Origin of the sequence: Delftia sp. S65, from assembly GCF_016516495.1 — a bacterium.
GTDB classification, from domain to species: domain Bacteria; phylum Pseudomonadota; class Gammaproteobacteria; order Burkholderiales; family Burkholderiaceae_C; genus Comamonas; species Comamonas acidovorans.
In genome coordinates, this window is record NZ_JACVUR010000004.1 from 171862 (window position 1) to 228652 (window position 56791).

49 protein-coding genes (1 of these 49 cut by a window edge) are annotated in these 56791 nt (G+C 69.3%); 33 read left to right on the forward strand and 16 right to left on the reverse strand.

Going from position 1 to position 56791, the window contains the following annotated elements; genetic code table 11:
• The 3 genes in view from ilvA to IAE24_RS05840 are tightly spaced (at most 30 nt apart) and all read left to right on the forward strand, a layout consistent with a single transcriptional unit that may run on beyond the window.
• Positions 1 to 1282: the 3' portion of a threonine ammonia-lyase, biosynthetic gene (ilvA, locus tag IAE24_RS05830; protein WP_013800662.1), read on the forward strand. The gene continues 272 nt to the left of window position 1, outside the view; 1282 of the gene's 1554 nt are visible here — the last part of the coding sequence; the start codon falls outside the window, past its left edge; its stop codon occupies positions 1280 to 1282.
• 30 nt (positions 1283 to 1312) lie between these two features.
• Positions 1313 to 2125: an adenosylcobinamide-GDP ribazoletransferase gene (locus tag IAE24_RS05835; RefSeq protein ID WP_199959162.1), complete on the forward strand. Its 813-nt coding sequence runs from the start codon at positions 1313 to 1315 to the stop codon at positions 2123 to 2125.
• Entirely contained in the window at positions 2122 to 2724 is a 603-nt protein-coding gene (locus IAE24_RS05840; RefSeq protein WP_199959160.1) for a histidine phosphatase family protein, read from the forward strand. Before IAE24_RS05835 ends, IAE24_RS05840 begins: the two co-directional genes overlap by 4 nt.
• 6 nt (positions 2725 to 2730) lie before the next feature.
• Here IAE24_RS05840 and IAE24_RS05845 read toward each other — a convergent pair whose 3' ends face one another.
• The gene (locus tag IAE24_RS05845) at positions 2731 to 3204 is read right to left on the reverse strand and encodes a type II secretion system protein N (protein ID WP_034397087.1); all 474 of its coding nucleotides are present in this window, start codon (positions 3202 to 3204) and stop codon (positions 2731 to 2733) included.
• A gap of 22 nt (positions 3205 to 3226) precedes the next feature.
• Here IAE24_RS05845 and gspG point away from each other — a divergent pair, with 22 nt between their 5' ends.
• The 17 genes from gspG to IAE24_RS05930 all read left to right on the forward strand — a co-directional run bounded on the left by gspG (position 3227) and on the right by IAE24_RS05930 (position 18434).
• Positions 3227 to 3703, forward strand: coding sequence for a type II secretion system major pseudopilin GspG (gene gspG, locus IAE24_RS05850; protein WP_016448729.1), 477 nt, complete (start codon positions 3227 to 3229; stop codon positions 3701 to 3703).
• 82 nt (positions 3704 to 3785) lie between these two features.
• Complete coding sequence (locus IAE24_RS05855) at positions 3786 to 4241, forward strand: GspH/FimT family pseudopilin (protein ID WP_199959158.1); 456 nt, start codon at positions 3786 to 3788, stop codon at positions 4239 to 4241.
• The gene (gene gspI, locus IAE24_RS05860; protein WP_199959156.1) at positions 4238 to 4636 is read left to right on the forward strand and encodes a type II secretion system minor pseudopilin GspI; all 399 of its coding nucleotides are present in this window, start codon (positions 4238 to 4240) and stop codon (positions 4634 to 4636) included. Before IAE24_RS05855 ends, gspI begins: the two co-directional genes overlap by 4 nt.
• Positions 4637 to 5344: a prepilin-type N-terminal cleavage/methylation domain-containing protein gene (locus IAE24_RS05865; protein WP_013800656.1), complete on the forward strand. Its 708-nt coding sequence runs from the start codon at positions 4637 to 4639 to the stop codon at positions 5342 to 5344.
• Complete coding sequence (gene gspK / locus IAE24_RS05870) at positions 5341 to 6318, forward strand: type II secretion system minor pseudopilin GspK (protein WP_199959154.1); 978 nt, start codon at positions 5341 to 5343, stop codon at positions 6316 to 6318. The genes IAE24_RS05865 and gspK overlap by 4 nt, the downstream gene beginning before the upstream one ends.
• 44 nt (positions 6319 to 6362) lie before the next feature.
• Positions 6363 to 7607 (forward strand): type II secretion system protein GspL, encoded by a 1245-nt coding sequence (gspL, locus tag IAE24_RS05875; protein ID WP_199959152.1) that lies wholly within the window; start codon positions 6363 to 6365, stop codon positions 7605 to 7607.
• Complete coding sequence (gene gspM / locus IAE24_RS05880; protein WP_043822084.1) at positions 7604 to 8170, forward strand: type II secretion system protein GspM; 567 nt, start codon at positions 7604 to 7606, stop codon at positions 8168 to 8170. The genes gspL and gspM overlap by 4 nt, the downstream gene beginning before the upstream one ends.
• 2 nt (positions 8171 to 8172) lie before the next feature.
• Complete coding sequence (gene gspN, locus IAE24_RS05885) at positions 8173 to 8976, forward strand: type II secretion system protein N (RefSeq protein ID WP_199959150.1); 804 nt, start codon at positions 8173 to 8175, stop codon at positions 8974 to 8976.
• A gap of 3 nt (positions 8977 to 8979) precedes the next feature.
• On the forward strand, positions 8980 to 11352 hold the full coding sequence (gene gspD, locus IAE24_RS05890; protein WP_199959143.1) for a type II secretion system secretin GspD: 2373 nt from the start codon (positions 8980 to 8982) through the stop codon (positions 11350 to 11352).
• 14 nt (positions 11353 to 11366) lie between these two features.
• Positions 11367 to 12728, forward strand: a complete 1362-nt coding sequence (locus tag IAE24_RS05895; RefSeq protein ID WP_013800651.1) for a GspE/PulE family protein — start codon at positions 11367 to 11369, stop codon at positions 12726 to 12728.
• Between the two features lie 63 nt (positions 12729 to 12791).
• Positions 12792 to 13076, forward strand: a complete 285-nt coding sequence (locus IAE24_RS05900) for a hypothetical protein (RefSeq protein WP_223275171.1) — start codon at positions 12792 to 12794, stop codon at positions 13074 to 13076.
• 85 nt (positions 13077 to 13161) lie between these two features.
• A complete protein-coding gene (locus IAE24_RS05905; RefSeq protein WP_199959138.1) occupies positions 13162 to 14163 on the forward strand; it encodes an LLM class flavin-dependent oxidoreductase in 1002 nt (333 codons plus the stop codon).
• A gap of 4 nt (positions 14164 to 14167) precedes the next feature.
• Positions 14168 to 14857 (forward strand): helix-turn-helix transcriptional regulator, encoded by a 690-nt coding sequence (locus IAE24_RS05910; RefSeq protein ID WP_013800648.1) that lies wholly within the window; start codon positions 14168 to 14170, stop codon positions 14855 to 14857.
• 88 nt (positions 14858 to 14945) lie between these two features.
• Positions 14946 to 15590, forward strand: a complete 645-nt coding sequence (locus tag IAE24_RS05915) for a glutathione S-transferase family protein (RefSeq protein ID WP_013800647.1) — start codon at positions 14946 to 14948, stop codon at positions 15588 to 15590.
• 144 nt (positions 15591 to 15734) lie between these two features.
• A complete protein-coding gene (gspF, locus tag IAE24_RS05920) occupies positions 15735 to 16961 on the forward strand; it encodes a type II secretion system inner membrane protein GspF (RefSeq protein ID WP_199959136.1) in 1227 nt (408 codons plus the stop codon).
• 16 nt (positions 16962 to 16977) lie between these two features.
• Positions 16978 to 17898, forward strand: coding sequence for a 5'-nucleotidase (locus IAE24_RS05925; RefSeq protein ID WP_043822074.1), 921 nt, complete (start codon positions 16978 to 16980; stop codon positions 17896 to 17898).
• A gap of 62 nt (positions 17899 to 17960) precedes the next feature.
• Positions 17961 to 18434 carry an EF-hand domain-containing protein gene (locus IAE24_RS05930; protein WP_199959134.1) on the forward strand — a complete coding sequence of 158 codons (474 nt, stop codon included), beginning with the start codon at positions 17961 to 17963 and terminating at the stop codon, positions 18432 to 18434.
• 24 nt (positions 18435 to 18458) lie between these two features.
• Here the strand turns inward: IAE24_RS05930 and IAE24_RS05935 are convergent, their stop codons facing one another.
• The 3 genes from IAE24_RS05935 to IAE24_RS05945 form a co-directional block, all read right to left on the reverse strand.
• Positions 18459 to 18893, reverse strand: coding sequence for a hypothetical protein (locus tag IAE24_RS05935; protein ID WP_012207503.1), 435 nt, complete (start codon positions 18891 to 18893; stop codon positions 18459 to 18461).
• 155 nt (positions 18894 to 19048) lie between these two features.
• Positions 19049 to 19552 carry a cyanophycin metabolism-associated DUF1854 family protein gene (locus IAE24_RS05940; protein ID WP_013800643.1) on the reverse strand — a complete coding sequence of 168 codons (504 nt, stop codon included), beginning with the start codon at positions 19550 to 19552 and terminating at the stop codon, positions 19049 to 19051.
• Positions 19553 to 19555: 3 nt separating this feature from the next.
• Positions 19556 to 21850 carry a cyanophycin metabolism-associated ABC transporter gene (locus IAE24_RS05945; protein WP_063328359.1) on the reverse strand — a complete coding sequence of 765 codons (2295 nt, stop codon included), beginning with the start codon at positions 21848 to 21850 and terminating at the stop codon, positions 19556 to 19558.
• 218 nt (positions 21851 to 22068) lie between these two features.
• On the opposite strand from IAE24_RS05945, the gene IAE24_RS05950 reads away from it, so the two are divergent.
• The 3 genes from IAE24_RS05950 (at position 22069) to IAE24_RS05960 (ending at position 27385) form a co-directional block, all read left to right on the forward strand.
• Complete coding sequence (locus IAE24_RS05950) at positions 22069 to 24261, forward strand: cyanophycin synthetase (protein WP_199959132.1); 2193 nt, start codon at positions 22069 to 22071, stop codon at positions 24259 to 24261.
• A gap of 66 nt (positions 24262 to 24327) precedes the next feature.
• Positions 24328 to 26901 (forward strand): cyanophycin synthetase, encoded by a 2574-nt coding sequence (gene cphA, locus IAE24_RS05955; protein ID WP_199959131.1) that lies wholly within the window; start codon positions 24328 to 24330, stop codon positions 26899 to 26901.
• A gap of 1 nt (position 26902) precedes the next feature.
• On the forward strand, positions 26903 to 27385 hold the full coding sequence (locus IAE24_RS05960; RefSeq protein ID WP_180318779.1) for a CreA family protein: 483 nt from the start codon (positions 26903 to 26905) through the stop codon (positions 27383 to 27385).
• Between the two features lie 6 nt (positions 27386 to 27391).
• Here the strand turns inward: IAE24_RS05960 and IAE24_RS05965 are convergent, their stop codons facing one another.
• On the reverse strand, positions 27392 to 28297 hold the full coding sequence (locus IAE24_RS05965) for a LysR family transcriptional regulator (protein ID WP_047218879.1): 906 nt from the start codon (positions 28295 to 28297) through the stop codon (positions 27392 to 27394).
• A gap of 132 nt (positions 28298 to 28429) precedes the next feature.
• Between IAE24_RS05965 and IAE24_RS05970 the strand changes: the two genes are divergently transcribed.
• The 4 genes from IAE24_RS05970 (at position 28430) to IAE24_RS05985 (ending at position 32730) form a co-directional block, all read left to right on the forward strand.
• Positions 28430 to 29515, forward strand: a complete 1086-nt coding sequence (locus IAE24_RS05970; protein ID WP_199959128.1) for a YeiH family protein — start codon at positions 28430 to 28432, stop codon at positions 29513 to 29515.
• Positions 29516 to 29671: 156 nt separating this feature from the next.
• Entirely contained in the window at positions 29672 to 30133 is a 462-nt protein-coding gene (locus IAE24_RS05975) for a MarR family winged helix-turn-helix transcriptional regulator (protein WP_199959127.1), read from the forward strand.
• Positions 30130 to 32115 carry an FUSC family protein gene (locus tag IAE24_RS05980; protein ID WP_199959125.1) on the forward strand — a complete coding sequence of 662 codons (1986 nt, stop codon included), beginning with the start codon at positions 30130 to 30132 and terminating at the stop codon, positions 32113 to 32115. Before IAE24_RS05975 ends, IAE24_RS05980 begins: the two co-directional genes overlap by 4 nt.
• A gap of 81 nt (positions 32116 to 32196) precedes the next feature.
• The gene (locus IAE24_RS05985; protein ID WP_043822061.1) at positions 32197 to 32730 is read left to right on the forward strand and encodes a GNAT family N-acetyltransferase; all 534 of its coding nucleotides are present in this window, start codon (positions 32197 to 32199) and stop codon (positions 32728 to 32730) included.
• A gap of 57 nt (positions 32731 to 32787) precedes the next feature.
• On the opposite strand, the gene IAE24_RS05990 is transcribed toward IAE24_RS05985, so the two are convergent.
• On the reverse strand, positions 32788 to 34230 hold the full coding sequence (locus tag IAE24_RS05990) for an NAD-dependent succinate-semialdehyde dehydrogenase (RefSeq protein ID WP_199959123.1): 1443 nt from the start codon (positions 34228 to 34230) through the stop codon (positions 32788 to 32790).
• Between the two features lie 203 nt (positions 34231 to 34433).
• On the opposite strand from IAE24_RS05990, the gene IAE24_RS05995 reads away from it, so the two are divergent.
• Positions 34434 to 36386 (forward strand): trypsin-like serine protease, encoded by a 1953-nt coding sequence (locus tag IAE24_RS05995; RefSeq protein WP_199959122.1) that lies wholly within the window; start codon positions 34434 to 34436, stop codon positions 36384 to 36386.
• Positions 36387 to 36468: 82 nt separating this feature from the next.
• Here IAE24_RS05995 and IAE24_RS06000 read toward each other — a convergent pair whose 3' ends face one another.
• The 3 genes from IAE24_RS06000 to IAE24_RS06010 are packed head-to-tail and all read right to left on the reverse strand — an operon-like array spanning position 36469 to position 41931.
• Positions 36469 to 39321, reverse strand: coding sequence for an Hsp70 family protein (locus IAE24_RS06000; protein ID WP_199959120.1), 2853 nt, complete (start codon positions 39319 to 39321; stop codon positions 36469 to 36471).
• Positions 39322 to 39379: 58 nt separating this feature from the next.
• Positions 39380 to 41245, reverse strand: coding sequence for an Hsp70 family protein (locus IAE24_RS06005; RefSeq protein WP_034397105.1), 1866 nt, complete (start codon positions 41243 to 41245; stop codon positions 39380 to 39382).
• A gap of 2 nt (positions 41246 to 41247) precedes the next feature.
• On the reverse strand, positions 41248 to 41931 hold the full coding sequence (locus IAE24_RS06010) for a DUF2760 domain-containing protein (protein WP_034397107.1): 684 nt from the start codon (positions 41929 to 41931) through the stop codon (positions 41248 to 41250).
• 196 nt (positions 41932 to 42127) lie between these two features.
• On the opposite strand from IAE24_RS06010, the gene IAE24_RS06015 reads away from it, so the two are divergent.
• The 3 genes from IAE24_RS06015 to IAE24_RS06025 all read left to right on the forward strand — a co-directional run bounded on the left by IAE24_RS06015 (position 42128) and on the right by IAE24_RS06025 (position 44113).
• Positions 42128 to 42277 (forward strand): hypothetical protein, encoded by a 150-nt coding sequence (locus IAE24_RS06015; protein WP_013800628.1) that lies wholly within the window; start codon positions 42128 to 42130, stop codon positions 42275 to 42277.
• A gap of 155 nt (positions 42278 to 42432) precedes the next feature.
• A complete protein-coding gene (locus IAE24_RS06020) occupies positions 42433 to 43308 on the forward strand; it encodes a hypothetical protein (RefSeq protein ID WP_199959118.1) in 876 nt (291 codons plus the stop codon).
• 100 nt (positions 43309 to 43408) lie between these two features.
• Positions 43409 to 44113, forward strand: coding sequence for a riboflavin synthase (locus tag IAE24_RS06025; protein ID WP_013800626.1), 705 nt, complete (start codon positions 43409 to 43411; stop codon positions 44111 to 44113).
• A 13-nt stretch (positions 44114 to 44126) separates the two neighbouring features.
• Here the strand turns inward: IAE24_RS06025 and IAE24_RS06030 are convergent, their stop codons facing one another.
• The gene (locus IAE24_RS06030; RefSeq protein WP_199959116.1) at positions 44127 to 46646 is read right to left on the reverse strand and encodes a heavy metal translocating P-type ATPase; all 2520 of its coding nucleotides are present in this window, start codon (positions 46644 to 46646) and stop codon (positions 44127 to 44129) included.
• Positions 46647 to 46794: 148 nt separating this feature from the next.
• Here IAE24_RS06030 and IAE24_RS06035 point away from each other — a divergent pair, with 148 nt between their 5' ends.
• A complete protein-coding gene (locus tag IAE24_RS06035; protein ID WP_199959114.1) occupies positions 46795 to 48705 on the forward strand; it encodes a bifunctional metallophosphatase/5'-nucleotidase in 1911 nt (636 codons plus the stop codon).
• Between the two features lie 705 nt (positions 48706 to 49410).
• Positions 49411 to 49680, forward strand: coding sequence for a hypothetical protein (locus IAE24_RS06040; RefSeq protein ID WP_199959112.1), 270 nt, complete (start codon positions 49411 to 49413; stop codon positions 49678 to 49680).
• 425 nt (positions 49681 to 50105) lie between these two features.
• On the opposite strand, the gene IAE24_RS06045 is transcribed toward IAE24_RS06040, so the two are convergent.
• From IAE24_RS06045 to IAE24_RS06070, 6 genes are read right to left on the reverse strand one after another with little or no spacing between them, the layout of a single operon-like run.
• Positions 50106 to 51833: an acetyl/propionyl/methylcrotonyl-CoA carboxylase subunit alpha gene (locus tag IAE24_RS06045; RefSeq protein ID WP_096914042.1), complete on the reverse strand. Its 1728-nt coding sequence runs from the start codon at positions 51831 to 51833 to the stop codon at positions 50106 to 50108.
• Between the two features lie 49 nt (positions 51834 to 51882).
• Positions 51883 to 53478: an urea amidolyase family protein gene (locus IAE24_RS06050; RefSeq protein ID WP_043825616.1), complete on the reverse strand. Its 1596-nt coding sequence runs from the start codon at positions 53476 to 53478 to the stop codon at positions 51883 to 51885.
• Positions 53479 to 53487: 9 nt separating this feature from the next.
• On the reverse strand, positions 53488 to 54246 hold the full coding sequence (locus IAE24_RS06055) for a LamB/YcsF family protein (RefSeq protein WP_199959110.1): 759 nt from the start codon (positions 54244 to 54246) through the stop codon (positions 53488 to 53490).
• A 34-nt stretch (positions 54247 to 54280) separates the two neighbouring features.
• A complete protein-coding gene (gene pcp / locus IAE24_RS06060; protein ID WP_199959103.1) occupies positions 54281 to 54949 on the reverse strand; it encodes a pyroglutamyl-peptidase I in 669 nt (222 codons plus the stop codon).
• 16 nt (positions 54950 to 54965) lie between these two features.
• Positions 54966 to 55919, reverse strand: coding sequence for a DUF979 domain-containing protein (locus IAE24_RS06065; RefSeq protein ID WP_199959101.1), 954 nt, complete (start codon positions 55917 to 55919; stop codon positions 54966 to 54968).
• A 1-nt stretch (position 55920) separates the two neighbouring features.
• A complete protein-coding gene (locus IAE24_RS06070; RefSeq protein ID WP_012207528.1) occupies positions 55921 to 56670 on the reverse strand; it encodes a DUF969 domain-containing protein in 750 nt (249 codons plus the stop codon).
• Positions 56671 to 56791: the final 121 nt, after the last annotated feature.

The window sequence follows — 56791 nt, forward strand, 5'->3', positions numbered from 1 at the left end:
CGCACGCAAGCTCGGCTGCCGTGCCGTGATCGTGATGCCGACCACCACGCCCCAGGTCAAGATCGATGCGGTGCAGGCGCTGGGCGGCGAGGTGGAACTGGCCGGTGAAAGCTATTCCGACGCCTACAAGCACGCCGTCAAGCTGCAAAAGGAAAAGGGCCTGACCTTTGTGCACCCCTTCGACGATCCCTACGTGATCGCCGGCCAGGGCACGATTGCCATGGAAATGCTGAGCCAGCTGCAAAAGCTGGGCAGCCCGCGCCTGGACGCGGTCTTTGTCGCCATCGGCGGCGGCGGCCTGATCTCGGGCGTGGCCAACTACATCAAGGCCGTGCGCCCCGACGTGAAGGTGATCGGCGTGCACACCAAGGATTCGGACGCCATGCTGCAGTCCGTGCGCGCCGGCCACCGCGTGGAGCTGGCCGACGTGGGCCTGTTCGCCGACGGCACGGCCGTCAAGCTGGTGGGCGAGGAGACCTTCCGCATCGCCCAGGGCCTGGTGGACGACTACGTGGTGGTCGATACCGATGCCGTCTGCGCCGCGATCAAGGACATCTTCGTGGACACGCGCTCCATCGTCGAGCCGTCCGGCGCCCTGGCCGTGGCGGCCATCAAGCAGTACGTTGCCAAGCACAAGACCAAGGGCGAGACCTATGCCGCCATCCTGTGCGGCGCCAACATGAACTTCGACCGGCTGCGCTTCGTGGCCGAGCGGGCCGAGGTGGGCGAGGAGCGCGAGGCCCTTTTCGCCGTGACCATCCCCGAGGAGCGCGGCAGCTTCAAGCGCTTTTGCGAAGCGGTGGGCAAGCTGCCCGGCGGCCCGCGCAACGTGACCGAATTCAACTACCGCATCAGCCACGAGAACAAGGCCCATGTCTTCGTGGGCCTGACCACGGCGGCACGCGGCGAGTCCGAGAAGATCGCCAGGAACTTCGAGAAGCAGGGCTTCGAGGCGCTGGACCTGACCTTCGACGACATGGCCAAGGAGCATCTGCGCCACATGGTCGGCGGCCATTCGCCGCTGGCGCAGGAAGAGCGCCTGCTGCGCTTTGTCTTCCCCGAGCGCCCCGGCGCACTGTTCAAGTTCCTCAGCCTGATGGCGCCGACCTGGAACATCTCGCTGTTCCACTACCGCAACCAGGGCGCCGACTACGGCCGCATCCTGGTCGGCATGCAGGTGCCCGCCAAGGATGGCAAGAAATTCGACGCCTTCCTGAGCAATCTTGGCTACCCCTGGGTCGAGGAAACCGCCAACCCGGCCTACCAGCTTTTCCTCAAGTGACGGACCTGGCGGGCCGGCACTGACACGCCCATGCAGCCGCTTCGCCACTTTGTCCTGGCCGTCCAGTTCTTCAGCCGCATCCCGGTCACGGGGCAGCTGGCCGCCTGGGCTGGCTGGAGCCCCCAGCTGCAGCATGCCAGCGTTGCCCATCTGCCCGGCGTCGGCTGGCTGGTGGGCGCATGGGGCGCAGCGTGCCTGATGGCAACGGGCTGGCTGCTGGCACCCAGCCCCTGGATGCCGCTGGTTGCCGCCGTTCTTTCCACCGTGGCCACGCTGTGGCTGACCGGCGGACTGCACGAAGACGGATTGGCCGATGTGGCCGACGGCCTGGGCGGCTTTGTCCCGCCCGAGCGCGCGCTGGAAATCATGAAGGATTCGCGCCTGGGAGCCTACGGCGCCATGGCGCTGGTGATGGCGCTGCTGGCCAAGCTATCCCTGGTCGCGCTGCTGGTCGACATCCGCGTGCAATGGGCGGCCTTGCTGCTGTGCAGCATCCATGTGCTGTCGCGCATGGCGCCGCTGGCCCTCATGCAATGCCTTCCCTATGTGGGCCAGGCCGCCCACTCCAAGGCCGTGCATGCGGCTGGCAGGCCGCTGAGCGCCATAGGCGTGGTCACGGCAACCCTCTGGTGCCTGCCCGCCCTGGCGCTGACAGGCTGGCTGGCGGGCCTGCCGCTCGTCATCGGCCTGGTACTGCCCGGCGCCCTGGCCACGGCCGCCATGGTGCGCTGGGTGCGCCGCCGGCTGGGCGGCATGACGGGGGATTGCCTGGGCGCTGCCCAGCAGGTCTGTGAACTGGCCATGCTGCTGGGGGCTGCCGCCGTACTGGTGCGCGTGCCATGAACTCCGTCTGCGCCAACCCGGCACCACGCCTTTGGCTGGTACGCCATGCCCGCCCCCTGGTGGCGCCCGGCATCTGCTATGGCCGACTCGACATGCAAGCCGACGCCCAGGCCACGGCCGATGCGGCGCAGGCCCTGCACCTCGCCCTGCCTGCGGATTGCCTGCTGGTGCATTCGCCCCTGCGCCGATGCCGTCAATTGGCACAGGCCCTGCAGGCACTGCGGCCCGGCCTGGCATCGGCGGCGGACAGCCGCCTGCTGGAGATGGATTTCGGCGAGTGGGAAGGCCAGCCCTGGGATGCGCTGGACCGCAGCGCCATCGATGCCTGGGCGGCAGACCTTGCCGGGCACGCGCCGGGCCGGGGAGAGTCCCTGGCGACCATGCTGCGCAGGGTGAATGAGGCCTTGCAGCAGGCGAGCAGGGGTTCGGTGGGCGATGGCGCCGCACGCGACACCGTCTGGATCACCCATGCCGGCGTGGCGCGCTGCGTGCAATGGCTGATGCGCGAAGGCAGCGCCCTGCCCCAGGCGGCCCAATGGACGCTGCCCGCGCCTGACTTTGGCGGCTGGCTGGTGCTGGACCTGCCGTTGCCGCGCTGACCGGGATCAGCGCTTGTCGGGCAGGGGAATCTGCAGCGTGATGGAAGCCGGGCCATCGACCCTGGGCCCCAGGCGCGCCTCGCGGCCCGACACCGACTGCAGCACCACGCCGTCTTCCACGGCGCGCCCCACGCGGAAGGGCTTGGCCGGCTGGTTGCCCACGGCGATGACCGCCGCTCCGCCGCCGCTGTCGCGCCCGGCCAGCACACCGACCAGCGCATAGCGCGAGACCACAGGCGCTGCAGCGGGGGCGACGGCGCCCTGCGCGGCCGCCACGCCTCCCAGCGCCTGCGCCAGCGCGGGCGCATCGACCTGCAAGGGCTCGGCGGGCGCGGGTGGCACGGGCGCTCCCGCGCCGCCGTTGCCCAGGCGCATGGCCCAGAAAGCCACGACGCCGGCAGCCAGCAGCCAGAGCACGAATGTGGCAGCCTTGACATGCCAGGTCCGGGCCTGGCCGCGGTTCAATGAAAGTGTCACCATCGCGCGATTATGATGGAGCGATATGTCCAATTTGCTGCACCGTTCCATGACCAGCCTTCCCCGCCGTCCGTTGCCTGCCCTGCGCACTGCCGTCCAGCGCGGCTTCACGCTGATCGAGCTGATGGTGGTCCTGGTCATCATCGGCGTGCTGGCGGCCCTGATCGTGCCCAATGTGCTGGACCGCGCCGACGATGCCCGCGTCACGGCTGCACGCACCGACATCACCAACATCTCCCAGGCGCTCAAGCTCTATCGCCTGGACAACCAGCGCTACCCCACGGCGGAGCAAGGCCTGCAGGCCCTGATCATCCGCCCCACGAGCGGACCGCTGCCCAACAACTGGAAGCCCTACCTGGAAAAGCTGCCCAACGATCCCTGGGGCCGCCCTTACCAGTACCTGAATCCTGGCATCAAGGGCCCCATCGACATCATGTCCTTTGGCGCCGACGGCCAGGCCGGCGGAGAGGGCAAGGATGCCGACATCGGCAGCTGGCAATAAGTCGATGGCCCGGGCGACGGCCCGCAGGGGCCGCGCCGCACCGCACCACAGGCCCGCGCTCCCAGCGGGCCTGCCTGCTCTCATGCCCCGCCAGACCGCTCCCCTCCCCCTGTCCACCCCTTCGCGCGGCTTCACCCTGCTGGAGCTGATGGTCGTCATCAGTATCATGGCGATTGCCGCCGCAGGCGTGAGCCTGTCGCTGCGCGACAGCGGACAGGCACAGCTGGAGCGCGAGGCCGAACGCCTGGCCGCGCTGCTGGAGTCGGCCCGCGCCCAGGCCCGTGCCAACGGCGTGCCCGTGCGCTGGCGGCCCATGCCACAGGGCTTTCGTTTCGAAGGACTGCCGGCCAGCGCGCAATTGCCTTCCCAATGGCTGCAGCCCGGTGTGCAGGCGCAGCCGGCCACGCCGCTGGTGCTGGGCCCCGAGCCACTGATTCCGCCCCAGTCCGTCACGCTGACGCTGCGCGACTCCACCAGCCCGCCGCTGCGCGTGGCCACGGATGGACTGCGGCCCTTTGCCGTGCAGTCCCTGCCATGACAGCCCTCCACGGACTGCGCCGAAAGCACGGTGCCCCCAGGCGCCCGGCACGCGGCTTCACGCTGATCGAGGTGCTGGTGGCCCTGGGCATCGTGGGCATTGCGCTCATGGCCGGTCTGCAGGCCACATCGGCCCTGACGCTCAATGCCGAGCGCCAGTCCGAGGTGCTGCTGGCCCAGCTGTGCGCGCAAAACGAGCTGGTGCGCATGCGCCTGTCGCGCCAGATGCCGCCCGTGGGCGACAACAGCCTGACCTGCGAGCAGGGCGGCCGGCAACTGCAGGTCCGGCTCAGCGTGCGGCCCACACCCAATCCCAGCTTCCGCCGTGTCGATGCCCTGGTGGTCACGGCAGAGCATCCCGTGCTGCGCGTATCCACCATCGTGGGACGCTTCTGAATGCGCTTGCGCCACCCTTCCCGCACGCACGGCTTCACCCTGGTGGAGCTGATGGTGGCCATCGCCGTCATGGCCCTTCTGGCCCTGGTGAGCTGGCGCGGGCTGGACAGCATGGTGCGCTCGCAGGAGACCATTCGTGCCCGCAACGAGCAGCAGATGGTGCTGCAGACCGTCATCGCCCAATGGAATGCCGACCTCGAAGCGCTGATGCCGCTTGAAAACACACAGGTCATCGACTGGGACGGCCAGGTGCTGCGCATGACCCGCAAGAGCAGCGCCGCCGTGGACGACGGCGCCGTGGTCGTCGCCTGGGCGCGCCGCCAGACGGCCGGGCGCGACCAGTGGCTGCGCTGGCAGTCGCCGCCGCTGCGCACGCGCGCACAGTGGCGCGATGCCTGGAACCAGGGATCGCAATGGGGGCGCAACCCCTCGGACGACCAGCGCCGGCGCGAAACCGTGCTGATGCCCCTGGACCAATGGCGCCTGTACTACTACCGCGACAACGCCTGGAGCAATCCGCAGTCCAGCGGCTCGGACAACGGCACGGGCACGGTCAACCCGCCGTCCGGCGGCACCAACAGCAGCGCACAGCTGCCCACGATTCCCGACGGTATCCGCGTCGAACTGACCCTGCCGCCCGACAGCGCCATTCCTGGCCGCGTCACCATGGACTGGGTCAACCCCTTGCGCTCCAACAGCCGATCATGATGCGCGCACCCCGCCCCCTGCCCGGCCGCCGCCGCCACCGTGGCGTGGCCCTGCTGGCCGCCATGCTCACGGTGACCCTGGTGGCCACGTTCGCCGCCAGCGCGCTGTGGCAGCAGTGGCGCAGCGTGGAGGTCGAGACCGCCGAGCGCAACCGCATGCAGGCCGCCTGGATCCTGCTGGGTGCGCTGGACTGGTCGCGCGTGGTGCTGGCCGAGGATGCGCGCACCAGTCTGCAGGTGGACCATCTGGCCGAACCCTGGGCCGTGCCGCTGCAGGAGGCGCGCCTGTCCACGTTTCTTGCGGCGCAGAACAACGTCAGCCAGGTCGATGACGGCATGGCCGACATGCAGGACGCCTTTCTCTCGGGCCAGATCATCGACCTGCAGTCGCGCCTGAACCTGCGCAACCTGCTGAGCGCCCCCGACAAACCCGAAACCCTGCGCCCGCTGTCCCGCCTGCTGGAGCGCCTGAACCTGCCCCCTGCCTATGCCACGCAGATCGTCCAGGCCCTGCGCGCAGCCGCCACCCCTGGCGAGGGCGCGCAATTGCTGATGCCGCGCACGCTGCGCCAGTTCGGCTGGCTGGGTCTGCCGCCCGAGGTCGTCGCGCGCCTGGAGCCCTACATCACCCTGCTGCCCGAGAACACGCCCGTCAACCTCAACACCGCCAGCGCCGAAGTCATCTGGGCCAGCGTGGAGGACCTGACCTGGTCCCAGGCCAGCCAGCTGGTGCAGCTGCGCGCATCGCGCCCGCTGCGCAGCCTGGCCGATGCCTCCAACGCGCTGGGCCTGCCGCAGAAATTCGAAGGACAGAACCTGTCGGTGGCCACCAGCTTCTTCGAGGCGCGTGGCCGCATGCGCCTGGGCGAGATCGTGGCCAGCGAACGCTCCATGTTGCGTCGCAACAACATGACAGTCACTACCATCTGGCGTGAGAGGGGGGACTGGGGATTGCCCGAAGCTCCCGCGCCATGACAGATGGCTGTCACACTCGCCCCCTACAATGCCCGCTTCCGCCCATGAGCACCTTGATTCTTCATCTGCCTGCGGGCCCCGCTGGCGAATACGCCTACGCACTCAGCAGTGACGGCCTGCGCGCCGACCGGCATGGCCACGCCGCCGCAGGCCTGCTGCCCGATCCTGGCCGCACCGGCCAGACGGTTGCCGTGGTGCCGCACCAGGCCTTGTCCTGGCATCTGGTCAGCCTCCCCCATGGCGTGCCTACGGGAAGCCGGCGCGGACATGTGCGCCTGCGCGCCGTGCTCGACGGGCTGCTGGAAGAGCGTCTGCTCGACGAGCCCTCCCAATTGCACCTGGCCCTGCAGCCGCAGGCACGCGCAGGCGAGCCCTGCTGGGTTGCCGCCTGCAACAAGGCCTGGCTCCATGCCCACCTTCAGGCCCTGGAATCCGCAGGGCGGCCCGTGGGCCGCATCGTGCCGGAATGTCCGCCCCAGGCCACGCCCCAGCTCTGGGCCGTGGGCTCACCCGAATCGGCCTGGCTGCTTGCCACCGGCCTGAGCACCGCCCCGCAGGGCATGGACTCGCTGGCCTGCCTGCCGCTGCGCACCGACAGTGCCGACCCCGCCATGCTGGCAGCCCTGCTGCAGGCCCTGCCCCCTGACACCCCGATCCAGGCGGACCCGGCGCTGGCCCGTGCCGCCGAGGCTCTGCAGCGCCCCGTCAGCCTGCTGACGGATGCTCAGCGCGGCCTGGCGGCCCGCGCACAAAGCTGGGATCTGGCGCAGTTCGACCTCGACCTGGGCGGCGGCAGCCGCACACGGCGGCGCATGCTCGACGGCTGGCAAAGCTTTCTGCGCGCGCCGCAATGGAAGGCCGCGCGCTGGGGCGCCGTGCTCGCCCTGCTGGCCCAGGTAGTGGGCCTCAATGCCTGGGCCTGGACCGAGAACCGCGCCATCGCGGCCAAGCAGGTCCAGGTGCGCTCCACGCTGGCCACCAGCTTCCCCCGCGTGCCCGTCATCGTCGACGCGCCCGTTCAAATGCAGCGCGAAGTCGCCACGCTGCGCCAGACCGCCGGCGCGCTGACTCAGGGCGACCTGGAGCCCCTGCTGGCCGCCGCATCCCGGGCCCTGCCCGCTGGACAGTTGCCCCAGGCCATGGACTACCAGGACCGGCAGCTGCGCCTCAAGGGCGTCTCGCTGGAGGCCGAGGCACTGGAGCAGGCACAACAACATCTGGCCGGCAGCGGCCTGCGACTGCAGCGCGAGGGCGCCGACCTGCTGCTTGCCCAGGAGGCCCGGCCATGAACATGCGCGCATCCCGCCAAAGCCTGGCACCCCTGCGCGCGCGCTGGAATGCCCTGGCGCCGCGTGAACAGAACATGACCCTGCTGGCCGGTGGCGTGGTGGCACTGGCCCTGCTGTGGTGGGTGGCCCTGGCCCCCGCCCTGCACAGCCTGCGCACCGCGCCCGAACGCCATGCCCAGGCCGACCGCCAGTTGCGCCAGATGCAGCTGCTGCAGGCCGAGGCCGAGCAGCTGCGCGGCAACGCACGCCCCGTGGTCGGCGATGCCAAGGCGCTGCTGCAAAGCTCGCTGTCCGCCGAACTGGGCGCCTCCGCCCAATTGAACTGGATGGGCGACCGCGCACAGATCACGCTCAAGGCCGCACCCGCCGCCGCGCTGGCGCGCTGGCTGGCCCAGGTCCGCAGCAACACCCATGCCGTTCCGGCCGAGATGAAGCTGGCCCGCAGTGCATCTGCAAGCACTGCCGCCGCCTCCGGCGCAGCAGGCGCAGGCGCTGCCGATGCCGTGCGCTGGGACGGCAGCCTGGTGCTGGACCTGCCCGTCGATCCGTCGCGGGCGCCTTGAGCATGCAACGCAAGCCCCGTACCCAGCCGGCCCTGCGCGCACCGCGCGGCTGGGCGCTGGCCGGTGCCCTGTGCGGCCTGGTGGCCACCACCGTCGTCTGGGCGCCCGCCGCCTGGCTGGCGCGCGGCGTGGATTCGGCCACGCAGGGCCAGGTGCTGCTGCAGCAGCCGCGCGGCACGCTGTGGAATGGCTCGGCCTCCCTGGTCTTCACCGGAGGCGCCGGCAGCCGCGACCGCACGGCCCTGCCCACACGGCTGGAATGGACGCTGCGCCCCCGCCTGGACGGCGCCCGCATACAACTGCGCAGCGAATGCTGCACACCCACTCCCGTGGTGCTGGACCTGCTGCCCCGCTGGCAGGGCCTGAGCGCCATGGTGCATGACAGCGACACGCGCTGGCCCGCCTCCCTGCTGTCCGGCCTGGGCACGCCATGGAACACGGTGGACCTGCAAGGCCAGCTGCGGCTGGCCACGCAGGCCCTGCAACTGCAGCTGCTGTGGCAATCGGGCCGCTGGCGCAGCGAAGGCAGCACGCGCCTGGAGGCGCTGGCCGTATCCTCACGCCTGTCACCGCTGCGCCCGCTGGGCAGCTACCGGCTGGACATCCTCGGGGGCGACAGCCCGCAACTGCAGCTCAGTACCCTGACCGGCGACCTGCGCCTGAGCGGCCAGGGCCAATGGGTAGGCCAGCGGCTGCATTTCCAGGGCGAGGCCTCGGCCAGCCCGGAGCGCGAAACCGCGCTGTCCAACCTGCTCAACATTCTGGGACGGCGCCAGGGGCCCCGGTCCATCATTTCCTTTGGTTGATCCATGACTCAGCAGCACACGACCCCGTTCTGGCGCAACACCCTGCACACGCTGGCCGTCAGCGCCATGCTGGCCTGCACCGCTGGCACGACCCAGGCTCAGACCAACGCACCAGCCGGCGCCACGCCCAGCCTGCGCCCCGGCGAGCCTGTGACACTGAATTTCTCGGGCGCCGACATCGAGGCCGTCTCGCGCGCCATCGGCGCCATCACCAACCGCAACGTGGTGGTCGACCCCCGCGTCAAGGGCCAGATCACGCTGCTGACCGACAGGCCAGTGCCGCCTGCCACCGCCTACCAGCAGTTCCTGGCCGCGCTGCGCCTGCAGGGCTTCACCATTGTCGAATCGGCCGGCCTGTACAAGGTCATCCCCGAGGCGGACGCCAAGCTGCAGGCCAGCGAAGTGGCCGTGGGCGCGAGCCGCAGCAGCGCGGGCAGCCAGATCGTCACCCAGATCTTCAAGCTCAACTACGAGAACGCGGCCAACCTGGTTCCCGTGCTGCGCCCGCTGATCAGCCCCAACAACACCATCAACGTCAACCCGGGCAACAACTCGCTGGTCATCACCGACTACGCAGACAACCTGCAGCGCATCTCGCGCATCGTGGCGACCATGGATGTGTCCAACGCCACCGATGTCGAAATCATTCCCCTGCGCCATGCCGTGGCCACCGACATGGTGGCCCTGGTCTCGCGCCTGATCGAAGGCGGCACGGCCAGCCCCGGCGGCCTCACCGTGACCGCCGGCGGCGCCAATATTCCGGGCCAGAGCGACAACGCCTTCAAGACCTCGCTGATGGCCGAGCCGCGCAGCAACTCCATCGTGCTGCGCGCGGCCAACCCCGCACGCCTGGCCCAGGTGCGCTCGCTGATCGCGCGGCTGGACCAGCCCGCCATGAACGGCGGCGGCGACCAGGGCAACATCCATGTGGTCTATCTCAAGAACGCCGACGCCGTGGCGCTGGCAGCCACCTTGCGCGCGGCCATAGGCGCCCAGGCCACGGCCGCGGGCACGGCCAGCGGCCAGCCCGGTGCGGGCGGCACCACGCCGCAGGGCGGCGGCATGTCCTCCATTCCCACCTCGCAGCCCGTGGTCTCGCGCGACTCCAGCGGCACGGCATCCATGGGCATGGGCTCGTCCTCGGGCCTGGGCAGCAGCGGTGGCGGCGGCGCCCTGGGCGTGGCCCAGCAGCCGTCCACGGGCGGCATGGTCCAGGCCGATCCGTCCACCAACTCGCTGATCATCACCGCCCCGCCGCCCATCTACCGCCAGATGCGCGCCGTGATCGACAAGCTCGACGGCCGCCGCGCCCAGGTGCTGATCGAAAGCCTGATCGTCGAGCTCAAGGACAACCGCCTGGCCCAGTTCGGCGTGCAGTGGCAGGCCATCCTCAGCAACAACGGCAAGGTGCTGGGCAGCATCGGCAACAACTCCAGCGTGGCCGGCGCCAACATCCTGAGCCTGCTCAATGCCTTCAACAAGGACGGCAGCATCAACACCAGCACGGGCGGCATCACCGGCGACACGGTGAGCAGCATGCGCGGCACCAACCTGGGCTTCACGCAGAGCGTCAACGGCAACACCACGCTGGGCTTTCTGGCCAACTTCCTGCAGAACAGCGGCGACGCCAACATCCTGTCCACGCCCAACCTGATGACGCTGGACAACGAGGAGGCGCGCATCATCGTGGGCCAGAACGTGCCCATGGTCACGGGCTCCTACGCCAGCAACTCCACGGGCGGTACGGTCAACCCGTTCACCACGGTGGAGCGCAAGGACGTGGGCCTGATGCTGCGCGTTCGCCCGCAGATCAACGAGAACGGCACGGTGAAGCTGGCCGTGTTCCAGGAGGTCTCCTCGGTGGACGAGTCCACGCGCAAGGACACCAACGGCCTGACCACCAACAAGCGCTCCATCGAATCCAACGTGCTGGTCGAGGACGGCAACATCATCGTGCTCGGCGGCCTGATCGACGACAACTACTCCCAGGCCGAGGACCGCATTCCCCTGCTGGGCGACATCCCCGTGCTCGGCAACCTGTTCCGCAACACCAACCGCAAGCGCAACAAGACCAATCTGATGGTCTTCCTGCGTCCTGTGGTGATGCGCGATGCGGCGGCCACCAATCAGGTCTCCTCCGAGCGCTACGAAGCCATTCGCGCCCAGCAGCAAGGCCTGCAGCCCGAGCAGAACGTGCTGCTGCGCTCGGTCAATGCCGCGCCCGTGCTGCCCACGCTGACGCCCCAGCCGGACCCCGGCTCGTTCACCAACCCGGCCGCCATCGTCAACGTGCCGGGCGCAAAGCCCGAGCTGATCGACTTCACCCAGCCGCAGCCCGCCGCTCCCGCCGTGCCGGCAGCCCCCGGCGCGCTCTGAGGCAGGAAGGCCCCATGCGCTATCCCCTGCCCTATTCGTTTGCGCGCACCAGCCAGCTGCTGATCGAGGACGACGGCCACGAGCCCCTGCTCTGGCACGGCCCCTCGCCCGACTGGCAGGCCCTGTCCGAAGTCCAGCGCAAGCATGCGGTGCAGCGCTGGCAGATGCTGGACGCGGGCACGCTGGCGCACCGCATCAGCGCCGCCTATTCGCAGGGCGAATCCAGCGCGGCCCTGGTGGTCAGCGAGGTCGAGTCCGACGCCGACCTCTCGCGCATGATGCAGGAGCTGCCCGCCGTCGAGGACTTGCTGGAGACTGCGGACGACGCGCCCATCATCCGCATGCTCAACGCCCTGCTCACGCAGGCCGCGCGCGACGGCGCCAGCGACATCCACATCGAGCCCTATGAGCGCCACTCCAGCGTGCGCTTTCGCGTGGACGGCGACCTGCGCGAGGTCGTGCAGCCCAACCGGGCCCTGCACGCGGCGCTGATCTCGCGCCTGAAAATCATGGCCGACCTGGACATCGCCGAAAAGCGGCTGCCCCAGGACGGCCGCATCAGCCTGCGCCTGGGCACGCGCGCCATCGACGTGCGCGTCTCCACCCTGCCCAGCGCCCACGGCGAGCGCGCCGTGCTGCGCCTGCTGGACAAGAGCGAGAGCAAGCTCAGCCTGGAGGCCGTGGGCATGCAGGGCGAGACGCTGAGGCGGTTCACCCACATGACGGCGCAGCCCCACGGCATCGTGCTGGTCACCGGTCCCACGGGCTCCGGCAAGACCACCACGCTGTACGCGGCGCTGTCGCGCATGGACGCCAGCCACAGCAACATCATGACGGTGGAAGACCCCATCGAGTACGAGCTGGCCGGCGTGGGGCAGACCCAGGTCAACGCCAAGATCGAGCTGACCTTCGCCAAGGCCCTGCGCGCCATCCTGCGCCAGGACCCGGACGTGATCATGATCGGCGAAATCCGCGACTTCGAGACCGCGCAGATCGCCATCCAGGCCTCGCTGACGGGCCACCTGGTGCTGGCCACGCTGCACACCAACGACGCATCCAGCGCCGTCACCCGCCTGATCGACATGGGCGTGGAGCCGTTCCTGCTGTCGTCCTCCCTGCTGGGCGTGCTGGCCCAGCGCCTGGTGCGCAAGATCGACACCACCGAGCCCAGTGGCTACCGAGGGCGCACCGGCATCTTCGAGATGCTGGTGGTGGACGACACCATCCGCGCGCAAATCCACCGCCAGGCCAGCGAGGCCGAGATCCGCGACACCGCGCTGGCCTCGGGCATGCGCCTGATGCGCGACGATGGCGAGCGGCTGGTGCGCGAGGGCATCACCACGCCCGAGGAAGTGCTGCGCGTCACGCGCGACTAGGCGCAGGCGGCCACGCCCGACCCTGCGCAGCACGGGGCATCCCCGTTTGCCACAATGGTCGGCATGTTGGAATCCCTACGCGCCTGGAGCGCTCCCTATGGCGGCGACCTGTTCCTGTGGGTCGCCACGCTGAGCCTGATCAGCTACATCGCCCTGTGGTGGTTCAAGTCCCGCCTGTCCACCAGCCAGCTGCGCCGCGTCATCCGCCTGTCGGCGCTGGTGGCGCTGCCGCTGTCCTGGCTGGCCATCCAGCAGGGCGAGAACCATCTGGCTGCAGCCATCCTCCCCCTGGTCTGGTGCGTGGTGCTGGGCATCACCTGCGCACGGGAAATGTCCAGAAGAAACTGAGTGCGCGAACGCGCACCAGGAATGCCCTGGCGCGGCAAGGCCCGCGCCGCCCCCACCCACCGTGAACTGGAAGTTGGAACCTGCCATGACATCATTCAATGAAGTCCGTCTGTCCATGCTCGACCTCGTGGCCGTGCGCGAAGGCGGCACCGTCGCCGAGGCCCTGGACATTGCGCTGGCCACGGCCCGCAAGGCCGAGGCACTGGGATTCGAGCGCTACTGGCTGGCCGAGCACCACAACATGCCCGGCATCGCCAGCTCGGCCACGGCCGTGCTGATCGGCCACATCGCGGGCGGCACCTCGAAGATCCGCGTGGGCTCGGGCGGCATCATGCTGCCCAACCATGCCCCGCTGGTGGTCGCCGAAGCCTTCGGCACGCTGGCCGAGCTGTACCCGGGCCGCATCGACCTGGGCCTGGGCCGTGCACCCGGCACCGATGGCGCCACCATGCGCGCCCTGCGCCGCGACCGCGTCGAGACCGAGGAAGACTTCCCGCGCGACGTGATGGAGCTGCAGCGCCTGCTGGGCCCGGCCACGCCCGAGCAAAAGCTGGTGGCCACGCCCGGCGCGGGCACCAACGTGCCGATCTGGCTGCTGGGCTCCAGCCTGTTCTCGGCCCAGCTCGCAGCTCACCTGGGCCTGCCCTACGCCTTTGCCTCGCACTTCGCGCCGCGCATGCTCTACCAGGCCGTGCAGCTGTACCGCAGCCTGTTCAAGCCGTCGGCCCAACTGGCCAAGCCCTACGTGATCGTCGGCGCCCCCGTGATCGCCGCGCCCACCGATGACGAGGCCGAGTACCTGGCCAGCAGCACCTACCAGCGCGTGCTGGGCATCATCACGGGCCGGCGCGGACTGCTGCCGCGCCCCATCGAGAACTATGCGGCCCAGCTCGGCGAGCAGGAGCGCCGCGCCATCGGCGACTTCCTGGCCGTGGCCTCCATCGGCGGCCCGGACAAGGTGCGCATGCGCCTGCAGAAGCTGCAGGCCGACACCGAGGCCGACGAGCTGATCCTGGTCAGCGACGTGTATGACCGCGACCTGCGCCTGCGCTCGCTGGAGATCACGGCCGGCGTCATGGGCCGCTGAAGGCATGAGCCGCTCCGCCCGGCTGCTGCAGCTGATCGACCTGCTGCGCCGCGCGCGCCTGCCCCAGGCCGGGCCGGTGCTGGCCCGGCAGCTGGACGTGAGCCTGCGCACCCTGTACCGCGACATTGCCACCCTGCGCGAGCAGGGTGCAGCGATTGCGGGCGACCCGGGTGTGGGCTATGAGATGCGGCCCGGCTTTCTGCTGCCGCCGCTGATGTTCACGCCCGATGAGCTGGAAGCCCTGCTGCTGGGCGCGCGCTGGGCCAGCCGCCAAGCCGACCCCGAGCTCGCCCAGGCCGCCACCGCCGCGCTGGACCGCATACGCAGCGCGCTGCCGCTGGAGCTGCGCATCGAGGTGGACACCAGCGGCCTGCTGGTGCCGCCCATCTGCCACGAATCCGTGACCGAGCCCTGGCAGACCGCGCTGCGCCTGGCGATACGGCGCCAGCACCGGGTGCTGCTGCACTACACGGATGAGAAGGGCCAGCCGACCGAGCGCCAGATCTGGCCTTTTGCCATGGCTTTCTTCGACCAGCGGCGCATTCTTGCGGCCTGGTGCGAACTGCGCCAGGACTTCCGCCATTTCCGTGCCGACCGCGTGCGTTCCGTCACCGATCTGCAGGAACGCTATCCCGACCACCGCAGCGGCCTGATCGAACGCTGGTCGCGGCAACTGGGCTACACGGTCCGCTGACACCACTGCTGACAAAAACTGTCAGCATGGCCTCCTACAGTCGCTCCCATGGCCTTCTCGCCATGCATTCAAACCACTGGGAGCCTTCATGAACGACTCGATCAAGCCGCTGCGCTTTTACTTCCACCCCCGCTCGCGCGCCGTCATCGCGCGCTGGATGCTGGAGGAATGCGGCGCCCGCTATGAGCCCGTGCGGTTGGAATACGGCAGCACCATGAAGGCTGCCGACTACCTGGCCATCAATCCCATGGGCAAGGTCCCCGCGCTGGTGCACGGCGAGACCGTGATCACCGAACAGGCCGCCATCCTTGCCTATCTGGCCGACATCTTCCCCGAACGAAGGCTCGCGCCGGCCGTGGACAGCCCGCTGCGCGGCGTCTACCACCGCTGGATGTTCTTCCTGGCCGGCCCCGTCGACGCCTTGATGACTGCCAAGAGCCAGGGCCACCTGGAGCAGCAGACGGCCGACCAGGCCATGTCCGCCGGCTATGGCCGCTATGACGACGTGGTGCAGACGCTGCGCCAGGCCGTGGCCGGCAGGCGCTACCTGTGCGGCGACCAGTTCACCGCGGCCGACGTGCTCATGGCCAGCTACCTGCGCTGGGGCACGATGATGAAGCTGCTGCCCGCGCTGCCCGAGTTCAGCGACTACGGCCAGCCGCTGATGGAACGCCCGGCCTCGCTGCGCTCCATCCAGCTCAACGAAGCGGACCTCGCGGCCCAGCCGGCATAAGGGCCAGGCAGGGGCTGCCGCCGACCGCGGCGGCGGCCTCGCCATCCAGCCGTCACCGGCAGCGGCTACCATCGGGGGTTGGATCGCCGCCTGGCGTTTCCTGAACGCCATCCCTTCCCCAGCCCTTCCCGACTCCCGCCGCGCATGCCTGCCTTTTCCTTCGAAGCCCTGGATGCACAAGGTCAGACCCGCAAGGGCACGATCGAAGCCGACAACGCGCGCGCCGCGCGCAGCCAGCTGCGGGCCCAGGCCCTGGTGCCCATGGCCGTGGAGATCGTGGCCTCGGGTTCCGCGTCCAGCCCGCAGGGCGGCGCCTCGCGCTGGCTGACCCGCCCCGTCCTTGGCTCCACAGGGCTCACCGTTTGGACACGCCAGATGGCGGGTCTGGTCGGATCAGGCCTGCCCATAGAGCGCGCCCTGGCCGCGCTGTCCGAAGAAGCCGATGACCCGCGCCAGCACCACCTCGTGGCCGCGCTGCGCGCCGAGGTCAACGCAGGCTCCACCTTTGCCCGCGCCCTGGCCCAGCACCCGCGCGAGTTCTCCGACATCTACTGCGCCGTGATCGGCGCCGGCGAGGCCAGCGGCAGCCTGGGCCCGGTGCTGGAGCGGCTGGCCGACGACCTGGAGTCGCGCCAGGCCCTGCAGTCCAAGCTCATTGGCGCAGCCCTGTACCCGGCCATCGTGACCCTGGTGGCCATCGTCATCGTGCTGTTCCTGGTCAGCTACGTGGTGCCCCAGGTGGCCAGCGTGTTCGCCGGCACCAAGCGAGCCCTGCCCTGGCTCACCGTGGCCATGCTGGCGCTCAGCGACTTCGTGCGCAGCTATGGCTGGGCCGCGCTGATCGCCCTGGTGCTGGGCGCCGTGGGATTCCGGCTGTCCATGAAGAACCCCGCGCTGCGCGAGCGCTTCGACGCCTGGTGGCTGCGCCTGCCGCTGATCGGCCGGCTGGCGCGCAACTACAACGCGGCACGCTTTGCCGGCACGCTGGCCATGCTGGCGGGCGCGGGCGTGCCCATTCTCAAGGCCTTGCAGGCCGCAGCCGAAACGCTGGGCAACCGCGCGTTGCGCGCCGACGCCATGGACGCGCTGGCCCTGGTGCGCGAGGGCGCGCCGCTGGCCTCGGCGCTGGCGCAGAAAAAGCGCTTCCCGGGACTGATCTCCATGTTTGCCCGCCTGGGCGAGCAGACCGGCCAGCTGCCCGTGATGCTGCAGCGCGCGGCCAACCAGCTGTCCACCGAGGTGCAGCGCCGTGCCATGCACCTGGCCACCATCCTGGAGCCGCTGCTGATCGTAGCCATGGGCATGGTCGTGGCCCTGATCGTGCTGGCCGTGCTCATGCCCATCATCCAGCTCAACCAGTTCGTCAAATAGCGAAAAGCGCCAAGCCATGTCCGTGACCCTGCAAGACAAGCTGGTCGTCGCCATCTCCTCGCGGGCGCTGTTCGACTTCGAGGAGGAGAACCGGCTGTTCGACGCCGGTGACGAGCAGGCCTACATGCGCCGCCAGCTGGACCTGGTGCACCAGCCCGCACGCCCGGGCATCGCCTTCCCGCTGGTGCGCAAGCTGCTGGCCTTCAATACGCCCGAGGTGCAGCGCGTGGAGGTGATGATGCTGTCGCGCAACGACCCGGCCAGCGGCATGCGGGTCTTTGCCTCGGCCAAGGCGGCCGACATGCACATAGAGCGCGGCGTGTTCACGCGCGGGCGCGATCCGTTTTCCTACCTGCGGCCGCTGGGCGCGCACCTGTTTCTCTCGGCCAACGAGGTCGATGTGCGCAGGGCGCTGTCCATCGGCTTTCCTGCCGCGCGCGTGATGGTCGATTCCACGCCCGCAGGCGACCGCTATCCGCAGGAGGTGCGCATTGCCTTCGACGGCGATGCCGTGCTGTTCTCCGACGAGGCCGAACGCGTCTACCAGCAAGGCGGGCTGCCGGCATTTCTGCGCCACGAGGTCTCCCATGCCGCCACGCCGCTGGCGGAAGGGCCGTTCAAACCGCTGCTGGTTGCGCTGCACCGGCTGCAGCAGCAGGCGGACTCGTCCCAGACCATGCGCATTCGCACGGCCCTGGTGACGGCGCGCAGCGCACCGGCGCACGAGCGTGCCATCCGCACGCTGCTGGAATGGGGCATTGCGGTGGACGAGGCCATGTTCCTCGGCGGCCTGGAAAAGGGCCCGTTCCTGCGCGAGTTCGAGCCGGACTTCTTCTTCGACGACCAGACCGGCCACGTCAACTCGGCCGCGCGCCATGTGCCGGCAGGCCATGTGAGCAGCGGCATCTCCAATCCGGACGCCGATCCGCCGAAGTAAACAATTGCAAAGGGCGGGCCGGCCGTGCTTGCAAATGCCGGTTCCGTGCCCAAATAAAGCCAATGCATTTTCCCCTCATGAACCGCTCTGCCCTGCTGCGCCGGCCACCGCTGCTGCAGGCCGCCGTCGTCGTGCTGCTGACCAGCGCCTTCATGCTGCCCGCCGCGCGCGCGCAGGCAGCAGAAAACACAGCCACCGAGCAGGCAACGGCCAGCCCGGCGCCGCTGACCAAGGGGGAGATCAAGGCCCAGCGCGAATTCAAGATGCTGGACTTCAACAAGGACGGCAAGCTCAGCCGTGCTGAAGTGGCGCTGTTCCCGCGCCTGTCGGCCGCCTTTGACGAGGCCGACACCGACAAGGACGGCTACGTCTCCTATGCGGAGGTGCAGGCCTTTGCCGTCAAGTACCGCGCCGAACGCGACAAGGCAAAGGCCAAGGCGCAGGCCGAAGAGGCAAAGGCCGCCGAGCGTGCGGCAGCCGAGCATGCCGCAGCCGCTGCCAGGGACAAGAAGGAAGGCGAAGGCTCAAAGGACTGAGCCTTCTTGCCCGGCCCCTGACACTCAAAGACCGCCGGTACGCTTGACCTTGGGTTCCGAATAGGTCAACGGCTCATCGCGCACCTGCATCTTGTTGCGAGCCACATCGTCGGCCTTGCTGACCTCCTGGGCCTGCTCCACCGCCATGGCGCTGGCACGCCACATGGACTGGATGAACTCGATGAGCTGCTTGGAGATCGGCTCCTTGGGCGGCTCCTCAACCTCTTCCTTCTGCTTGATCTCTTCGGCCAGCGTCCAGTCGCGGTTTTCCTGGTCCACCACGGACGGCTTTTCAGGATCGCGCACCACCCGGCCTTCGCCGATGCGGTCCGTGGATTCGACGGCGTTGGTGGCGTTCACAGGACGCACGGGCACCGCGCCCGACGCACCGGTGGAGTACAGATCGGCGCTTTGCGGGCGCCACGGTATGGGTGATCGGTCAACAGGTGGAATTGGCATGGCTCGACCCTCTTGCTGGATGTGTGCTGTGGGCGGGAATTTCCCGCCGTCGCCTCATCATCGACAGAAGCTGAAAGAACTGAAGCGCTTTTTTTGAAAGACGCTTCGGTCTGCCTCAAACCAAGGGTAAACCCCTTATTCACCCCGACCAGGCGCTAGAGGAAGCGCTCCAGCAGCTTGCGCGAGGTGCGGTCCAGCGCCGTGCTGTCGGGCACGCTGAACTGCACGCCGTCCTGGCTGGTGATCATCAGATGCGTGCGGCCCGACAGGCGCCGGATGTCCTCCTCGGCCTTGAGCACGAGCTGCACGGGCCCCCGGTCGGTCTCCAGGTCCCAGGTGCTGGGCGTGGAAAAGCCGGACACCTTGTGGATGCGCTGGATGACGGGCACGAACTCGCGCACGGCCAGGTCTTCCTCGATCAGCGTGCGGGCCTGCGCCGGCAGGTGGTCCATGTGGTCCACCCACAGCGCCTCCTTGCCATCGACGGAGACCAGGGACAGGCCTTCCAGCGGTGCGGCAATGGGAAAGGCGCGCACGGGCACCACGGATTCGTGGCGCGTGCCGTCGGCCAGGATCAGCACCAGGCGGCCATGGGCGTTGCGCTCCATGCGCACGCCGCTCAGATCGGCGCCGGCAGCGGAATGTTGGGCGTTGGACATGGCTTATTCCTCGATGGTGGTTGCGGCCAGGGTCAGGCCTGCGGCCTGGGCATCCTCTTCGGCGCGCCGCGCCTGGGCCTGGTACAGGCGCCAGTAGGCGCCCTGCTTTTCCATCAGCTCGTCGTGCGGACCCACTTCCACGATCTCGCCCCGGTCCATGACCACGAGGCGGTCGGCCTTGCGCAGCGTGGACAGGCGGTGGGCAATGGCAATCGTCGTGCGGCCCTGCACCAGATTGTCCAGCGCCTTCTGGATTTCCTTCTCGGTCTCGGTGTCCACGGCCGAGGTGGCCTCGTCCAGGATCAGGATGCGCGGGTCGATCAGCAGTGCGCGTGCAATGGAGATGCGCTGGCGCTCGCCGCCCGACAGGCCCTGGCCGCGCTCGCCCACCAGGGAGTCGTAGCCATGCGGCAGGCGCAGGATGAATTCATGGGCGTGGGCAGCCCGGGCCGCCGCCACGATTTCCTCGCGCGTGGCATCGGGCTTGCCGTAGGCGATGTTCTCGGCAATGGTGCCGAAGAACAGGAAGGGCTCCTGCAGCACCAGACCGATGTTGCTGCGGAAGTCCGAGACCTTGAGCCTGCGGATGTCCACGCCGTCGAGCTGGATGGATCCCTCGCTCACGTCATAGAAACGGCTGATCAGGTTGACCAGGGTGCTCTTGCCCGAGCCGCTGTGACCCACCAGGCCGATCATTTCACCCGGGCGAATCTGCAGGTCCAGGTTCTTGATCACGGCGCGGCTGCCGTAGCGGAAGCTCAGGTTGTCCAGCGTGATGGCGCCCTGCACGCGCGGCAGCTTGACCGGGTTGACCGGGTCGGGCACGTTGCTCACGTGGTCGAGGATGTCGAAGATGCGCTTGGCGCCGGCCGCCGCCTTCTGCGTGACCGAGACGATGCGGCTCATCGAGTCCAGGCGGCTATAGAAGCGGCCGATGTAGGCGATGAAGGCCGTCAGGATACCGACCGTGATCTGGCCGCCAGCCACCAGCCAGATGCCGAAGCCCCAGACCACCAGCAGGCCGATCTCGGTCAGCAGCGTCACCGTGGGCGTGAACAGCGACCAGGTCTTGTTGACCTTGTCGTTGGCCTGCAGGTTGACCAGATTGGCCTGGGCGAAACGGTCAGCCTCGCGCTTTTCCTGGGCGAAGGCCTTGACCACGCGGATGCCGGGGATGGTGTCGGCCAGCACATTGGTCACTTCGGACCAGACGCGGTCGATCTTCTCGAAGCCCGTGCGCAGGCGGTCGCGCACCAGATGGATCATCCAGGCGATGAAGGGCAGCGGCACCAGGGTGACCAGGGCCAGCCACGGATTGATGGAGAACAGGATGACCGAGGTCATCACGATCATCAGCACGTCGGTGGCGAAATCCAGCGCATTCAAGGATAGAAACAAATTGATGCGATCTGTTTCCGCCCCGATGCGTGCCATCAGGTCGCCCGTGCGCTTGCTGCCGTAATAGTCCAGCGACAGCGTCAACAGGTGGTTGTAGGTGGTGGTGCGCAAGTCCGACCCTATGCGCTCGGACACCTTGGCCAGCACGAAGGTGCGCGCCCAGCCCAGGCCCCAGGCCACCAGCGCCGCCGCCAGCAGCCCGCTCAGGTAGAAGACCACGAGGCTGCTGTCGATCTGCTGCCCGTTCTGGAACGGGATCAGGATCTTGTCCACGATGGGAATCGTCAGGTAAGGCGCCACCAGGGTGGCGCCCGTGGAGGCCAGGGTCAGCAAAAAGCCCAGCAGCAGCTGGTGCCGGTAGGGATGGGCAAAGCGCCACAGGCGCAGCAGCACCCAGGTGGAGGTCTGCGGACCCTGCTGGCGCGCGCAGGCCGGGCATTCGTCGGCCTCGGGCGGCAGCTCGGCCTGGCAGGCCGGGCAGCGGGGCACGTCGTCCTCGGGCTCGGCGAAGTCCTCGCCGCGCGCCAGGCGCTCGCGCTCATGGTCGAACTGCTGCAGCAGGCGCAGCACGGCCGCCTGGTGGCGCAGCGTGAAGCGCCACAGCGCCAGCCGCGCAGCAGGGCCGTGCAGTTCGAGGTTGCCCACGCCGCCGTGGTCCAGCGTGCGCAGATTCTGATCAATGGATAGTGCCCACTCACTCCACTGCTGATCTGCAGGATCACAGGCGAGGAGCCGCTGGTTGGTCAGCACAACCCAGCCTTCGCCGAAGCGCATATCGAGGGTCAGGTCAACCGGGACGAGGGCCAGCACGTTTTCATTGGAAGCGAGCCTGGCTCGCAGCCCAGCCCCGCGGGGGCTGGCAAGGAAGGCCGAAACGTCCACAGAATGGTGTTCTTGCATGTTGAGTTGTTTTTCCCGCCCCTGGCGGCTCCTGGTGTCATGCGGGCAACCGCAGCTCCCCGGTGGATATCCCGCGCTTTGCACGGCATACCCTGCTCAACGCGCCAACCCTGGTTTAGGCTGACAGCACTGCGCATGGGCTTTCTGAGCGCACAATCCTCTCCCATTCTCCGGCGATCCGCACCCGGGTCGTCGCTCACGCTTACCCGTTGATCGACATGGCGAAATTCAAAGACATCCAACTCTTGCGCACCACCTACCTGCGTGGACCCAGCGTCTGGACCTACCGTCCCGTGCTGGAGGTCTGGCTGGATCTTGGTGAGCTGGAGGACTATCCCTCGAACAAGCTTGACGGTTTCAACGAGCGCCTGACGGCCTGGCTGCCCGACCTGATCGAGCACCACTGCGGCGTGGGCGAGCGCGGCGGCTTCATCCAGCGCCTGGAAGGCGGCACCTGGTGCGGCCATGTGCTGGAGCACATCATCATCGAGCTGCTGAACCTGGCGGGCATGCCGGCCGAGTTCGGCCAGACGCGCGAGATTTCCCAGCGCGGCATCTACCGCATGGTCTTCCGCTGCCCCGAGGAAACCGTGGCGCGCACGGCCCTGGCCTACGGCCACCGGCTGATCATGGCCGCCATCAACGACGAGCCCTTCGACCTGAAGGCCGCCGTCAAGGCCATCAAGACCGAGATCAACGACCGCTACCTGGGCCCGAGCACGGGCTGCATCGTCGATGCTGCAGGCGAGCGCCGCATTCCCCACATCCGCCTCAATGACGGCAACCTCGTGCAGCTCGGCTATGGCGCCGCGCAGCGCCGCATCTGGACCGCCGAGAGCGACCAGACCAGCGCCATTGCCGAAGGCATTGCCCAGGACAAGGACTTCACCAAGCGCCTACTGGCCGCCTGCGGTGTGCCCGTGCCCGAAGGCCAGATCGTCAACAGCCCCGAAGAAGCCTGGGAAGTGGCGCAGGACATCGGCTTTCCCGTCACCGTCAAGCCCTCGGACGGCAACCACGCGCGTGGCGTGACGCTGGACCTGCGCGACGAGGCCGACATCAAGACCGCCTTTGCGCTGGCCCAGCCCGAAGGCTCGGACGTGATCGTCGAGCGCTTCATCGACGGCACCGAGCACCGCATCCTGGTGGTGGGCGGCAAGGTCGTGGCGGCCTGCCGTGGCGAGACCGTGAGCGTGGCCGGCAACGGCAAGTCCACGCTGCGCGAGCTGGTCGCCGTGGTCAACCAGGACCCGCGCCGCGGCCCCGAGCAGGAATACCCGCTGGACTGGATCAACCTCGAAGCCCCGGCCGTGAAGCTGGAGCTCAAGCGCCAGAACGTCACGCCCGACAGCATTCCCGCCCAGGGCACCAGCGTGCTGCTGCAGCGCAACGGCAACATGGCCATCGACTGCACGGATGAGGTCCACCCCGAAGTGGCCTACATGGCCACGCTGGCCGCCAAGATCGTGGGCCTGGACATCGCGGGCATGGACATGATCCTGCAGGACGTCTCGCGCCCCATGAAGGAGCAGGGCGGCGCCATCCTCGAAGTCAACGCCGGCCCCGGCCTGCTGATGCACCTGAAGCCCACCAGCGGCGCGCCTCGCCCCGTGGGCATGGCCATCGCCGACCACCTGTTCCCGCGCACCGAAGAGGGCACGGGCGCAGGCCGCATCCCCCTGGTGGGCATTGCCGGCACGCGCAACAACGGCTTCACGGCCCGCCTGGTGGGCTGGCTGCTGCAGCTGTCGGGCAAGCTCACGGGCGTGGCCAGCAGCGAGGGAATGTTCCTGTCCAACCGCCAGACCCAGAAGACCAATACCGCCAACTGGGCCGGTGCCCACCGCCTGCTGACCAACCGCCTGGCACAGGCCGCCGTCATCCAGACCACGGCCCGCTCCATCCTGGAGGAAGGCCTGGCCTACGACCGCTGCCTGGTCGGCGTGGTCACCGACATGGACGGCTTCGAGCAGTTGCCCGACCATGACGTGCACGAGCAGTCGCAGATGACGCGCGTGATGCGCACCCAGATCGACGTGGTGCTGGACGAAGGCGCGGGCGTCCTCAATGCCGACATCGAGCAGGTGGCCGACCTGGCCCGTCTGTGCGACGGCGAGGTGCTGTTCTATTCGATGCAGGCAGACAGCCCCGTGGTCGCGGCCCACCGTTCCGAGAGCGAAGGCCGCGCCGTCTTCGTACGCGGCAACCAGGTGATCCTGGCCACGGGCGCTGCCGAGCGCGTGCTGGGCACGCTGGACGCACTGAGCCTGCCCGGCGGCCTGCGCCCGGACACGCCGGCCCTGCTGGCCGCCATTGCCGCCGCGTGGTCCATGGACATTGCCCCCGACCTCATCGTCGCCGGCATCAAGACCTTCGACTACACGCCGGCCGCCGCAGCCACCGCCGCCTGAGCCCGACCACACGATGACATGCAGGCAGGCCCGGCGACGCGGGCCTGCCCTCCGAAAGAAGACACTATGCAGATCACCCGCATCCGAGCCCTGCGCGGCCCCAATCTCTGGACCCGCAGCACCGCCATCGAAGCCATCGTGCAATGCGAGCCCGGCGAGTGCGACTACTCGGCCCTGCCCGGCTTCGAGGACCGGCTGCGCGCGCGCTTTCCCAAGATCGGCACGCTGCAGCCGCACGGCGCCGACCAGCGCCTGTCGCTGGCCCAGGTGCTGGAAGTCGCGGCCCTGTCGCTGCAGGCCCAGGCCGGCTGCCCGGTGACCTTCAGCCGCACGCATGAAACCGTGGAGACCGGCACCTACCAGGTGGTGGTGGAGTACACCGAAGAGGCCGTCGGCCGCCTGGCCATGGAACAGGCCGGCGAGCTGCTGCAGTCGGCCCTGGCCGATACGCCCTTCGACGCCGACAAGGTGGTGGCCCAGCTGCGCGAACTCGACGAGGACGAGCGCATCGGTCCCTCCACCGGCTCCATCGTCGATGCGGCCGTGGCGCGTGGCATTCCCATCCGCCGCCTGACCTCGGGCTCGCTGGTACAGCTGGGCTGGGGCTCCAAGGCGCGCCGCATCCAGGCCGCCGAGCTGGACCAGACCAGCGCCGTGGCCGAGTCCATCGCCCAGGACAAGGACCTGACCAAGCGCCTGCTGCACGCCGCCGGCGTGCCCGTGCCGCTGGGCCGCCCCGTCAAGGACGTGGAAGAAGCCTGGCTCGTGGCCCAGGAAGTGGGCCTGCCCGTGGTGGTCAAGCCCCAGGACGGCAACCAGGGCAAGGGCGTGGTGGTCAACATCACCACGCACGAGCAGCTCAAGGCCGCCTTTGCCACCGCCTCGGAATTCGGCGACGACATCATGGTCGAGCGCTTCCTGCCCGGCCATGACTTCCGCCTGCTGGTGGTTGGCGGCCAACTGGTGGCCGCTGCGCGCCGCGAGCCGCCCCAGGTGCTGGGCGACGGCCAGCACACCATCCGCGAGCTGGTGGACCTCGTCAACCAGGACCCGCGCCGCGGCTCGGGCCACGGCACGGCGCTGACCAAGATCCGCCTGGACGACATCGCCATCGCGCGCATCGCCACCGAAGGGCTCACGCCCGAATCCGTGCCGGCCCAGGGCCAGCGCGTGGTGCTGCGCAACAACGCCAACCTGTCCACGGGCGGCAGCGCCACCGATGTGACGGACGACGTGCACCCCGACATCGCTGCGCGCGCCGTGGAGGCCGCCCAGACCATCGGCCTGCACATCTGCGGCGTGGACGTGGTCTGCGAGACCATGCTGCGCCCGCTGGAGGAGCAAAACGGCGGCATCGTCGAAGTCAACGCCGCACCGGGCCTGCGCATGCACCTGGCGCCGTCCTTCGGCAAGCCCCGCAACGTGGGCGTGCCCATGGTCGATGAGCTGTTCGCGCCGGGCCAGGACGGCCGCATCCCGCTGGTGGCCGTCACCGGCACCAATGGCAAGACCACGACCACGCGCCTGATCGCCCACCTGTTCACCTCGCATGGCTGGCGCACGGCCATGACGAACACGGACGGCGTCTACGTCAACGGCCGCCAGATCGACAGCGGCGACTGCTCGGGCCCGCGCAGCGCGCGCAACGCCCTGGCCCACCCCGAGACCGATGCGGCCGTGCTCGAATGCGCGCGCGGCGGCATCCTGCGCGAAGGCCTGGGCTTCGACCGCTGCCAGGTGGCCGTGGTCACCAACGTGGGCGCGGGCGACCACCTGGGTCTGAACTACATCACCACGGTGGAAGACGTGGCCGTGCTCAAGCGCGTCATCGTGCAGAACGTGGCCACCGACGGCTATGCCGTGCTCAATGCGGCCGACCCGCTGGTCGCCGCCATGGCCTCCACCTCGCCGGGCAAGGTCATCTATTTCGCGGCCGACCGCCACCACCCCGTGATGGCCACGCACCGTGCCCAGGGCAACCGCGTGGTCTACGTGGACGGCGACAGCATCGTCGCGGCCGAAAGCTCGTGGCGCGAGACCATCGCGCTGCGCGAGATCCCCATCACGCGCAACGGCACCATCAGCTTCCAGGTGGAGAACGTCATGGCCTCCATCGCCGCCGCCTGGGGCGTGGGCATGCCCTGGCAGACCATCCGCCGCGGGCTGGCCGGCTTCGTCAACGACAGCGACAACGCGCCGGGCCGCTTCAACGTCATGGACTACCGTGGCGCCACACTGATCGCCGACTACGGCCACAACCCCGACGCCATCCGCGCCCTGGTCCAGGCCGTGGACGCCATGCCGGCCCAGCGCCGCAGCGTGGTCATCAGCGGCGCGGGCGACCGCCGCGACCAGGACATCACCGAGCAGACCCAGATCCTGGGCAAGGCCTTCGACGACGTCATCCTCTACCAGGATGCCTGCCAGCGCGGCCGCGCCGACGGTGAAGTCCTGGCCCTGCTGCAGCAAGGCCTGCAAGGCGCACCGCGCACCGACTACGTGACCCAGATCCAGGGTGAGTTCAACGCCATCGACCATGCGCTGGCGCGGCTGACACCCGGCGACCTGTGCCTGGTGCTGGTGGACCAGGTCGAGGAAGCCCTGGAGCATCTTCGCCGCCATGTGGCGGGTGAGGCCTGACATGAACGGCCGGGCCTTGCTCACGGCCGCCCTGGCCACGCTGCTGCTGGGCGCCTGCGGTGCGCGCGCCGAGCAGGTGGGCGCGGTGGACACGGTGTTCAAGTTCATAGGCCCGGACCACAAGATCGTGGTCGATGCCTATGACGATCCCAAGGTGGCGGGCGTGACCTGCTATGTCTCGCGCGCCAAGACCGGCGGCATCAAGGGCGGCCTGGGCCTGGCAGAGGACCGCGCCGAAGCCTCGATCAGCTGCGTGCAGACCGGCCCCATCCAGATCCCTGCGCCGCTCAAGCAGCAGGACGAGGTGTTCACCGAACGCATCTCGCTGCTGTTCAAGCGCCTGCGCGTGGTGCGCATGGTCGATGCGCAGCGCAACACCCTGGTCTACATGACCTACTCGGACCGCGTGATCGAAGGCTCGCCGCAAAACAGCGTCACCGCCGTGCCCGTGCCGCGCAGCACGCCGATTCCGATGGGCAAATAACCCGCCTCAGTCCTGGGGGTGTTGGCGGCAGGCCTGCACAAAGGCCGCCAGCGCCGGCGAGCGGCGCTTGCCCGCCCGCTGCACCAGCGAGAAATCCCGCCACATGCGCGGCAGCGTGGTCGGCAGCACGGCCAGCTCTCCCGAGGCGACCAGGGCCTGCACCAGCACGCGCGACAGGCAGCTGACGCCCAGGCCCTGGGCCACGCAGCGCGCTATGGCCTCGGAGCTGCCCAGCGTGGCGGCGGCCGGCAGCTGGTGCAGATGCGGCAGCAAGGCATGCTCCACCATCTCGCGCGTGCCCGAGCCCGGCTCGCGCAGCAGCCAGCGCGCACCGCGCAAGGCGGCCACGCCCAGCGGGCGCTGGCCCGCGGCCTGCACCAGCGGGTCCTGTGCTGCAGCCACGATGACGAGTTCGTCACGCATCCAGGGCTCGACCTCCAGCCCCGGCCAGTGGCTGGTGCCCTCGATCAGGCCCAGGTCCACGTCCAGCGATTCCACGGCCTGGCCCACCTCGCGCGTGTTGGCGATCTGCAGGTCCACGCTCAGGTGCGGATGGCTGCGCGCCAGGTGCGCGAGCACGGCTGGCAGCGCATAGGTGCCTATGGTGGTGCTGGCTGCCACGCGCAGACGCACGGGCAGGCTGGCGGCCCGCACCGAAAACGCCTGCTCTATGCCCCTGGCCTGCTCCAGCAGCGCCAGTGCCTCGGGCAGCAGGGCGCGGCCCGCGTCGTTGAGCGCCAGTCGCCGGCCCACGCGCTCGAACAGCTGGGCGCCCATGGCCTGCTCCAGCTGCTGCAGCGCGGCGCTGGTGGCCGACTGCGACAGGGCCACGGCATCGGCCGCGGCCACGGTGGAGCCCGCCTGGGCGACGGCGCAGAAGATTTCAAGTTGGCGCAGGGTGAGGTGCAGCATGGCATGCAGTCTGGACGAGGCATCAACCTGTTTCCCCGGTTGGTGCTACAAAAACTATTCGTTATACGAATATAGCCAAGAAATCTAAAGTGCCTCCCATGCACCGCGCTCCTGACGCGGCGCGCAGGCACCATGAACACCACATCCCTCCCACGCCCCTCCCATCCGTCCGGCTGGCTGCGCCAGTTGACCGAGCTTGCGCCCGGCCTGCTGCTGGCCGGCGCCATTGCCGCAGCCGCCACCTGGGGCGCACGCCAGCCCCTGCTGGCCGGCTCGGGCCTGAGTGCACTGACGCTGGCCATCTGCATCGGCCTGGTCATCGGCAACACCGTCTATCCGCGCCTGGCGCCCAGCTGCCATGCCGGCGTGGGCCTGGCCAAGCAGCGCCTGCTGCGCGCGGGCATCGTGCTCTACGGCCTGCGGCTGACCTTCCAGGACATAGGCCATGTGGGCATGGCCGGCGTGGTGGTCGATGCCCTGGTGCTGGGCAGCACCTTCTTGCTGGCGCAATGGCTGGGCCGCCGCGTCTTCGGGCTGGATGCGCGCACGACGGTGCTGATCGGCGCGGGCAGCTCCATCTGCGGCGCCGCTGCCGTGCTGGCCACCGAACCCGTGATCAAGGGCCGCGCCGAAGACGTGGCCGTGGCCGTGGCCACCGTGGTGGTCTTCGGCACCGTGGGCACCTTCCTCTACCCCGCGCTGTTCCACTGGAACGCTGCCCACAGCTGGCTGGACATGTCGCCTGCGCAGTACGGCCTGTACGTGGGATCCACCGTGCACGAGGTGGCCCAGGTCGTGGCTGCCGGCGAAGCCATCGCCCCCGAAGCCGCCGACGTGGCCGTGATCTCCAAGATGGTGCGCGTGATGATGCTGGCCCCCTTCCTGCTGCTGCTGTCCATGGCCGTGGCACGCGGCAACCGCAGCAGCCAGGTGAGCGACGGCCAGCCGCGCCGCATCACCATTCCCTGGTTCGCGCTGGGCTTCGTCGCCATGGCCGGCGTGAACTCGCTGGGCGTGCTGCCTGCCGCCGTGGTGCAGGTGGGCGTGCAGCTGGACAACGCCCTGCTGGCCGTGGCCATGGCGGCCCTGGGCCTGACCACCCATGTCCGCGCCGTGCGTGCCGCAGGCACGAAGCCCCTGCTGCTGGCCGCCTTGCTGTTCGCATGGCTGCTGGTGGCGGGCCTGCTCTTCAACCGCTGGGTGCCCGGCCTGCTCTGAAGCTGTCCGCATCCATCGACCGGCCCTGCAAAGCATCGTCTTGCAGGGCCTTTTTCATGGACTGCCCGCCCCCAAAACAAGGGAATACCCTTAAATCAAATGCAGACACAATTAATTTGCAATGCAAATTAATTGCATTGCAAAGATAATCGAGGCATGTCCTTTGCCTCTGCCCCTCCCCGCGCCCGTCTCGGCTTTCTCATGGTCACCCTGGTACGCCAGTGGCGCCGCCAGGTCGAGAAGCAACTGCTGGCCGACGGTCTGACCGATGCCACCTGGGCGCCGCTGATCCACCTGCGCGCCTGGGGCGACGGCGTCACGCAAAAGGAACTGGCCGAGCGCGTGGGGCTGGACGGCTCCAGCCTGGTGCGCCTGCTCGACATTCTGGAAGGCCACGGCTGGGTGGAACGCCGCGCCGACCCCGGCGACCGGCGAAGCAAGCGCATCTTCCTGACGGATGAAGGCAACGGCGCCGTGGACCGCGTGCGCGCCACCATGCTGCAGGCCGAGCTGGCCATGCTGCAGGACCTGGACGATGCCGAGGTCGAGGCCATGCTGGCCGGCATGGCCAAGATCCAGGCGCGCATGGCCGCGCTGCGCACTGAAGGCGCGCCATGAGCGCCCTCCACGATGCCTATGGCCGCCTGCTGCAGGCCTCGGTCCGCTGGGGCTTCGACCCCGTGCGCCTGCGCCAGCATCTGCGCACGGCCTTTGCCGCCTGCCTGGCGCTGCTGGCTGCCTGGCAGCTGGGGCTGGAGCATCCGCAGTGGGCTGCCATGGCCACCTGGGCCGCATCCCAGCCGCTGCGCGGGCAACTGCTCGAAAAAAGCTTTTTCCGGGTCGCAGGCACCGTGGCCGGCACGGCCGTGGGCGTGGGCCTGGTGCTGCTGGCCCAGGGAAACCTGCTGTGGCTGGTGCTGGGCCTGGCCGTGTGGCTGGGCCTGTGCGCGGGCGTGGGCAATCTGCAGCGCAGCTTCGTGGCCTACGGCACCATGCTGTCCGGGTATTCGGCGGCCATGGTCGCGCTGCTGGACTTCGCCCACCCCGAACAGGTCTTCGCCCTGGGCTGGGACCGGCTGTTCACGGCGCTGACCGGCGTGTTCGCAGCCCTGCTCGTGGGCTGGCTGTTCACGCCCAAGGGCAGCGGCATTCCCGGCAATGCCGAGGTGCGCCAGCTGTTCGCGCAACTGCTGCGCGATCTGGCCGGCAGCCTGCAGGCGCGCGGCCGTTCGTCCCTGGGTTCGCAGGAGATCGCCGCCCGCCTGCTGGCCATGGCGGTGATCGAGGAGGGGCTGGACCCGCACGCCGCCGGTTCGCAGCGCTCGCGCGAGGCCGTGCACGCGCTGCGCCGGCTCATGAATGCCCAGATCTCGGCCCTGCTGTGGCTGCGCGATGCTCCATCGCAGGAGCCGCCTGCGGCCTTTGGCGAAGCGCAGGCCCTGGCCGCCGCGCAGGCGCTGCGCGAAGCCGCCCTGGCGCTGGAGACGCGCGTGCAGTTGCACGAGGCTGCGGCGGCCCTGGTGCGCGCACGCGAGGCCGCCGTGGCCTGGCCCGGCGCAGCCGACATGCTGGCCCCGATGGGCTTTGCGCTGCAGGCCCACCTGGCCGCCACCCATGACGTGGCCCTGCCGCCCGGCCACCGCGCCCGCCAATGGCCCGTGGTGCTGCACAGCGACTGGCTGGGCGCGCGCCGCGCCATGCTGCGTGCCAGCGCGGCCATCGCCATCGTGGGCCTGCTGTGGGTGGTGACGGGCTGGAGCGGCGGCGCCTACATGCTGCTGGGCATGTCCATCATGCTGACCGTGTTCTCGGGCTTCGAGAACCCGTCGGCCACCATGCGCCATGTGACCCTGGGCCAGGCCATGGGCATGCTGGTGGCCCTGGCCTGCCAGTGGCTGGTCTGGCCGTTCGCCAGCAGCCAGGCGGGCCTGGTGTGGCTGATGCTGCCCTTTGTCTACGTGGGCGCACTGCTGTTCTCGCACCAGCGCACCGCGCTCTCGGGCTATGACTGCAACATGGTGCTGCTGCTCCTGCTGCAGCCCCACTACCCGCAGACGGCCAGCTTCGGCCATGCGCTGGCCCTGGGGCTGGCCGTGGTGTCCGGGCCGCTGGCCGGCTGGGCGGCCTACCGCTTCATCCTGCCGGTCACGCTGCAGGGCCGGCTGCAAAGCCTGCGCTCCATGATGGTCCACGAGCTGCAGGACATGGCCGCCACGCCGGGCCATGCGCGCGATGGCCGCATTTGGCGCGCCCGCCTGTACCACCGGCTGCTGCGCCTGGTGCGCATGTCGGAGCAGGCCGGAGGGCAGCTGGGTGCGCAGGCAGCGGAGTGCGGCCTGGCCGCCCTGCATGTGGGCCGCGCCATCCAGGCGCTGCATCAGCTGTCCGGGGAAGCGGCCCTGGGCGACGGCACCGCCCGCGCCGTGCGCGCCGCGCTGCTGCGCCTGCAGCGGCTGCAGCAGGCGCCCGGCCAGTGCCCGCCGCTTTTGCGCGCGCTGGCGCAGCGCGTGGCCGAACGCCATCCCGACCAGGCCCGCCAGCTGCGCCATGCCGCGCACGAGATCGCGCAGCACGAAGCCTTCTTCCGCAACGCCGGCTGAAGCACGGACCCATGCCAGAATGGCCAGCCCAGGCCGGCAGCGCCCCACGCCCTCTGTCCCCCTGTTGCAAGGAAAGCATCCATGTCGTGGAGCGACACCACCATCACCTCACAGCGCCTGGCGCTGCGCCCCTTCACTGCCGCCGATGCCGATGAGGCCTTTGCCTGCATCACGCCCACGCTGACGCGCTACCTGTCCTTCGAGCCGGCGTCGACGCCTGCCGAGTTCGAGGCTGTCTGGCGCGGATGGCTGCAGGAGATCGCGGCCGGCACGGACTTCAACTTCACGCTGCGCGAGCGCACGTCAGGCCGATTCACCGGCCTGCTGGGCCTGCACCGCGCGCGCGATGCCGAGCCCGAACTCGGCATCTGGATACGCGAGGACATGCATGGCCAGGGCTACGGCCGCGAAGCCGTGGCCGCGCTGGCAGCATGGGCCCGAGCGACCTTTGCGCCACAGTCCTTGCGCTATCCGGTGGCCGAGCCCAATACCGCCAGCCGGCGCATTGCCCAGGGGCTGGGTGGCGTGGAGGTTGAGCGCCAGAGCCTTTCAAAGTACGTGCTCGTCGTCTACCGCATACCAGGGGTCGCAACGTCGAGCGTTGCCGCCCCATGAAAACAAAGGCCGTCCCACGCGAGTGGGACGGCCTTGTCCATGGGGCAGATGCCTGTCTTACACCGCCGCGATCGACACGGCCTTGGCGACCAGGTAGGCCTCCAGCGCCTCGGGGCCGCCCTCGGAGCCATAGCCCGAATCCTTGACGCCGCCGAACGGCATCTCGGCCGAGGCCACGGCCGGCTGGTTGATCCACAGCATGCCGGTCTCGACCTGCTGGGCCAGCTGGTGTGCCGTCTTGATGGAGCGCGTGAACGCATAGGCCGCCAGGCCGTAGGACAGGCGGTTGGCCTCGGCAATGGCCTCGCCCAGATCGTCAAAGCCGCGGATGGCGGCCACGGGGCCGAAGGGCTCCTGGTTGAAGATCTCGGCGCTCAGCGGCACGTCGCCCAGCACCGTGGGAGCGAAGAAGTTGCCCGCGCCGCCCAGCGAGGCACCGCCCGTGAGCAGCTTGGCGCCCTGCTTTTGCGCATCCTCGATCAGATGGGACAAGGCCGTGACGCGGCGCGGATTGGCCAGCGGGCCCATCTGCGTGCCCTGTGCCAGGCCATCGCCGACCTTGAGGGCTTCGGCATGGGCGACCATGGCGCGCGTGAATTCCTCGCGCACGCTGTTGTGCACCAGAAAGCGCGTGGGCGAGATGCAGACCTGGCCCGCGTTGCGGAACTTGGACGCGCCTGCGGCCTTCACGGCCAGGGCCACGTCGGCATCCTCGGCCACGATGACCGGCGCGTGGCCGCCCAGCTCCATGGTCGAGCGCTTCATGTGCTGGCCTGCCAGCGCCGCCAGCTGCTTGCCCACTGCGGTGGAGCCGGTGAACGTGACCTTGCGGATCACGGGATGGGCGATCAGGTAGGAGGAAATCTGCGCCGGATCACCGAACACCAGGCCCACCACGCCGGCCGGCACGCCGGCATCGACAAAGCACTTGAACAGGGCTGCGGGCGCAGCCGGCGTTTCCTCGGGCGCCTTGCACAGGAAGGAGCAGCCCGTGGCCAGCGCCGCGCCGATCTTGCGCACGATCTGGTTGACGGGGAAGTTCCAGGGCGTGAAGGCAGCCACGGGGCCCACGGGCTCCTTGATCACCAGCTGCTGCACCTCGGGGCGGCGCGAGGGCACGATGCGGCCATACACGCGCAGCGCCTCGTCGGCAAACCATTCGATGATGCCCACGCCGGCCAGGATTTCGCCCTTGGCCTCGGCCACGGGCTTGCCCTGCTCCTGCGTCAGGAGCGCGGCGATCTCGTCGGCGCGCTCCTTGAGCAGGACGGCGGCACGGCGCATGGCGGCGCCGCGCTCATGGGCGGAGACATTGCGCCAGACCTCGAAACCGCGCTGCGCTGCGGCCAGCGCACGGTCCAGGTCGGCCACGTCGGCATGGGCCACATGGCCGATGACTTCGCCGCTGGCCGGGTTGCGCACGGGAATCTTCCTGCCGCTGGCGGCGTCCTGCCATTGGCCGTCGATCAGGAGTTGGGTGTCGGAGTAGGAATGGCTCATGCTGGATCAGATCCTTGGTAGATGACAGGGGGCAGATGTGTGGGGCAGGCACGGCGCTCGCAGTGTCCGCACCCGGCTGCCGCTGCAGCGCAGCGACCATTCTAGGAAGCGCCGGACGGCGGTGCCGTCACCGGGATGTCACGCACACAACACCTAAAATGCCCGGGTTTCGCAATATCCACCAATCCGTTGAGAGGGAGCTCATGACCGATCTTTTCGACACCACTGCGCGCAGGGGTTTGCGCAGCGTCGCGCTGGCGCTCGCCCTGGCAGGCAGCCTGGGGCTGGCATGGGGGCAGGAGGGCGCCGCCGATGTGCCTCAGTTCATCCCTCGCATGAGCGTGGACTCGCGCGTCCAGCCGCAGGATACGCCTCGGGAGTTCCTGGCTTCACGCAGCATGTCTTCCCCCGCAGCCGTCACCCCCGCGCCGCTGCGCGTGGAACTGGGCACCTGGAAGGATGTGCGAGCCGCCTCGGCCGCTGTGGGCGGCGCCCTGCAGGTGGGCGCACAGCGCCCCAGCAGCCAGACCGCCACCACCCAGGCCCTGGGCGGGCAGCTGCAATGGCAGACCTCGGCCGACGGCGGGCTGATTGCCGCAGTCAGCGTGCGCTCCGAAGGTGCCTACGGCATTCGCCTGGGCGTGGAAATCGAGCAGTTGCCCGGCAGCGCCCTGCTGCGCATCTATGCGCAGGGCGACCGCGCCGGCGCCTATGAAATTTCGGGCCAGCGCGTGCTCCAACTGCTGCAGGCCAACAAGGACGCAGGCGATGCCAGCGCCGATGGCCGCACCTGGTGGACGCCCGACAGCGGCGGTGACGAGGTCACCCTGGAGATCGACCTGCCGCCCGGCACGCCCGCCGATGCGCTGCGACTGGCCATTCCGCGCGTCATGCACGTGTACGAGAACCTGTCGCTGCCGCTGGAGGGCGAGAACGTGTTCTCGGCCCAGCTCAACGAGTCCCTGTCATGCCACCTGGACTCCACCTGCTATGACGCCTACAGCGCGCAGCGCAACGCCGTGGCGCGCATGTTCTATGTCCAGAACGGCCAGGGCTATGTGTGCTCGGGCACGCTGATCAACGACAAGGCAGGCTCCGGCACGCCCTACTTCATCACGGCCAACCATTGCATCAGCACCCAGACCGTGGCCTCCACGCTGGAGACTTCGTGGTTCTATCGCACGCCCTCGTGCAACAGCCGCACGCTGTCGTCGGCCTCGCGCACGCTGCGCAACGGCGCCACCCTGCTGTACGCCACCGCCACCTATGACGGCAGCTTGCTGCGGCTCAACGAAGCCGCCCCTGCAGGCGCCGTCTTTGCCGGCTGGTCCACCCAGGCCCTGACCAGTGGCGCCAAGGTGGTAGGCATACACCACCCGCGTGGCGACCTGCAGAAGATCAGCTTCGGCACCTATGACCGCTCCTTGGCCTGCGAACCCTCCAGCGATGCCACCATGACCTGCCGGTACCGCGATGGCGGCTACCTCAGCGTGAATTGGGACCAGGGGCTGACACAGCCGGGCAGCAGCGGCTCTGGCCTGTTCCTGAATGGCCTGCTGGTCGGCACGCTCTACGGCGGCGACGACCAGACCTGCTCGCGCACGGGTGGCAACTCGATCTATGGACGCTTTGACCTGCTCTTCCCCAATGTGCAGAAGTGGCTTGCTGCAGACACGGGCACGGGCGGCGTCGACACCGGCACCGGACAGGCCCGCACGGCCATCTACCGCTTCTTCAACCGCCAGACCGGCGCTCACTTCTATACCGCCAGCGCTTCCGAGCGCGACTATGTGGTGGCAACCTACCCGGCCTTCCAGTACGAGAACGTGGCCTTCTATGCGTCCACCCAGCCGCAGCAGGGCCTGAACCCGGTATTTCGTTTCTTCAACACGGCCTCCGGCGCACACTTCTTCACCATCAGCCAGCCTGAACGTGACTACGTGATCGCAACCTACCCCAGCTTCAAGAGCGAGGGCACGTCCTGGTACGCACAGACGGCTGCCGGCAATGGCACCGTGCCCATGTTCCGCTTCTTCAACCTGCAGACAGGCGCGCATTTCTACACCGTCAACGCGGCCGAACGTGATTTCGTGATCGCCAGCTATCCCGCTTTCAAGTACGAAGGTGTCGCCTACTACGTCTGGAACTCGCAGTAAGCACAGCGCACTGCACTTGCTGCAGTGCCTCCCCAAGAAGAAGGCCCCGCACTGCGGGGCCTTCTTCTTGGGACAACAGCCCTCACCCCACCAGCACCAGCCCCGGCGGCAGGCTATCCCCAAAGCTGCGCTTCGCATCCTGGGCGTCCATCTGCTGGACCTGTTCCACCAGGTCGATCCAGCGCTGCGGTGCACCGGCGCCGCGCAACCGCTCCAGCACCAGGGCGCGCTGGGCATCGGACAGGTCCAGCGCACGGTCGCCCGTCATGCGGGCCATCTGCACGGCGGCGAACATGGCGGTTTCGTTGCGGCGCCAGTCCTGGGCCAGGGTGGCGTCCAGGAACTCCTGCGCAGCCTCGGGCGGCATGACGCGGTGGGCGTTGGCCGCCAGCGGCATGCGCGCGGCCAGCCGGCCTATGGCCCACCAGGTCTGGACGGATTCACCGGGGTGTTTCAGCCGCTGCAGCATCCACTGGCCCATTTCCTGGCGGTACTGCCAGGGCACGGCCTCCATGGCGGCGAACAGGCGCAGCATGTCGTCGTAGCTGCCATGGGCGGATTTCCCCTGGCTGCGCTGCGTGGACTGCTGCACGGCCTTTTGCATGTGGCCGGCAACCTCTTCCAGCAGCTCCATCTGCCGGGCCTCGTCCAGGCCCGCGGCCACGCGGCGCCAGAACACCCACCATTCGGTGCGGTTGGCCGCCTCGCCGCCATGGCCCAGGCCCTGGCCATGCAGTTGCCAGACCTGCTGCATGCGCCAGCCGTCCAGCTCGGCGCCCACGCCGGGGCGCAGGCACCAGCCTGCCAGGTTCAGCCAGACGCGCTCGTGCTCGGCCGTGCGGCGGCGGCGCCTGGCGCGGGCCAGCAAGGCGTCGAACAGTGCGCGCAGCAGCGGCAGGTCCCAGTCCTCGCGCGGGCCCAGCCGTCGCTCCAGCGACTGGCGCAGCTGGCGGACCTCCTTGGCCGTCACCTCCTGCGCCTGGCTGCCGAAGATGCGCTCGATCAGGGCCACGGCGTCGGCCAGCCGGCCCTGCCGGGCAGAACGATCGCCGCTGTCCTGCGCATCTGCGGCCAGCGCACCGCGCACGCTGAACGGCAGCAGCCACTGGCGCTGCGCATCGTCGGCGGCCACGCAGCGCACCTCCAGCGTGCCGACCTCGGTCATGCAGGCCTGCAGTTGCACCTCGACCTGGGCCTTGTCCCGGCCCTCGGGCGCAGGCAGCACGGTGGACAGGGCGGGCAGCTCGACCCAGCCCTCGCCGTCGAGCGCCGCGATGCGTCCGGCCTGCGCAGGCGCCGCCGCCAGGCTGTTGGCCACCAGGGAAAAGCGCACGGCCTGGCCCAGGCGCAGCGCAAAGCGCCGGCCGGAGAGCACGATGCGCACGCCCTCTTCCGTGCCGCGCGGCAGCAGGCAGATGCCCTGTGGTGCGGCACCCGCCTTCTCGGGCAGGACCAGCCAGTAGCTGCGCGGCGAGCCACCGCCGATGCGCGGTACCGGGGCGGGCACAGTCCGGGCATCTGCCGATTCCGGCAGATCCTCAGACGGACGGCTCTGGACATGCATGGCCAGGCCATGCGCCGCCGCGCCGCGTGCCACGGCCCAGTCGGGATGCGGGTTGTGCAGCAGGCGCAGCGGCTGGCCGCGCCAGGCCTGCAGTTGCGCCACCAGCCGCTGGGCCAGCGCATGGGCGTGGAAGACGCCACCATTGAGCAGGACCGCATCGGGCAACTCCCCAGCCGCGTGCTGCGCGAGGAACTGCGCCAGGTGCCGCGTGATCGCCGCATCGGCAGGATATGGGAGCCCCAGGCCGCGCAAAGCGCCCTGGCGCCGGGTGGGCAGATCCTGCAGGCCGGCCAGCGGCATGAAGCCTTCGACCACGGCCTCGCGCACCTCGTCGCGGCGCAGCGTGGCCGTGCGCGTCTGCGCCAGCAGCTTCGATCCGCCGCCCAGCAGGGTCACGGCCACGGACTCGGGCGCATCGTCGGCCAGCAACTGTTCCTTGGCCATGCGGCAGCGCTGCACCAGTTGGGCGAAGCGTGCGGCGGGCAGACGCTCGCCGGGCGGGGCGAACTGCGGCTCCAGCCGATGGGCCAGCGCCAGGTCCATGTTGTCGCCGCCCAGCATCAGGTGCTCGCCCACGGCCGTGCGTGTCAGCACGGGCAGGCCTTCAGCTTCACCGGGCTGCACGCGGATCAGGGTCAGGTCGGTGGTGCCGCCGCCCACATCCACCACCAGCACCAGGCGGCAGTGCGCCAGCTCGGCCGCCAGGCGTTCGCCCTGCAGCACCAGCCAGTCGTGGAAGGCGGCCTTGGGTTCCTCCAGCAATTGCACTGCAGGCAGGCTGGCCAGCTGCGCGGCCTCCAGCGTCAGTGCGCGCGCGCCTTCGTCGAATGAGGCCGGCACGGTCAGCACGACCAGCTGGTCCCGCAGCGGCGCGCCGGGGTGGGCGCGGTCCCAGGCCTGGCGCACATGGTCCAGGTAGCTGGCCGAGGCCTGCAGCGGAGACAGCCGGGCCACCTCTTCGGGCGCGCCCCAGGGCAGGATGGCCGCCGTGCGGTCCACGCCCGCATGCGACAGCCAGCTCTTGGCACTGGCCACCAGGCGCGACGGCACGGCCGCGCCCAGGTCACGCGCCCAGCGGCCATTGACGGCGGGCGCCTGCGCATCCGCACCCAGTGCCGCCCAGGGCTGCTGCCAGGCATCGCCCAGTTCGCCGGGCGCCGCCTGGTAGCGCGCAGAAGGCAGCAGCACCTGGGCGGCGACCTCGCTGGCCGAGACGCGCTGCGCCACAGGCAGCAAGGCGATGTCGGCCGCCGTGCCGCCCACGGGCACATGCGCCACCACGGTGTGGCTGGTGCCCAGGTCGATACCCACGATGTGGGCGGCGTCAGGAGCGAAGGGGGCGGCGGAGGCGGGGGCGGCAGTATCAGGCATATCGGCAGTCATACAGGGCACGGTGCGCGGCCCGGACCGGGCCTGCCGCCGGGGCGGGCTACGCTACATCGGCCCGCACGTCGAACTCCACCTTCCAGCGTTCTTCGCCACCCACGGGCACGGCGTTGAGCTCCAGCGTGCCGATGTCGGTCACGCGTGCATGCAGGGTGACGGGCACGATCTCGCCGGGCGCACGGCCTTCGGCGGGCAGGTGGGCCTCGATTTCCTGCAGCTCGACCAGTTCCTCGGGGCCCCAGAAGTCCAGCACGGTGCCGACCTGGTCGGCGCGGCGCACGGAGGAGCCGAAGAAGCGCAGGCGCACGGGCTCGCCCACGACCAGGCCGAATTCCTGCGTGTCCAGCGCCACCTCGGTGCCCTCTTCCATGCCGAAGGGCGCCAGGCACAGGGCCGAGATGGGCGGCTCCATGCCGGGGATGGCGGGCATGTTGCTTTCCACGCCCACGTAATAGCTCTGCGCCGTGCCGCCACGGATGCGCACGCCACGGCCCGCAGCCGCCACATGGCCGAAGTAGGCGGCGCCGCGCGCCACGGCCAGATCGAGGTTGGCGCCATCCAGCAGGCGCGCAGGTTGCGCGCCCTCGCCGGCCAGCCAGCCGTTGACGACTTCCAGGATGCGCTGCTCGATCTGCGGCGCCTTGAGCACGCCGCCGTTGAACAGGATGGCCGAGGGATGCAGGAAGGATGCGCCCTCGGGCTGCGTGCCCTTGAGGCCTTCGATCTGCTCGGTGGCGCCGGCCTGGCGCGAGAGGAAGGCCGCCAGGTGGCGCGTGACGGCCGCATCCTGCGCATACGGCAGGCCCAGCTGGGTCAGCGCGGCGCGCGCGCGGGTCTGGGGCTTGTCGGAGACGGCGGCGCGCGGGAAGAAGCCTTCCACCAGCATCTGCAGCACCTCGTCACGCGTGACCTCGGTGCGGATGCTGCCGCCGATGAGCTTGCTGCCCCGGCTGGGCACGACCACGGGCACGGACTGCAGCGTGGCATCGGCCAGCAACTGCTCCTTGGCCTGGCGGCAGCCATGGGCCAGGGCGCGGGTCTGCCAGGCGTCGAGCTGCTTGCCCTCCTGGGCCAGCTTGCGCGCCACGCCGTAGGCCAGGGCCAGGTCCATGTTGTCGCCGCCCAGCAGGATGTGCTCGCCCACGGCCACGCGCTGCAGCTCCAGGCCGCCGTCCTTTTCCAGCACGGCGATCAGCGACAGGTCGGTGGTGCCGCCGCCCACGTCCACGACGAGGATGATCTCGCCGCTTTGCACCTGCTTGCGCCACTGGCCGCCGCTGGCCTGGATCCAGCTGTACAGCGCAGCCTGGGGTTCCTCCAGCAGCGTGAGCTTCTGGAAGCCCGCGGCGCGGCAGGCCTCGGCCGTCAGCTCGCGCGCGGCCGGGTCGAACGAGGCGGGAATGGTCACCGTCACGTCCTGGGCGTCGAACGGCGCCTCGGGATGGGCCTGCTCCCAGGCCCAGCGCAGGTGCGACAGGTAGCGGATGGAGGCGGTCAGGGGCGAGACGCGGTGCACCTCCTCGGGCGCATCGGCCGGCAGCAGGGGCGAGCGGCGGTCCACGCCCGGATGGCACAGCCAGCTCTTGGCGCTGGAGACCAGCCGGATCGGCGTGGCCGCGCCGCGCGATCGCGCGAACTCGCCCACCACGAAGTCCTGGCTGGCGCCCCAGGGCAGGGCCATGTCGGCCGCAGTCAGCTCGCTTTCATGCGGCAGGTAGAGGAAGGACGGCAGCAGCGGGCGCGCCTCCACGCTGGAGGGGCCGGTGAGCTGGGGAATGTCCAGCACGCCCTGCTCCACCTTCTCGCCATCGCTGGCCTGGCGGTCCACATAGGAGAGCGCGCAATGCGTGGTGCCCAGGTCGATGCCGATGCTGAAACGGGCCTGGGAGGATTGACGGGACTGGTCCATGCTCACAGCTCCACCTCGGCCTGGGCCACGATGGCGGCGGCCTTGTGATCGGTGAGCTGGGGCAGGCGCACATCGTCCACGCGCCAGCCGCGGTGGCCCAGCGTGCCCGTGAAGGGTGCCTGGCCGACCACGTTGCCCGTCAGGCGCACGGCGGCGGCATCAAAGCCTGCGGCCAGCGTGACGCGGCTGCCTTCGGCCTCGGCACGCACGGGGGCGATGCTGAAATGCTCGCGCAGCACCTTGCGGCAGCCTTCGTGCACCACGCGCGCTGCGGCGCCGATCTCGGCATCGGCATAGCCGGCCACGTCTTCCTGCACGAAGTCCACGAAGCGCGCCTCGCGCTGCAGCAGGCCCAGCAGCTGCAGGGCGGCGGTGCCAGCGGGTGCGGCCGGCTCCACGATGGTCTTTTCGACGATCTTCTCGACCGGCACCTCGACACGCTTTTCAACCACTTTCTCAACCACCTTTTCGACAGGCACCTCGACACGGACCTCGACGATCCGGTCCACGGGCACCTCCACGCGCACCTCCTTGGGTGCGGGCGGCGGCACGTCGGCGGCCAGCGGCTCGCCGTCGCGCAGGCGGGACACATCGGCGGCCAGGGGGCCGTTGCCGAGGATGGCGAAGAAACTGCCGATCGCGATGGCGATGCGGCTCAGGAACGAGGGGGGAGTCTTGGAATTCATGGGCTTCTCTTGGCGAGAGGACCCTGCCGGGCCGATCGCCGCGCAGCAGGGCAACCGGGCGCCGATGGTCCTCCACCGGGCGCCCGCAGGGTCCGTGATGTTACCCAAAGCAACGAAGCCCCGTCCTGTACACGGCCCCATGCCCCCGTGCGCAAATGGCCTCGCGGCATAATCGCGGCTGCTCCTGCCCCTGTCCATGGCCCATACACGCCTTTTCCGCCACGCCCCGACCCGCTGCACCGCCTTGCGCGCGCAGCGGCCGCAGCGCGTGCACGGCGTGCCCACGGCCTTCATCAGCCTGTGCGGCTTCACGGCCCTGCTTTCCGCCGCCGTGCGGAAAGCCTGAGGTCCACCCCCAGCTTCCCGCACGGCCCCCGCAGCGAATCCCGCATGCGAAGCGCATGCCAGGAGCTGCCGGCCCACGCCCCGCATCTCCCTGGCCTGCTCGCCTTTTCGGCCGCGCCGCCGCATGGCGCAGCCGCCTTGACCCCGGAGCCGATGATGGACATGGAACTCTCCCAAAACTTTCTGCGTGCCAAAAGCCCCTGCGCGGCGGGCTTTCGCTGGTTCGTGCGCAACCGCCATGACGGCAACGACTACCAGCGCGTGCTCGATGCCCTGGTGGGCGATGGCCGCGTCGAGGATGCGCGCTGGCTCATGAACCAGTTCGGCCCCACCGACGCCGTGCTGGAGGTCGATCACCTGGAGGCCGATGCCCTGGTGTTCGCGGGCAGCGTCGTCGTGCATGGCGAGCTGCGCGTGCCCGGCCTGCTGGCCGTGGGCCGCACGCTGCAGGCCGGCGCCGGCATCCACGCCGGCCGCATCGAGGCCGGCCAGGACCTGCACAGTGGCGGCGCCATCTTCTGCAGCGGCCCGCTGCAGGCCGGCGGCCTGGTCAAGGCCGCCTGGAGCGTGGACGTGCACGAGGAACTGCGCGCCGAGGACGTGCGCGCGGGCTGGGAGCTGCGCTGCGGCGCCGACCTGCGCCTGGCCGGCGGCGCCCAGGCCGGCCAGGATATCGAGGTGCAGGGCGCCATCCGCTGCGGCAAGGGCCTGCGCGCGGGCGGCAGCATCCGCGCCAGCGGCCTGATCGAGCTGGGCCACGGCCTGTACGCTGGCGCCGACGTGGAAGGCGGCAGCCATATCGAGGTGGACTGGGGCATGCGCGCGCTGGGCGACATCCGTGCGGCCTGCAGCATCCGCGCGGGCGAGACCCTGCATGCCGAAGGCGAGATCGCGGCCGGCCCCGGCTACGGCATCTATGCGGGCATGAACGTGCAGCAGGATGCCTGGCCGTCCTGTGCCTGGGTGCATGCGGCGCAGCGGCCCCCAGCCCTGCTCAGCGGCTGGTGGGAAGAGGCCACGGCACCGGCCTGATGCCCGCAGGGACACGCCGGCCTGCGCCCCCGCAGCGCAGCGCCGCGATGCAAAATACCCGCTTCGCCGCCGCACGGGCGGCTCCAAGGAATCCCACATCGTGTTCACCGGCATCATCCAGGCCGTGGCAAGCATTGCCGCGCTGCGCGACCAGAACGGCCTGCGCACCTTCACCCTCGACTTTCCCGAAGGCTTCTGCCAGGACCTGGCCATCGGCGCCAGCGTCTCCACCGACGGCGTGTGCCTGACGGTGACCGAGATCCTCTCGCCCACGCGCGCCACGTTCGATGTGATGCTGCAAAGCCTGAACATCACCACGCTGGGCGGCTATGCCGTGGGCGGGCGCGTCAATGTGGAGCGCGCGGCAAAGGACGGCGCCGAGATCGGCGGCCACCCGCTGTCAGGCCATGTGGATTTCACCTCGCCCGTGCTGGAAGTGGCCTCCAGCGACACCAACCACCGCATCCGCTTCGGCATTCCCGAGGGCTTTCGCCACTACGTGTTCGCCAAGGGCTACATCGCCATCAACGGCGCCAGCCTCACGGTGTCCGAGGTGGACCGCCAGGCGGGCTGGTTCGAGGTCTGGCTGATCCCCGAGACGCGCCGCATGACCGTGTTCGAGTCCAAGGGCGTGGGCGACCTGCTCAATGTGGAGATCGACCGCAGCACCCAGGTCGTGGTGGACACGGTGCGCGAGACCGTGCAGCAAAGCCTGGGCCGCCTGCAGCCCGTGCTCGAGGCCCTGCTCAAGGAAAAAGGCCTGAGCCTGGACGATTTCATCGAAGTCCCCAAGCTGCCCGGCTGACTGCCTTCGTCGCTCAACGCCCTGCCGCCAGCGGCGGATTGAAGCGCCGCAGGCGCAGCGCGTTGCTGAGCACGAAGACGCTGGACAGCGCCATGGCCCCGGCCGCGAACACGGGCGACAGCAGCGTGCCGTTGACGGGGTACAGCAGGCCTGCGGCCACGGGGATCAGGGCCACGTTGTAGGCAAAGGCCCAGAACAGGTTCTGCCGGATATTGGCCATGGTGGCCTTGGACAGCGCAATCGCATTGGGCACGCCGCCCAGGTCGCCCGACATCAGCACCACGTCGGCCGCCTCGATGGCGATGTCCGTGCCCGTGCCGATGGCCAGGCCCACATCGGCCTCGGCCAGGGCCGGCGCGTCGTTGATGCCGTCGCCCACATAGGCCAGCGTGCCGTGCTCGGCCTTCAGGCGCTTGACGGCATCGACCTTGCCGCCGGGCAGCACCTCGGCCACCACCTCGTCGATGCCCAGCTGGCGCGCAATGGCCTCGGCCGTGCGGCGGTTGTCTCCGGTGATCATGGCCACCTTCAGGCCCAAGGCGTGCAGCGCGGCAATGGCGGCCGGCGTGCTGTCCTTGATGGGATCGGCCACGGCGATCATGGCGGCCAGGCGTCCGTCCACCGCGGCATACAGCGGCGTCTTGCCTTCGTCGCCCAGGCGCGCGGCCTCGTCTGCCAGCGTGTCCACCTGCAGGCCCAATTCCCGCATGAAGCGGTCGGCACCGATCTCCACGCGCACGCCGTCCACCTGGGCGCGCACGCCAAAGCCTGTCACCGATTCAAAGCGATCAACAGCACCCAGCGGCAGATCCTCGGCCTTGGCAGCATCCACGATGGCGCGCGCAATCGGGTGCTCGGAGCGGTCCTCCACGGCCGCCACCAGCGCCAGCACGCGGCTGCGCTCGCCCTCGAAGCCCGGGGCCAGCACCAGGTCGGTCAGTTCGGGGCGGCCGCGCGTCAGCGTGCCGGTCTTGTCCACGGCCACCACGCGGGCATCTTTCAAGGTCTGCAGGGCCTCGCCCTTGCGCAGCAGCACGCCCATCTGCGCGGCCCGGCCCGTGCCCACCATGATGGAGGTGGGCGTGGCCAGGCCCATGGCGCAGGGGCAGGCGATGATGAGCACGGCCACAGCATTGACCAGCGCAAAGCTCAGTGCGGGCGACGGCCCCCAGGCCAGCCAGGCGCCGAAGGTCAGCAGGGCCACGGCCATCACGGCCGGCACGAACCACATGGTGACCTGGTCCACCAGCGCCTGTATGGGCAGCTTGGAGCCCTGGGCCTGCTCGACCATGCGGATGATCTGCGCCAGCAGCGTGTCCGCGCCCACCTTGGTGGCGCGAAAGGCCAGCGCGCCGTTCTGGTTCACCGTGCCGCCGACCAGTTCGGCACCCGGGGTTTTCTCGACCGGCACGGGCTCGCCGCTGATCATGGATTCATCGACGAAGCTGCTGCCCTCGATGACCTCGCCATCGACGGGAATGCGCTCGCCGGGCCGCACCTCGATGGTGTCGCCCGCACGCACGGCGGCGATGTCCACTTCCTGCACGGCGCCGTCCTTGCGCACGCGCGCCGTCTTGGCCTGCAGGCGCACCAGGCGGCGGATGGCCTCCGAGGTATTGCCCTTGGCGCGCGCCTCCATGAAGCGGCCCAGCAGGATCAGCGCCACGATCACGGCCGCCGCCTCGTAATACACATTCACCGTGCCGGCCGGCAGCCACTGCGGCACGAAGGTGGCCACCAGCGAATAGGCAAAGGCCGCCGAGGTGCCCACGGCCACCAGCGAATTCATGTCGGGCGCGCCGCGCAGCAGCGCGGGAATGCCTTTCTGGAAAAAGCGCAGGCCCGGCCCGAACAGCACGATGGCCGACAGCAGGCACTGCAGATACCAGCTGTTCTGGGTGCCGATGGCCTGCCCCACCCAGTGGTGGAAGGCCGGCACCATGTGGCCGCCCATCTCCAGCACGAACACCGGCAGCGCGAACACCGTGGCCACGACCAGCGAGCGCTTGAGCGACGCACGCTCGCGCGCCTGGCGCTGCTCCGTGCCGTCTTCGGCCGGCGACTGCGCAGCGCCGCCTTCACTGGCCGGGTTCGCGCTGGCGCCCAGCGGACGCGCTTCGTACCCGGCCTTGTGCACAGCTGCCACAAGGGCCGCCACATCTGCACTGCCAGCCAGCGTCACCACTGCACGTTCGGTGGCCAGGTTCACGCTGGCCGATTGCACGCCCTCCACCTTTTTCAGCGCCCGCTCCACGCGGCCCACGCAGGAGGCGCAGGTCATGCCCTCCACTTCCAGTTCCACGCTGGACTGGGGCACCTCGTAGCCGGCCTTCTCGATGGCTGCAATGGCGGCCGGCAGATCGGCCGCGCCCTCGAAGCGGATGCTGGCCTTTTCGGTGGCCAGGTTGACCACGGCTTCCTGCACGCCCGGCAGCTTCTTGAGCGCGCGCTCCACACGCCCCACGCAGGAGGCGCAGGTCATGCCCTGAACGGGCAGGTCTATGGCCATGCCGGCCTTGGTCGATGCATTCATTGCCTGACTCCTTTGTTCTCGCATGCAGGCACTTTAGAGATTGCCACCATGTCAAGGTCAAGCCCCCCGCAAGGCGATTTCATCGCCGTGTCATCAGCCTTGCCCAGCATCGGCGGCCGTGACAAACCGATACAGAGAGAACCCGTTCATGTCCTTGACCTCCCATCGCCCCGCCCTGCGCCCGCTGGCCGTGGCCCTGGCTGCCTCCGCCCTGATCGCCGGTTGCGGCGGCTCCGGCAACGACACGCCCGCAGGCCAGCCGCTGGAGCTGCGCATTCTGCACATCAACGATCACCACTCCACGCTGGAGTCCAAGAGCAAGACCCTGCAGCTGGACGCCGGCACGGGCAAGGCCGAAGCCGTGGCCGTGGACGCCGCAGGCTTTGCGCGCGTGACCCAGGCCATCGAGGAGCTGGCCGCGCAGTCGCCCAACGTGCTCAAGCTGCACGCCGGCGACGCGCTCACCGGCACGCTGTACTTCAACCGTGCAGGCGCCGACGGCGAGGCCGATGCCGCCCTCATGAACACCGTCTGCTTTGACGCCTTCACGCTGGGCAACCACGAGTTCGACAAGGGCGACAGCGGCCTCAAGTCCTTCCTGGACCGCCTGCGCACAGGCAGCTGCAAGACGCCCGTGCTCAGCGCCAACGTGCGCTTTGGCGCCAACTCGGCCCTGAACGCGGCCAAGGCGCCCGGCTATGTGAACCCCTCCACCGTGGTGGAGCGCGGCGGCCAGAAGATCGGCATCGTCGGCCTGACCATTGCGGGCAAGACCAAGGCATCGTCCAGCCCCGATGCCGACACCACCTTCGAGGACGAGGCCACGGCGGCCCAGCGCGAAATCGACGCGCTGCGCGCCAAGGGCATCAACAAGATCATCGTCATGAGCCACGTGGGCTATGAGTACGACCGCCAGATCGTGCCCAAGCTCAGCGGCGTGGACGTGGTCGTGGGCGGCGACTCGCACACCCTGCTCGGCCCCGACGTGCTCAACACCACGGGCGTGGGCACGCCCGGCGGCGCCTACCCCACGCGCCTGGCCGACAAGGACGGCAGCCCCGTCTGCGTGGTCCAGGCCTGGGAGTACGCCCAGGTCGTCGGCGACCTCAAGGTCCAGTTCGACGCCGACGGCCGCGTCACCCAGTGCACGGGCACGCCCCATGTGCTGATCGGCGACAGCTTCACCATCGCCGGCAAGGCCGCCACCGATGCGCAAAAGACCGCGCTCAAGGCCAGCGCCGCCGCCACCGGCGTGCTGCGCGTGACCACGCCCTCGGCCAAGGCCACGGCCGCGCTGCAGCCCTTCAAGGACAAGGTTGCCCAGTTCAACCTCAAGCAGGTCGCCACCGTGCCCCAGGAACTGTGCTCGCGCCGCGTGCCCGGCGGCGTCGGCACCATGAACTACAGCCAGTCCAGCGCCGCCTGCAATGCCGAAGGCAGCGTCAGCGTGCGCGGCGGCGACATCCAGCAGCTCGTGGCCCAGGCCTACCTGGAAGAAGCCAACCGCCACTACGGCGGCGCCGACATCACCCTGCAAAGCGGCGGCGGCGTGCGCATCCCGCTGCTGGGCCAGACCACGGCCGCCCAGGTCATCCAGGTCCTGCCCTTCGGCAACAAGCTGTTCCGCCTGGACATCACCGGCACGGAAGTCAAGGGCATGCTCGAGGACGGCCTGCAGGCCGTCTACGGCCCCAGCGGCACGACCGGCCCCTACCCCTACACGGGCGGCCTGCGCTTTGACGTGAATGCGGCAGCGGCCGCCGGCCAGCGCGTGTCGGGCATCGAGGTGTATGACAACGCGAGCAAGACGTGGAAGCCGCTGGATGCGGCGCGCACCTACAAGCTGTTCGTGCTGAGCTTCAATGCCACGGGTGGCGATGGCTACAAGACGCTGGCGGCCGTGCCTGATGCGCGCCGTCTGGACATTGGCGTGCTCGATTCCGATGTGTTCTTCAACTACATCGAGAGGCAGCCTGTGGATGCGGTGTCTGGTCTGCCGCTGCTATCGCGGCTGCCGGCGGATCTGTATAGCACGCGTAGTTTTCAGGGTGGGCGCTGAGTCTTCCTGATGGGTTCAGGGATCTGTTTTGTTCCCTGCCGGGGAGTTGTTTTTCGAGGCCGGGTCTCGGCCCGGCGGCCGACCTACCTTCTTTTGCTTCGCCAAAAGAAGGTAGGCCAAGAAAAGGCGACCCGGATGTCCGCGACCCCTTCGCTTCGCTGCGGGGCAACCTGCGTCGTGGCGGTTGCAGGGTTCGCCGTGAAACTCACTTCGCGCTGCGCGCTACGTTCAAACATCACGGCGAGTCAGATCACGAAGCAGTCCTGTCCTTCGGCAGGACTGCAACCCCGCAACCACCACGCCGCAGGCGCTGACATACGGGGGAGTTTTTTCGGGCCGTCGCTGTGCTCGGCCTGGGGCCTTGGCCTCGCTTTTCTTTCAAAGCCTCTATCATTCCGAGCGGCCCCTTGTACCGGGGCTGGTGCTTCAAAACACCTTTTCTCAAAGCGGTGCGGCCTCCCCGTCAACGAGGCCTTGTCACGTCTGGATCACTGGACTGTGGGCGCCTGCCCACGTCCCTACGGTTACGGGCGGGATGGGGCTACCCGTAAGGGCGTCCGCACGTCTTTGAGCGTGTTTTGAACATCCCGTCCACCTTCTTCGCGCTTCAAAACGTGAACGGGTGGCTTCAAGTCTCTCAAAGGAGCACCGAACCATGCACACAGCGCATTTGACCCTGGCCCCCTGCACACGGAAGGCCAGGCCATGAAGCAGGAAGTCCGATCCAACAACGCCAGGACAACGCAGTTGAACATGGCCATCGCAGAGATGAACACCATGGTTCAGTCAGGCTGCAACGAGGTTTCCGCCCTGTCCCAACTCGCGCAGTCATGGCTGAAAACGCCCGAGGGCCTGCGCGATCCGGATGTGGTGATCAACGCCCTGCGCTCCATCCAGCACAGCGCCGAGCGGCTGGCCACCTCCATGGACGACGAAATCCACGTCTTGCGCAACACCGCCACGCCCGAACCCTGACGCCGCACCAAACTCCATGAAAACAGCCGAGCGCACCAATGCGCATCGGCTGTTTGTATTTCTGGCTGTTTGTATTTTTGGCTGTTCCCCAGCCTCCCCCCCTTCTGCCCACGCCTGCGTTGGGCGGGATGCGGGGTGGCAAGCCTGCCGAAGGACAGGCTTGCTTCGTCATCTGACTTGCCGCAGTTGTTTGAGCGAAGCGCGCCAGCGCGCAGCGAGTTCTGCGGCACACCCCACATCCCGCCCAACGCAGGTCGCCCCGTAGCGAAGCGAAGGGGTCGTGGGCAGTTCGGGGCGCGCTTCTTTGCCTACTTTCTTATGGCCGGCACTCCGGTCGCGCGATAAGAAAGTAGGTCGGCCGCCGGGCCGAAACCCGGCTCCTGCCCCCAGAGGCACAACAAAATCAAAAACAGGTCAAACAGAAATCAGCCAATCCGAGCAATCACAGCCCCCAACACCTGCGCCTTCCCCGCCTCAGCCACCAAAGCCACCACCCCACTGCGATGCGCAGTCACCTGCATCTCCATCTTCATGGCCTCCATGACGGCAATCACATCGCCTTCCTGGACGGTGTCGCCATCGGCCACCTTCCACGCATGCAGATTGCCTGCAATGGGTGAGGTGACGGCAGCGGGGTCCACTGCAGATTCGGCAGCCGGCGCGGCAGCCACACCGCCGCCAGCCGATGCCAGCCCCTGCAGCAGCACCGCAGGCAGCCCCAGCGACACCCGTCGCCCGTCGATCTCGACCGCGCAGCGCACCAGGCTGGCGTCGGGCAGCGGCTCGGCGCGCACGGCGGCAGCCAGGGGTTCGGCGAAGTCGGATTCGATCCAGCGCGTGTGGACCTTGAAGCCGTCGCTGCCCACGAAGTCGGCATGGCCGATGACGGCGCGGTGGAAGGGCAGGACGGAGGACAGGCCTTCGATGCGGAACTCGGCCAGCGCGCGGCGTGCGCGGGCCAGGGCCTGTTCGCGTGTGGCGCCGCTGACGATGAGCTTGGCCATCAGCGAGTCGAAGCTGCCGGGCACGACCGAGCCGGTCTGCACGCCCGTGTCCAGGCGCACGCCGGGGCCCGAGGGCGGATCGAACCGCACCACGGGGCCGGGCGTGGGCAGGAAGCCGCGGCCCACGTCTTCGGCGTTGATGCGGAATTCGATGGAGTGGCCCAGCGGCGCCGGGGTTTCGGTGATGGACAGGGGCAGGCCATCGGCCACGCGCAGTTGCTCGATCACCAGGTCCACGCCCGTGGTCTGCTCGGTCACGGGATGCTCGACCTGCAGGCGCGTGTTGACTTCGAGGAAGGAGATGGCGCCCGTCTGGCTCAGCAGGAATTCCACCGTGCCAGCGCTGACGTAGCCGGCCGCCGCGCAGATGTCGCGCGCCGAGCTGTGGATGCGGGCGCGCTGCTCGTCGCTGAGGAAGGGCGCCGGGGCCTCTTCCACCAGCTTCTGGTTGCGCCGCTGCAGCGAGCAGTCGCGCGTGCCCAGCACGACCACGTTGCCGTGGGTGTCGGCCAGCACCTGGGCCTCGATATGGCGCGGGCGGTCCAGGAACTGCTCGACGAAGCATTCGCCGCGGCCGAAGGCGGTGACGGCCTCGCGCACGGCCGAGTGAAAGAGTTCCTCCACCTCGTCCATGCGCCACGCGATCTTCATGCCGCGCCCGCCGCCGCCGAAGGCGGCCTTGATGATGATGGGCAGGCCGTGCTGCTGGGCAAAGGCCAGCACTTCGCCGGCATCCTTGACGGGGTCGGGCGTGCCGGCCACAAGGGGAGCGCCGACCTGCAGGGCGATCTTGCGCGCCTCGACCTTGTCGCCCAGCTTGGCGATGGTCTCGGGCGTGGGGCCGATCCAGCGCAGGCCCGCATCCAGCACGGCGCGCGCAAAGGCTTCGCTTTCGGACAGGAAGCCGTAGCCGGGGTGCACGGCGTCGGCGCCGCTCTTGTGCGCGATGGCGATGAGCTTGGCGATGTTCAGGTAGGTGTCGGCCGGGCGCTCGCCGTCCAGGCCATAGGCCTCGTCGGCCATGCGCACGTGCAGGGCGTCGATGTCGGCATCGGCGTAGACGGCCACGGATTTCACGCCGTAGTCGGCGCAGGCGCGGGCGATGCGGACGGCGATCTCGCCACGGTTGGCAATCAGGACTTTTTTCATGATCAGCTTCTTTCAGTTGCGGGCAGGCGCCACCGGGCGCTCCCCGCGTTCAGTTCTTGGAGCCTTGCGCGCCGGGGGTGTATTCCTCGAAGGCGCGGATGGGGTTGAAGCGGATCCAGGCGCCCACGGGAATCTGGCCGGCCAGATCGAGGTGGTGCGGCGCCACGCAGCCGATGACGGGATAGCCGCCCGTCAGCGGATGGTCGGCCAGGAACAGCACGGGCTGGCCGCTGGGGGGCACCTGGATGGCGCCCAGCGGCGTGCCTTCGCTGGGCAGCTCGCCGGCCACGGCGCGCGCCAGGGGCTGCTCGCCCGCCACGCGCAGGCCCACGCGGTTGGACTGCGGCGTGACCTGCCAGCGCTGCGCGGCCAGCAGGGCCACGGCCTCGGGCGTGAACCAGTCGGTGCGCGGGCCCAGTTCCACGTCCAGCACCACGTCCTGCCCGGTGGTGGGCAGGGATTCGGGCGGCAGCTCGGGTGCGGCCACGGCCTTGCGGTCCGCAGGCCGAACGGGCAGGACCTGGCCCACGGCCAGGGCGGCTGGGCCGACATTCGCCAGGGTGTCGGTGCAGGCGCTGCCCAGCACGGGCGTGACGGCAAAGCCGCCGCGCACCGCCACATAGCAGCGCGCGCCGGCCACGGGCTGACCCACGGTCAACTGGTCGCCATCGGCCAGGGCCACGGCCTGGTAGCGCGGCACGCTCCAGCGCTGGCCGGACCCGGTGGTCACGGTCAGGGGCGCATCGGCGCCCGTGATGGCGACCACGGTCTCGCCCTGGCTTTGCAGCGACAGGCCACCGCCCACGGTCTCCAGCACGGCCAGGTCGCTGGCATTGCCGACCAGGCGGTTGGCAGCCTTGAAGGCTGCCTGGTCCATGGCGCCCGAGGCCGAGACGCCCTGCCCGGCCTGGCCCAGCCGGCCCCGGTCCTGGAACAGCGTCATCAGGCCCGTGGCCTTGACGCGCAGCGCGTTGCCTTCATGCGGCGCGGCCTGCGCCACGGCGGGCGCGGGCGCCTCATCCACCTGTGCCATGCCGGCCGCATCGACAAAGCGCACGCGGTAGCCGGGCTGCAGCAGCGCGGGCAGCTCGCGCGCCAGGTCCCACATGCGGGCCGAGGTGCGGCCTATCAGTTGCCAGCCGCCCGGGCTGGCCTGGGGATAGACGGCGCTGAACGTGCCGCCCAGCGCCACCGAGCCGGCCGGCACGCGCGTGCGCGGCGTGGTGCGGCGCGGCACGTTGAAGATCGGATCGCCCCCGCTGAGGTAGGCAAAGCCGGGCGCGAAGCCCGTGAAGGCCACGGCGTACTCGCTGCCCGTGTGGCGGCGCACGACTTCCTCGGGCGTGATGCCCAGCAGCTGCGCCACGTCAGCCAGGTCCTCGCCGTCGTAGTGCACGGGAATCTCGACCAGCACATTGCTGCGCTCGGCACGCTGGCCCAGGTCGCGCGCGGCAATGCGGCGCACCAGCTCGGCCACGCCCAGCCTGGCGGGAGCGAACTGCACGAGCACGGTGCGCGCGGCCGGCACCAGCTCCTGCACGCCATCGATGGGCTCGCGCTGCAGCGAGCCCAGCAGGGCCAGGGTTTCATCGAGATCGGCCAGCTCCACCATCAGGGCCTGCCGGTTGACGGGTAGAAAACGCATGGTGTGCCCTCAGCCCACGAAGGAGGAAATGCGCACGCCCTCCTGCTCGAAACGTTCGCGCAGGTGGCGTGCAATGGCCACGGCACCGGGGCTGTCGCCGTGCACGCAGATGGAGTCGGCGGCAATGCGCACCAGGCTGCCATCGACGGCCTCGACCACGCCGTCGCGCACCAGGGACAGCATGCGCGCGGAGATCTGGTCCACATCGTGCAGCACGGCGCCCGGATCGCGGCGCGAAACCAGGGTGCCCTCGGGCGTGTAGCCGCGGTCGGCAAAGGCCTCGGCCACCACGGTCAGGCCCGCATCGCGCGCCCAGTCGATCAGGGGCGAGCCGGCCAGCGCCACCAGCACCAGGCTGGGGTCGATGGCGCGCATGGCCGTGATCACGTCGGTGGCCTGGCGCCTGTCGTGGGCAATGGTGTTGTAGAGCGCGCCGTGCGGCTTGACGTAGCGCACCTCGGTGCCGGCCACGCGGGCCAGGCCCTGCAGCGCACCGATCTGGTAGATGACGCCGGCCACCAGGTCGGCGCTGGCCACATCCATGTTGCGCCGGCCGAAGCCGACGAGGTCGGGATAGGACACATGGGCGCCCACCATGGCGCCGCGCTCGCGGGCGGCCTTGAGCGTCTCCAGGATGCCTGCCGGGTCGCCGGCATGGAATCCGCAGGCCACGTTGGCGCTGCTGACGATGTCGAGCATGGCGGCGTCGTCGCCCATGCGCCATCCGCCCAGGCTCTCGCCAAGATCACTGTTCAGGTCAATTTTCATCGTTCTCTCCTCGCCGGACTCGGTGCACAGGCTCTCAGTGCAGCTGGCCGGCGTTTTCCTTCAGATCCTGGGTCACGGTCAGGGCCGTGCGAATGGTCTCGCGCACCGCAGCCACCTGGTCGGCAAGGCACATGCTGGGCATGCCCGGCTTGCGCGCTGCCTGCTCGGGCAGGGCCGGCACGTGGATGAAGCCGCCACGCGCGCCCGGCGCAGCCTTGCCCTGGGCCAGCCAGTGCATGAGCGCGAAAAACACGTGGTTGCAGACAAAGGTGCCCGCCGTGTTGGACACGGAAGACGGAATGCCCCGCGCGCGCAGGTTGTGCACCACGGCCTTGATGGGCAGCGTGGAAAAGTACGCGGCGGGCGCGCCCGGGATCACCACCTGGTCCACGGGCTGGCGCGCCGCATGGTCGGGAATGCGGGCGTCGTCGATATTGATGGCCACGCGCTCGGGCGTGAACTCGCTGCGGCCGCCGGCCAGGCCCAGGCTGATGACCAGCACCGGCTGCAGTTGCGCCAGCGCCTCCTGCAGCTGGCGCAGCGATTCGCCGAACACGCAGCGCAGCTGCAGGCCGTGGACGGTGGCGCCCTCCACGGTCTCGCCATGCAGGGCACGCGCCACTTCCCACGAGGGATTGACAGGGTCCTGCTCGAACGGCTCGAAGCCGGTCACCAGGATGCGCGGGGAAGTGGAATCGGTCATGGCAACAGTCCGTCCTTTAACGGAACATCAGGAAGTACAGCAGGAAGACATTGGCGGTCAGCAGGGCCAGGGCCGTGGGCACCTGGGCGCGGATCACGGCATTCTTGTCGATCTCCAGCAGCGCGGCGGGCACCAGGTTGAAGTTGGCCGCCATGGGCGTCAGCAGGGTGCCGCAGTAGCCCGAGAGCATGCCGATGGCCGCCATCACGGCCGGGTCGCCATGGTAGACGCCGACCAGGATGGGCACGCCCACGCCGCCCGTCATCACCGGGAAGGCCGCGAAGCCATTGCCCATGACCACCGTGAACAGCGCCATGCCCAGCACGTAGACGGCCACGGCCACGAAGCGGATGTCCATGTTGATATAGGTGGTGGTCACATAGGCCACGGCCTTGCCCACGCCGGCGTCCGAGAACACCAGGCCCAGCATGCCCAGCATCTGGGGCAGGACCAGGGCCCAGCCCAGCGCATCGGTCAGGCGGCGCGATTCGCGCATGCCCTGGGCCGGCGTCTCGCGGGTCAGCCAGCAGGCCAGGCCCAGCGCCAGCACGCAGCCCACGCCCAGGCTCACCAGCGTGGTGGCCTTGGGGTCCAGCAGGGGCGTGCCGCCGAAGACCAGGTGCGAGGCGCTGAGCGTGCCCACCATGGTGATCAGCGGAATCGCCAGGGCCGGCACGAACAGCTTGTTGCCCAGGCGCTTGGCGCTGGCCAGGTATTCGGCATCGCTGCGCGGCGCATGGCGGCCACTGCCCACGCCGCCGAAGCCGGCGATCAGGGCCATGGCCACGGCGATCACGCCCACGATCACGGGCGACAGTTCATTGCCCACCAGGAAGACGGCTGCATACAGCGCCCAGAACAGGCCGCTGGACCAGCGCTTGGGGTTGCTGGCATCGCGCAGCGTCATCACGGCCGTGACGGCCAGGACGAAGCCGACCAGGTAGTACAGGTGTTGGATGGTCAGCGTCATTTCAGGCTCCCTTGGCTTGGGTGGCGTTGGCGTTGGCTGCGTCGGCTTCGACACCGGCCTTGTACTGGGCCAGTTCGCGCTCCAGCATGCGGTCCAGGCGGCGCAGGCGCCAGGCATGGATCACGAAGGCGCAGATGGCCGTGGGAATGCCCCACAGCGCGACGTGGATGGGCTCGACCTCGATGCCGGCTTCCTTCAGGAAGGTGGTCATCAGCACGATGGCGCCGAAGGCCACGAAGATGTCCTCGCCGAAGAACAGGCCCACGTTGTCCGTGGCGGCCGAGTAGGCGCGCAGCTTGTCACGCACCTTGGCGGGCAGGATGCCGAAGCGCGACTGGGTCGCACCTTCGGCCATGGGCGCCAGCAGCGGGCGCACCATCTGCGGATGCCCGCCCAGGCTGGTCAGGCCCACGGCGGCCGTCAGCTGGCGTGCGGCCAGGTAGACGATGAGCAGACGGCCTGCGGTGGCCGACTTGATGGAGCTGATCCAGTTCTGCGCGTGCTGGCGCAGGCCATGGCGCTCCAGCAGGCCGATCACGGCCAGCGGCAGCAGGATGATCAGCGGCAGGTTGCGCGTCTTGATGAAGCCCGTGCCAATGGTGGCCAGCACCTTGTCGACGGGGAAGCCCGCCGCCAGTGCCGTGCCGATGGCCGTGACGATCACGACCAGCATGGGATTGAAGCGCAGCACGAAGCCCGCAACGATGATGGCCACTCCGATAAGCGGCCAGAGATTGACGTCAGTCAGCATGTTGATTCCCCCTTCACACCCCGCGGTGCGGTGCGGCCGTCAAGCCGCCCCGCAGGCCCAACCCGGTGGCGTGGAGTGCGCTGCCAACCTGGTTTTGTTCAACAAAACAAAGAATTTGTCT

Excerpts from the sequence above, each read along its gene's own strand:
- IAE24_RS05835 (WP_199959162.1), top strand. The coding sequence starts at position 1,313 with ATGCAGCCGCTTCGCCACTTTGTCCTGGCCGTCCAGTTCTTCAGCCGC.
- IAE24_RS05840 (WP_199959160.1), top strand. The coding sequence starts at position 2,122 with ATGAACTCCGTCTGCGCCAACCCGGCACCACGCCTTTGGCTGGTACGC.
- IAE24_RS05845 (WP_034397087.1), bottom strand. The coding sequence starts at position 3,204 with ATGGTGACACTTTCATTGAACCGCGGCCAGGCCCGGACCTGGCATGTC.
- gspG (WP_016448729.1), top strand. The coding sequence starts at position 3,227 with ATGTCCAATTTGCTGCACCGTTCCATGACCAGCCTTCCCCGCCGTCCG.
- IAE24_RS05855 (WP_199959158.1), top strand. The coding sequence starts at position 3,786 with ATGCCCCGCCAGACCGCTCCCCTCCCCCTGTCCACCCCTTCGCGCGGC.
- gspI (WP_199959156.1), top strand. The coding sequence starts at position 4,238 with ATGACAGCCCTCCACGGACTGCGCCGAAAGCACGGTGCCCCCAGGCGC.
- IAE24_RS05865 (WP_013800656.1), top strand. The coding sequence starts at position 4,637 with ATGCGCTTGCGCCACCCTTCCCGCACGCACGGCTTCACCCTGGTGGAG.
- gspK (WP_199959154.1), top strand. The coding sequence starts at position 5,341 with ATGATGCGCGCACCCCGCCCCCTGCCCGGCCGCCGCCGCCACCGTGGC.
- gspL (WP_199959152.1), top strand. The coding sequence starts at position 6,363 with ATGAGCACCTTGATTCTTCATCTGCCTGCGGGCCCCGCTGGCGAATAC.
- gspM (WP_043822084.1), top strand. The coding sequence starts at position 7,604 with ATGAACATGCGCGCATCCCGCCAAAGCCTGGCACCCCTGCGCGCGCGC.
- gspN (WP_199959150.1), top strand. The coding sequence starts at position 8,173 with ATGCAACGCAAGCCCCGTACCCAGCCGGCCCTGCGCGCACCGCGCGGC.
- gspD (WP_199959143.1), top strand. The coding sequence starts at position 8,980 with ATGACTCAGCAGCACACGACCCCGTTCTGGCGCAACACCCTGCACACG.
- IAE24_RS05895 (WP_013800651.1), top strand. The coding sequence starts at position 11,367 with ATGCGCTATCCCCTGCCCTATTCGTTTGCGCGCACCAGCCAGCTGCTG.
- IAE24_RS05900 (WP_223275171.1), top strand. The coding sequence starts at position 12,792 with ATGTTGGAATCCCTACGCGCCTGGAGCGCTCCCTATGGCGGCGACCTG.
- IAE24_RS05905 (WP_199959138.1), top strand. The coding sequence starts at position 13,162 with ATGACATCATTCAATGAAGTCCGTCTGTCCATGCTCGACCTCGTGGCC.
- IAE24_RS05910 (WP_013800648.1), top strand. The coding sequence starts at position 14,168 with ATGAGCCGCTCCGCCCGGCTGCTGCAGCTGATCGACCTGCTGCGCCGC.
- IAE24_RS05915 (WP_013800647.1), top strand. The coding sequence starts at position 14,946 with ATGAACGACTCGATCAAGCCGCTGCGCTTTTACTTCCACCCCCGCTCG.
- gspF (WP_199959136.1), top strand. The coding sequence starts at position 15,735 with ATGCCTGCCTTTTCCTTCGAAGCCCTGGATGCACAAGGTCAGACCCGC.
- IAE24_RS05925 (WP_043822074.1), top strand. The coding sequence starts at position 16,978 with ATGTCCGTGACCCTGCAAGACAAGCTGGTCGTCGCCATCTCCTCGCGG.
- IAE24_RS05930 (WP_199959134.1), top strand. The coding sequence starts at position 17,961 with ATGCATTTTCCCCTCATGAACCGCTCTGCCCTGCTGCGCCGGCCACCG.
- IAE24_RS05935 (WP_012207503.1), bottom strand. The coding sequence starts at position 18,893 with ATGCCAATTCCACCTGTTGACCGATCACCCATACCGTGGCGCCCGCAA.
- IAE24_RS05940 (WP_013800643.1), bottom strand. The coding sequence starts at position 19,552 with ATGTCCAACGCCCAACATTCCGCTGCCGGCGCCGATCTGAGCGGCGTG.
- IAE24_RS05945 (WP_063328359.1), bottom strand. The coding sequence starts at position 21,850 with ATGCAAGAACACCATTCTGTGGACGTTTCGGCCTTCCTTGCCAGCCCC.
- IAE24_RS05950 (WP_199959132.1), top strand. The coding sequence starts at position 22,069 with ATGGCGAAATTCAAAGACATCCAACTCTTGCGCACCACCTACCTGCGT.
- cphA (WP_199959131.1), top strand. The coding sequence starts at position 24,328 with ATGCAGATCACCCGCATCCGAGCCCTGCGCGGCCCCAATCTCTGGACC.
- IAE24_RS05960 (WP_180318779.1), top strand. The coding sequence starts at position 26,903 with ATGAACGGCCGGGCCTTGCTCACGGCCGCCCTGGCCACGCTGCTGCTG.
- IAE24_RS05965 (WP_047218879.1), bottom strand. The coding sequence starts at position 28,297 with ATGCTGCACCTCACCCTGCGCCAACTTGAAATCTTCTGCGCCGTCGCC.
- IAE24_RS05970 (WP_199959128.1), top strand. The coding sequence starts at position 28,430 with ATGAACACCACATCCCTCCCACGCCCCTCCCATCCGTCCGGCTGGCTG.
- IAE24_RS05975 (WP_199959127.1), top strand. The coding sequence starts at position 29,672 with ATGTCCTTTGCCTCTGCCCCTCCCCGCGCCCGTCTCGGCTTTCTCATG.
- IAE24_RS05980 (WP_199959125.1), top strand. The coding sequence starts at position 30,130 with ATGAGCGCCCTCCACGATGCCTATGGCCGCCTGCTGCAGGCCTCGGTC.
- IAE24_RS05985 (WP_043822061.1), top strand. The coding sequence starts at position 32,197 with ATGTCGTGGAGCGACACCACCATCACCTCACAGCGCCTGGCGCTGCGC.
- IAE24_RS05990 (WP_199959123.1), bottom strand. The coding sequence starts at position 34,230 with ATGAGCCATTCCTACTCCGACACCCAACTCCTGATCGACGGCCAATGG.
- IAE24_RS05995 (WP_199959122.1), top strand. The coding sequence starts at position 34,434 with ATGACCGATCTTTTCGACACCACTGCGCGCAGGGGTTTGCGCAGCGTC.
- IAE24_RS06000 (WP_199959120.1), bottom strand. The coding sequence starts at position 39,321 with ATGCCTGATACTGCCGCCCCCGCCTCCGCCGCCCCCTTCGCTCCTGAC.
- IAE24_RS06005 (WP_034397105.1), bottom strand. The coding sequence starts at position 41,245 with ATGGACCAGTCCCGTCAATCCTCCCAGGCCCGTTTCAGCATCGGCATC.
- IAE24_RS06010 (WP_034397107.1), bottom strand. The coding sequence starts at position 41,931 with ATGAATTCCAAGACTCCCCCCTCGTTCCTGAGCCGCATCGCCATCGCG.
- IAE24_RS06015 (WP_013800628.1), top strand. The coding sequence starts at position 42,128 with ATGGCCCATACACGCCTTTTCCGCCACGCCCCGACCCGCTGCACCGCC.
- IAE24_RS06020 (WP_199959118.1), top strand. The coding sequence starts at position 42,433 with ATGGACATGGAACTCTCCCAAAACTTTCTGCGTGCCAAAAGCCCCTGC.
- IAE24_RS06030 (WP_199959116.1), bottom strand. The coding sequence starts at position 46,646 with ATGAATGCATCGACCAAGGCCGGCATGGCCATAGACCTGCCCGTTCAG.
- IAE24_RS06035 (WP_199959114.1), top strand. The coding sequence starts at position 46,795 with ATGTCCTTGACCTCCCATCGCCCCGCCCTGCGCCCGCTGGCCGTGGCC.
- IAE24_RS06040 (WP_199959112.1), top strand. The coding sequence starts at position 49,411 with ATGAAGCAGGAAGTCCGATCCAACAACGCCAGGACAACGCAGTTGAAC.
- IAE24_RS06045 (WP_096914042.1), bottom strand. The coding sequence starts at position 51,833 with ATGAAAAAAGTCCTGATTGCCAACCGTGGCGAGATCGCCGTCCGCATC.
- IAE24_RS06050 (WP_043825616.1), bottom strand. The coding sequence starts at position 53,478 with ATGCGTTTTCTACCCGTCAACCGGCAGGCCCTGATGGTGGAGCTGGCC.
- IAE24_RS06055 (WP_199959110.1), bottom strand. The coding sequence starts at position 54,246 with ATGAAAATTGACCTGAACAGTGATCTTGGCGAGAGCCTGGGCGGATGG.
- pcp (WP_199959103.1), bottom strand. The coding sequence starts at position 54,949 with ATGACCGATTCCACTTCCCCGCGCATCCTGGTGACCGGCTTCGAGCCG.
- IAE24_RS06065 (WP_199959101.1), bottom strand. The coding sequence starts at position 55,919 with ATGACGCTGACCATCCAACACCTGTACTACCTGGTCGGCTTCGTCCTG.
- IAE24_RS06070 (WP_012207528.1), bottom strand. The coding sequence starts at position 56,670 with ATGCTGACTGACGTCAATCTCTGGCCGCTTATCGGAGTGGCCATCATC.